Annotated in this window: 50 protein-coding genes and 1 rRNA gene; 16 read left to right on the top strand and 35 right to left on the bottom strand. The window is 71.8% G+C overall.

The features are described 5' to 3' along the window. The first annotated feature begins 210 nt into the window (after positions 1-210). Positions 211-1740 (top strand): DEAD/DEAH box helicase, encoded by a 1530-nt coding sequence (locus B5M43_RS05880; RefSeq protein WP_134745593.1) that lies wholly within the window; start codon positions 211-213, stop codon positions 1738-1740. Positions 1741-1886: 146 nt separating this feature from the next. On the opposite strand, the gene B5M43_RS05875 is transcribed toward B5M43_RS05880, so the two are convergent. From B5M43_RS05875 to B5M43_RS05860, 4 genes are all read right to left on the bottom strand, one after another. Continuing rightward, positions 1887-3260, bottom strand: a complete 1374-nt coding sequence (locus tag B5M43_RS05875; RefSeq protein WP_134745594.1) for an FAD-dependent oxidoreductase — start codon at positions 3258-3260, stop codon at positions 1887-1889. Between the two features lie 76 nt (positions 3261-3336). Continuing rightward, entirely contained in the window at positions 3337-4395 is a 1059-nt protein-coding gene (locus B5M43_RS05870; protein ID WP_134745595.1) for a polyprenyl synthetase family protein, read from the bottom strand. A 29-nt stretch (positions 4396-4424) separates the two neighbouring features. After that, the gene (locus tag B5M43_RS05865) at positions 4425-5219 is read right to left on the bottom strand and encodes a demethylmenaquinone methyltransferase (protein WP_134745596.1); all 795 of its coding nucleotides are present in this window, start codon (positions 5217-5219) and stop codon (positions 4425-4427) included. Positions 5220-5291: 72 nt separating this feature from the next. Then, a complete protein-coding gene (locus tag B5M43_RS05860) occupies positions 5292-5828 on the bottom strand; it encodes a DUF402 domain-containing protein (RefSeq protein ID WP_134745597.1) in 537 nt (178 codons plus the stop codon). A gap of 108 nt (positions 5829-5936) precedes the next feature. Between B5M43_RS05860 and B5M43_RS05855 the strand changes: the two genes are divergently transcribed. Next, positions 5937-7181 carry an isochorismate synthase MenF gene (locus B5M43_RS05855; RefSeq protein WP_134745608.1) on the top strand — a complete coding sequence of 415 codons (1245 nt, stop codon included), beginning with the start codon at positions 5937-5939 and terminating at the stop codon, positions 7179-7181. A 62-nt stretch (positions 7182-7243) separates the two neighbouring features. On the opposite strand, the gene B5M43_RS05850 is transcribed toward B5M43_RS05855, so the two are convergent. Continuing rightward, positions 7244-8485 (bottom strand): FAD-binding protein, encoded by a 1242-nt coding sequence (locus B5M43_RS05850; protein WP_055992613.1) that lies wholly within the window; start codon positions 8483-8485, stop codon positions 7244-7246. Next, the gene (locus tag B5M43_RS05845; RefSeq protein ID WP_134745598.1) at positions 8485-9606 is read right to left on the bottom strand and encodes a glycerate kinase; all 1122 of its coding nucleotides are present in this window, start codon (positions 9604-9606) and stop codon (positions 8485-8487) included. Before B5M43_RS05845 ends, B5M43_RS05850 begins: the two co-directional genes overlap by 1 nt. 78 nt (positions 9607-9684) lie before the next feature. Between B5M43_RS05845 and B5M43_RS05840 the strand changes: the two genes are divergently transcribed. Next, positions 9685-10896, top strand: coding sequence for a homoserine O-acetyltransferase (locus B5M43_RS05840; protein ID WP_134745599.1), 1212 nt, complete (start codon positions 9685-9687; stop codon positions 10894-10896). Beyond that, complete coding sequence (locus tag B5M43_RS05835) at positions 10896-11525, top strand: DUF4126 domain-containing protein (RefSeq protein WP_055992604.1); 630 nt, start codon at positions 10896-10898, stop codon at positions 11523-11525. Before B5M43_RS05840 ends, B5M43_RS05835 begins: the two co-directional genes overlap by 1 nt. Positions 11526-11531: 6 nt before the next feature. Here the strand turns inward: B5M43_RS05835 and B5M43_RS05830 are convergent, their stop codons facing one another. Next, on the bottom strand, positions 11532-12143 hold the full coding sequence (locus tag B5M43_RS05830; protein WP_134745600.1) for a TetR family transcriptional regulator C-terminal domain-containing protein: 612 nt from the start codon (positions 12141-12143) through the stop codon (positions 11532-11534). A gap of 64 nt (positions 12144-12207) precedes the next feature. Here B5M43_RS05830 and B5M43_RS05825 point away from each other — a divergent pair, with 64 nt between their 5' ends. Together B5M43_RS05825 and B5M43_RS05820 are read left to right on the top strand one after the other, a co-directional pair. After that, positions 12208-13257, top strand: coding sequence for an agmatine/peptidylarginine deiminase (locus B5M43_RS05825; RefSeq protein ID WP_134745601.1), 1050 nt, complete (start codon positions 12208-12210; stop codon positions 13255-13257). Then, positions 13254-14936, top strand: coding sequence for an amidase (locus B5M43_RS05820; protein WP_134745602.1), 1683 nt, complete (start codon positions 13254-13256; stop codon positions 14934-14936). Before B5M43_RS05825 ends, B5M43_RS05820 begins: the two co-directional genes overlap by 4 nt. A gap of 105 nt (positions 14937-15041) precedes the next feature. Here the strand turns inward: B5M43_RS05820 and B5M43_RS05815 are convergent, their stop codons facing one another. The 3 genes from B5M43_RS05815 to B5M43_RS05805 are packed head-to-tail and all read right to left on the bottom strand — an operon-like array spanning position 15042 to position 19445. Then, complete coding sequence (locus B5M43_RS05815) at positions 15042-16424, bottom strand: NAD-dependent succinate-semialdehyde dehydrogenase (RefSeq protein ID WP_205829479.1); 1383 nt, start codon at positions 16422-16424, stop codon at positions 15042-15044. Then, positions 16421-18001 carry an APC family permease gene (locus tag B5M43_RS05810; RefSeq protein ID WP_134745603.1) on the bottom strand — a complete coding sequence of 527 codons (1581 nt, stop codon included), beginning with the start codon at positions 17999-18001 and terminating at the stop codon, positions 16421-16423. The genes B5M43_RS05815 and B5M43_RS05810 overlap by 4 nt, the downstream gene beginning before the upstream one ends. 28 nt (positions 18002-18029) lie before the next feature. Then, complete coding sequence (locus B5M43_RS05805; RefSeq protein WP_134745604.1) at positions 18030-19445, bottom strand: NAD(P)/FAD-dependent oxidoreductase; 1416 nt, start codon at positions 19443-19445, stop codon at positions 18030-18032. 112 nt (positions 19446-19557) lie between these two features. On the opposite strand from B5M43_RS05805, the gene B5M43_RS05800 reads away from it, so the two are divergent. Next, positions 19558-20025 (top strand): Lrp/AsnC family transcriptional regulator, encoded by a 468-nt coding sequence (locus tag B5M43_RS05800; RefSeq protein ID WP_230667712.1) that lies wholly within the window; start codon positions 19558-19560, stop codon positions 20023-20025. A gap of 22 nt (positions 20026-20047) precedes the next feature. Here the strand turns inward: B5M43_RS05800 and B5M43_RS05795 are convergent, their stop codons facing one another. The 10 genes from B5M43_RS05795 to B5M43_RS05750 form a co-directional block, all read right to left on the bottom strand. After that, positions 20048-21265: an MFS transporter gene (locus B5M43_RS05795; RefSeq protein WP_055992598.1), complete on the bottom strand. Its 1218-nt coding sequence runs from the start codon at positions 21263-21265 to the stop codon at positions 20048-20050. A gap of 66 nt (positions 21266-21331) precedes the next feature. Beyond that, a complete protein-coding gene (locus B5M43_RS05790) occupies positions 21332-22399 on the bottom strand; it encodes a Wadjet anti-phage system protein JetD domain-containing protein (protein WP_055992596.1) in 1068 nt (355 codons plus the stop codon). Positions 22400-22488: 89 nt separating this feature from the next. Next, the gene (locus B5M43_RS05785) at positions 22489-25818 is read right to left on the bottom strand and encodes an ATP-binding protein (RefSeq protein WP_055992593.1); all 3330 of its coding nucleotides are present in this window, start codon (positions 25816-25818) and stop codon (positions 22489-22491) included. Continuing rightward, complete coding sequence (locus tag B5M43_RS05780; protein WP_055992590.1) at positions 25815-26471, bottom strand: DUF4194 domain-containing protein; 657 nt, start codon at positions 26469-26471, stop codon at positions 25815-25817. Before B5M43_RS05780 ends, B5M43_RS05785 begins: the two co-directional genes overlap by 4 nt. Next, a complete protein-coding gene (locus tag B5M43_RS05775; RefSeq protein WP_134746176.1) occupies positions 26468-27934 on the bottom strand; it encodes a DUF3375 domain-containing protein in 1467 nt (488 codons plus the stop codon). Before B5M43_RS05775 ends, B5M43_RS05780 begins: the two co-directional genes overlap by 4 nt. Before the next feature lie 42 nt (positions 27935-27976). Then, complete coding sequence (locus tag B5M43_RS05770; RefSeq protein WP_230667710.1) at positions 27977-28348, bottom strand: type II toxin-antitoxin system PemK/MazF family toxin; 372 nt, start codon at positions 28346-28348, stop codon at positions 27977-27979. After that, positions 28345-28581 (bottom strand): antitoxin, encoded by a 237-nt coding sequence (locus tag B5M43_RS05765; protein ID WP_200941110.1) that lies wholly within the window; start codon positions 28579-28581, stop codon positions 28345-28347. Before B5M43_RS05765 ends, B5M43_RS05770 begins: the two co-directional genes overlap by 4 nt. A gap of 46 nt (positions 28582-28627) precedes the next feature. Continuing rightward, a complete protein-coding gene (locus B5M43_RS05760) occupies positions 28628-28951 on the bottom strand; it encodes a thiamine-binding protein (protein ID WP_134746177.1) in 324 nt (107 codons plus the stop codon). Between the two features lie 23 nt (positions 28952-28974). After that, a complete protein-coding gene (locus B5M43_RS05755; protein ID WP_134746178.1) occupies positions 28975-30192 on the bottom strand; it encodes a glycosyltransferase 87 family protein in 1218 nt (405 codons plus the stop codon). A 23-nt stretch (positions 30193-30215) separates the two neighbouring features. Continuing rightward, positions 30216-31055: an ADP/ATP-dependent (S)-NAD(P)H-hydrate dehydratase gene (locus B5M43_RS05750; RefSeq protein WP_134746179.1), complete on the bottom strand. Its 840-nt coding sequence runs from the start codon at positions 31053-31055 to the stop codon at positions 30216-30218. A 53-nt stretch (positions 31056-31108) separates the two neighbouring features. Between B5M43_RS05750 and B5M43_RS05745 the strand changes: the two genes are divergently transcribed. Further along, positions 31109-32188, top strand: a complete 1080-nt coding sequence (locus B5M43_RS05745; protein ID WP_055992574.1) for an NADH:flavin oxidoreductase/NADH oxidase — start codon at positions 31109-31111, stop codon at positions 32186-32188. Positions 32189-32258: 70 nt separating this feature from the next. On the opposite strand, the gene B5M43_RS05740 is transcribed toward B5M43_RS05745, so the two are convergent. The 3 genes from B5M43_RS05740 to B5M43_RS05730 form a co-directional block, all read right to left on the bottom strand. Continuing rightward, complete coding sequence (locus B5M43_RS05740; RefSeq protein WP_055992571.1) at positions 32259-33314, bottom strand: hemolysin family protein; 1056 nt, start codon at positions 33312-33314, stop codon at positions 32259-32261. Beyond that, complete coding sequence (locus tag B5M43_RS05735; RefSeq protein ID WP_134746180.1) at positions 33311-34690, bottom strand: hemolysin family protein; 1380 nt, start codon at positions 34688-34690, stop codon at positions 33311-33313. The genes B5M43_RS05740 and B5M43_RS05735 overlap by 4 nt, the downstream gene beginning before the upstream one ends. Before the next feature lie 132 nt (positions 34691-34822). After that, entirely contained in the window at positions 34823-35857 is a 1035-nt protein-coding gene (locus B5M43_RS05730) for a flotillin family protein (protein ID WP_134746181.1), read from the bottom strand. A gap of 168 nt (positions 35858-36025) precedes the next feature. Between B5M43_RS05730 and B5M43_RS05725 the strand changes: the two genes are divergently transcribed. Then, on the top strand, positions 36026-39730 hold the full coding sequence (locus B5M43_RS05725) for a multifunctional oxoglutarate decarboxylase/oxoglutarate dehydrogenase thiamine pyrophosphate-binding subunit/dihydrolipoyllysine-residue succinyltransferase subunit (protein ID WP_205829509.1): 3705 nt from the start codon (positions 36026-36028) through the stop codon (positions 39728-39730). Between the two features lie 162 nt (positions 39731-39892). On the opposite strand, the gene B5M43_RS05720 is transcribed toward B5M43_RS05725, so the two are convergent. The 3 genes from B5M43_RS05720 to B5M43_RS05710 all read right to left on the bottom strand — a co-directional run bounded on the left by B5M43_RS05720 (position 39893) and on the right by B5M43_RS05710 (position 42300). Then, positions 39893-41188 carry a GNAT family N-acetyltransferase gene (locus B5M43_RS05720; RefSeq protein WP_134746183.1) on the bottom strand — a complete coding sequence of 432 codons (1296 nt, stop codon included), beginning with the start codon at positions 41186-41188 and terminating at the stop codon, positions 39893-39895. Positions 41189-41251: 63 nt separating this feature from the next. Continuing rightward, on the bottom strand, positions 41252-41497 hold the full coding sequence (locus tag B5M43_RS05715; RefSeq protein WP_055992559.1) for a zf-HC2 domain-containing protein: 246 nt from the start codon (positions 41495-41497) through the stop codon (positions 41252-41254). Then, positions 41494-42300 carry a sigma-70 family RNA polymerase sigma factor gene (locus tag B5M43_RS05710; protein WP_134746184.1) on the bottom strand — a complete coding sequence of 269 codons (807 nt, stop codon included), beginning with the start codon at positions 42298-42300 and terminating at the stop codon, positions 41494-41496. Before B5M43_RS05710 ends, B5M43_RS05715 begins: the two co-directional genes overlap by 4 nt. A gap of 97 nt (positions 42301-42397) precedes the next feature. Between B5M43_RS05710 and aroA the strand changes: the two genes are divergently transcribed. Genes aroA through bcp form a run of 3 tightly spaced genes read left to right on the top strand, consistent with a single transcriptional unit; the run spans position 42398 to position 45286 of the window. Then, the gene (gene aroA / locus B5M43_RS05705) at positions 42398-43723 is read left to right on the top strand and encodes a 3-phosphoshikimate 1-carboxyvinyltransferase (protein WP_134746185.1); all 1326 of its coding nucleotides are present in this window, start codon (positions 42398-42400) and stop codon (positions 43721-43723) included. A gap of 10 nt (positions 43724-43733) precedes the next feature. Continuing rightward, the gene (gene rsgA, locus B5M43_RS05700) at positions 43734-44783 is read left to right on the top strand and encodes a ribosome small subunit-dependent GTPase A (RefSeq protein ID WP_055992553.1); all 1050 of its coding nucleotides are present in this window, start codon (positions 43734-43736) and stop codon (positions 44781-44783) included. A 26-nt stretch (positions 44784-44809) separates the two neighbouring features. Next, on the top strand, positions 44810-45286 hold the full coding sequence (gene bcp / locus B5M43_RS05695; RefSeq protein WP_134746186.1) for a thioredoxin-dependent thiol peroxidase: 477 nt from the start codon (positions 44810-44812) through the stop codon (positions 45284-45286). A 5-nt stretch (positions 45287-45291) separates the two neighbouring features. Here the strand turns inward: bcp and B5M43_RS05690 are convergent, their stop codons facing one another. From B5M43_RS05690 to nrdH, 6 genes are all read right to left on the bottom strand, one after another. Next, the gene (locus B5M43_RS05690) at positions 45292-46086 is read right to left on the bottom strand and encodes an alpha/beta fold hydrolase (RefSeq protein WP_134746187.1); all 795 of its coding nucleotides are present in this window, start codon (positions 46084-46086) and stop codon (positions 45292-45294) included. A gap of 83 nt (positions 46087-46169) precedes the next feature. Next, complete coding sequence (gene nrdF / locus B5M43_RS05685; RefSeq protein WP_055990831.1) at positions 46170-47144, bottom strand: class 1b ribonucleoside-diphosphate reductase subunit beta; 975 nt, start codon at positions 47142-47144, stop codon at positions 46170-46172. Beyond that, the gene (locus tag B5M43_RS05680) at positions 47137-47955 is read right to left on the bottom strand and encodes an NUMOD3 domain-containing DNA-binding protein (RefSeq protein ID WP_230667708.1); all 819 of its coding nucleotides are present in this window, start codon (positions 47953-47955) and stop codon (positions 47137-47139) included. The genes nrdF and B5M43_RS05680 overlap by 8 nt, the downstream gene beginning before the upstream one ends. Before the next feature lie 18 nt (positions 47956-47973). Continuing rightward, positions 47974-50136: a class 1b ribonucleoside-diphosphate reductase subunit alpha gene (gene nrdE / locus B5M43_RS05675; protein ID WP_055990835.1), complete on the bottom strand. Its 2163-nt coding sequence runs from the start codon at positions 50134-50136 to the stop codon at positions 47974-47976. Beyond that, positions 50115-50549: a class Ib ribonucleoside-diphosphate reductase assembly flavoprotein NrdI gene (gene nrdI / locus B5M43_RS05670; RefSeq protein ID WP_055990839.1), complete on the bottom strand. Its 435-nt coding sequence runs from the start codon at positions 50547-50549 to the stop codon at positions 50115-50117. Before nrdI ends, nrdE begins: the two co-directional genes overlap by 22 nt. A 50-nt stretch (positions 50550-50599) precedes the next feature. After that, positions 50600-50833 carry a glutaredoxin-like protein NrdH gene (gene nrdH, locus B5M43_RS05665; protein ID WP_055990842.1) on the bottom strand — a complete coding sequence of 78 codons (234 nt, stop codon included), beginning with the start codon at positions 50831-50833 and terminating at the stop codon, positions 50600-50602. Between the two features lie 412 nt (positions 50834-51245). Between nrdH and B5M43_RS05660 the strand changes: the two genes are divergently transcribed. The 3 genes from B5M43_RS05660 to B5M43_RS05650 are packed head-to-tail and all read left to right on the top strand — an operon-like array spanning position 51246 to position 54429. Next, positions 51246-52466, top strand: coding sequence for an MFS transporter (locus tag B5M43_RS05660; RefSeq protein WP_327040473.1), 1221 nt, complete (start codon positions 51246-51248; stop codon positions 52464-52466). Positions 52467-52492: 26 nt separating this feature from the next. Beyond that, a complete protein-coding gene (locus tag B5M43_RS05655) occupies positions 52493-53263 on the top strand; it encodes an alpha/beta fold hydrolase (RefSeq protein ID WP_134746188.1) in 771 nt (256 codons plus the stop codon). Beyond that, positions 53260-54429, top strand: a complete 1170-nt coding sequence (locus B5M43_RS05650) for an acyl-CoA dehydrogenase family protein (protein WP_134746189.1) — start codon at positions 53260-53262, stop codon at positions 54427-54429. The genes B5M43_RS05655 and B5M43_RS05650 overlap by 4 nt, the downstream gene beginning before the upstream one ends. Before the next feature lie 2 nt (positions 54430-54431). Here B5M43_RS05650 and B5M43_RS05645 read toward each other — a convergent pair whose 3' ends face one another. Further along, the gene (locus tag B5M43_RS05645) at positions 54432-54704 is read right to left on the bottom strand and encodes a metal-sensitive transcriptional regulator (protein WP_055990851.1); all 273 of its coding nucleotides are present in this window, start codon (positions 54702-54704) and stop codon (positions 54432-54434) included. 52 nt (positions 54705-54756) lie between these two features. Here B5M43_RS05645 and B5M43_RS05640 point away from each other — a divergent pair, with 52 nt between their 5' ends. Further along, positions 54757-56028 (top strand): DUF445 domain-containing protein, encoded by a 1272-nt coding sequence (locus B5M43_RS05640; RefSeq protein ID WP_134746190.1) that lies wholly within the window; start codon positions 54757-54759, stop codon positions 56026-56028. A gap of 4 nt (positions 56029-56032) precedes the next feature. Here the strand turns inward: B5M43_RS05640 and B5M43_RS05635 are convergent, their stop codons facing one another. Both B5M43_RS05635 and rrf read right to left on the bottom strand, forming a co-directional pair. Further along, positions 56033-56509 carry a YbaK/EbsC family protein gene (locus B5M43_RS05635; protein ID WP_134746191.1) on the bottom strand — a complete coding sequence of 159 codons (477 nt, stop codon included), beginning with the start codon at positions 56507-56509 and terminating at the stop codon, positions 56033-56035. A gap of 99 nt (positions 56510-56608) precedes the next feature. Beyond that, positions 56609-56725 (bottom strand): 5S ribosomal RNA (rrf, locus tag B5M43_RS05630). Positions 56726-56817 lie beyond the last annotated feature (92 nt).

Raw genomic sequence — 56817 nt, 5'->3', positions numbered from 1 at the left:
CCTGGCCACTGCGCGCGGATCTCGCGCGCATCGTCGTGTCTCGACAGGTCTCCCCGAGACCAGGGCGCGCCGGCCACGGCCCGCGCTCCACACTCCTGCCGCGGCGAACGGATCCGGCATCCGCCGAGTTCGCCTCCCACCGGCCCTGCAGCGCCTGACGGCGCCGCGCCCCTGCGCGCGATCCCGGCCGGCCCATCGGAAAGACAACACATGACCTCTGCGCCCACGCAGAACCCCACCTTCGCCGACCTCGGCGTCCCCTCGGTGCTCGTCGACGCGCTCGTCGCGATGGAGCGCCCGACCCCCTTCCCCATCCAGCGCGAGACGCTGCCGTCGACCCTCGCCGGGCGCGACGTGCTCGGCCGCGGCAAGACCGGATCGGGCAAGACGCTCGCCTTCGCGATCCCGCTGGTCGCGCGCCTCGCCGCCGCCCGCGTGACCCGTCGCGCCGGCACGCCCTCCGCGCTCGTCCTCGCCCCCACGCGCGAGCTCGCCACGCAGATCACCCGCACGGTCGAGCCCCTCGCGAAGGCGGCCGGCCTCACCGTGACCACGGTGTTCGGCGGCGTGTCGCAGAAGCCGCAGGAGGCGGCGTTCGCGCGCGGCGTCGACATCGTCGTGGCCTGCCCCGGTCGCCTCGAGGACCTGATCGGCCAGGGCGTCGTGAAGCTCGACCGCATCGCCGTGACCGTGCTCGACGAGGCCGACCACATGGCCGACCTCGGCTTCCTCCCCGGCGTCACGCGCCTGCTGTCGAAGACGCCGGCCGGCGGCCAGCGGATGTTCTTCTCCGCCACGCTCGACAACGGCGTGGACAAGCTGGTCAAGAAGTTCCTGTCGGACCCGGTCAGCCACGCGATCGACCCTGCGGAGTCGCCCGTCCCGGCGATGACCCACCACGTGTTCGAGTCGTCCTCGCCCGAGGCCAAGACCGAGCTGGTCAAGGCGCTCGCGTCGGGCACCGCCCGCCGCATCCTGTTCACCCGCACGAAGCACCAGGCGAAGAAGCTGGCCCGCCAGCTCACGTCGGGCGGCATCCCCGCGGTCGACCTGCACGGCAACCTGTCGCAGAACGCCCGCGACCGCAACCTCGCCGACTTCTCGTCGGGCGCCGTCAAGGTGCTCGTCGCGACCGACGTCGCCGCGCGCGGCGTGCACGTCGACGGCGTCGACCTGGTCGTGCACGTCGACCCGCCGGCCGAGCACAAGGCCTACCTGCACCGCTCGGGCCGCACGGCGCGCGCGGGCGCGGCGGGTGATGTCGTGACGCTGATGCTGCCGTCGCAGCGCAAGGACACCGAGGTGCTGCTGCGCCGCGCCGGCATCGGCGCCAAGCCGCAGGCGGTCACCACCACCAGCCCGCAGGTCGTCGAGCTGATCGGCGAGGTCGCCGAGCGCGTCGCTCCCCGCCCGGGCGGTCCGGGCGTGGGCAACGCGCCGGAGGCCACGGCTCCCGGCACGTCGCAGGGCGCCAACGCGCGCCGCAAGCGCGCAGCGCGCAGCGAGCGCCCCGGCGAGACCGCGGTCCGCCAGGGCGGCCGTCGCGGCGGTCAGGGCCAGCGCTCGGGCGAGCAGCGTCGCCAGGGCCAGGGCTCTTCCCAGGGCCAGGCGCGCGGCGGCCAGCCGGCGCCGATGTACAGCACGTCGACCGGCCAGGGCGCCCAGCGACCCGCGTCGTCGGCGACGAGCCCGACCCGTCGCGGCCCGCGCCGCGCGTCGTCCGCCGGCACCGCGCGCTGACGTCACATCCACCCGCGCGAGATCCCATGTGGCCGGCGACGTCACATCCGGATGCGGGTGACGTCGCCGGTTCCGTGTGATCTCACCGGATGGAGGAAGCGCCCGGTTCCTGTGGAAGGGACCGGGCGCTTCGTCGACTCAGCGGATCACTCGCCGCGCGAGATCCGGATCATCTCGTCGCGCGGGACGACCTTGATGCGCGCGCGCCCCTCCGGCGCGCCCAGCGCGATCTCGTGCTCGTCGAGGCGGCGCCAGCCCTCGAGGTCGGTCCAGGCGATGCCGCGCTCGGCGAGGAGCCGCGGGATCGCCTCCTCCGACGGGTCGGCCGGCTGCCACCACGAGCCCTGGCCGTTGACCAGGTGCTGGATGGTCTCCATCGCGTCGGACTTCGTGTGGCCGATCAGACCCACCGGGCCGCGCTTGATCCATCCGGTCGCGTACATGCCGGGGATGCGCTCGTTCGAGTCCGGCGAGAGCACCTGGCCCTCGTGGTTCGGGATCACGCCGTGGCGCTCGTCGAACGGGACGCCGGGCAGCGGCGAACCGAAGTAGCCGACGGCGCGGTACAGCTGACCCATCGGGATCTCGCGGATCTCGCCCGTGCCGACCACGCCGCCCTGGCCGTCGGGCCGGGTGCGCTCGTACACGAGCGCGGCCACGCGACCCTGCTCGTCCTTCTTCACCTCGAGCGGCTTGGCCCAGAAGTGCAGGTGCAGTCGGCGCGACGCCGTGCCGCCCGCGTTGTTGACGGAGTCGCGCTGGCGCCACGACTGCAGGATGCGGTCGATGACCTTGACCTGCTTGTTCGTCTCGACGGCGGCCTTCGACGCCTCGTCGTAGTCGAAGTCCTCGTCGTACACGACCATGTCGACGTCGCGCAGCTCGCCGAGCTCGCGCAGCTCGAGCGGCGTGAACTTCACCTGCGCGGGGCCGCGGCGTCCGAACACGTGCACGTCGGTCACGGGCGAGGCCTCGAGGATCTCGTAGACGTTCTGCGGCACCTCGGTCGGCAGCAGGTCGATCGCGTGCTTGGCCAGGATGCGCGAGATGTCGAGCGCCACGTTGCCGTTGCCGATCACGCCGACAGACGAGGCGGTGAGCGGCCACGTGCGCGGCACGTCGGGGTGGCCGTCGAACCAGCTCACGAAGTCGGCCGCGCCGAACGAGCCCTCGGCGTCGATCCCCGGGATGTTCAGGTCGGCGTCGCGCACGGCGCCGGTCGCGAAGATCACTGCGTTGTAGTGGTGCTTGAGGTCGTCGAGCGTGATGTCCTCGCCGAAGCGGACGTTGCCGAAGATCCGGATGTCGCCTCGGTCGAGCACCTCGCGCAGCGCGTTGATGACGCCCTTGATCCGGGGGTGGTCCGGCGCGACGCCGTAGCGGACGAGACCGTAGGGCGCGGGCAGGTGCTCGAACAGGTCGATCGAGACGTCGAACTTCCGCTCGGTCTTGAGCAGGATGTCCGCGGCGTAGATGCCGGCGGGTCCCGCGCCGACGATGGCCAGCCTCAGCTTGGTCATGGAGAGGTCCCTTTCGTGGATCTGCGTTCACCAGTCTCGCGCGGCCGGCTGAGCGGATGCCGCGCCGCGGGACCGGTCAGCTGCTGCGGTCGACGAGCGACTCGGCGAACCGCGTGAGCGCCTCGCGCACTCCCCCGCGGGGCAGCGGGGCGAGCGCCTCGATGGCCTCGCGGGTCCAGGTGAGCGCGAGCTCGCGCGTGCGGGCGGTGGCCTCGTGATCGCGCAGCGCGGCGAGCGGCTCGTCCAGGATCGCCGGGTCCTCGCCCGCGGCGATCCGGTCCACGCCCTCGTCGATGCGCTCGGTGAGCGAGCGGGCGTCGGCGCCCCCGTCCTCGGCGAGCAGGAGATACGGCATGGTCGGGACGCCCGCGCGCAGGTCCGTGCCGGGCACCTTGCCGGTCTCGGCCGGATCGGCGGAGAGGTCGATCACGTCGTCCAGCAGCTGGAACGCGACGCCGACCTTCTCGCCGTACACGCGCAGCGGCTCGCGGTAGGACTCGTCGGCGTTCGCGAAGATGGCGCCGGCCTGCGCCGAGGCGGCGATGAGCGATCCCGTCTTGTCCGCCAGCACCTGGATGTAGAACTCGATGGGGTCGTCGCCAGGCTGCGCCCCCACGGTCTCGTGCATCTGGCCGAGGACCAGGCGCTCGAACGTGTCGGCCTGCAGCGCCATGGCCCGCTCGCCGAGCCGCGCCATGATCTGGCTGGCGCGCGAGAAGAGCAGGTCGCCGGTGAGGATCGCGATGCTGTTGCCCCACACCTGATGGGCGCTCGCGACGCCGCGGCGCCGGTCAGCGCCGTCCATGACGTCGTCGTGGTACAGCGACCCGAGGTGCGTGAGCTCGAGTGCCGTGGCCGCGTCGATCACGGCCGGGATGGCGCCGTCGCCGAGCTGCGCGGACAGCATCGTGAGCATGGGTCGCACGCGCTTGCCGCCGGCCTCGTAGAGGTAGCGGCTCGTCGCGTCGACCAGTCGATCCGTGGATCGCAGCTCCTCGGCCAGCTGACGCTCGACGGCCTCGAGCCCGTCCTCGATCGTCGCGATGAGCTTCTTCGCTCCCGGGCCGGCGAACACGCGCTCGCTGAGGCCGAAGCGGCTCGCGATGCGCGAGCCCGGGATCGAGGGCTTCGCCATCGGCGAGCCCGGCGCGGATGGGCTCGGAGTCACGCGTCCAGCCTACCGGCGGGGTCCGCCCCCTGGTCGCCGTCGCCCGCGGACGCGGCGACCTCGGCGGGCTTGACCGCGCGGTGCAGCGCGACGATGCCGAAGCTCAGGTCGCGCCATGCGACGTCCGTCCATCCGGCGTCCCGGATCCACGACGCGAGCGTGCGCTGATCCGGCCAGGCCCTGATCGACTCGTTGAGGTAGTCGTACGCCTCGGTGTTCGAGCTGATGGCGCGCGCGATCCGCGGCAGCACGCGGTCGTTGTAGAAGCGGTAGAGACCGCGGAACGCGGGCCGCGGCGGGTGCGAGAACTCGCAGATCACGAGGCGACCGCCGGGCTTGGTGACGCGCAGCAGCTCGGAGATGGCCTGCTTCGGCCGGTCGACGTTGCGCAGCCCGAACGACATGGTGACCGCGTCGAACTCCGCGTCCGCGAACGGCAGGGCCGTCGCGTCGGCCTCGACGAAGGTCAGGTTGCGCACCGCGCCGTGACGACGGCGGCCCTCCGCGATCATCCCGGGCGAGAAGTCGGCGGCGACGACCTGCGCGCCGCTGCGCGCCAGCGAGACGGACGACGCGCCGGTCCCGGCCGCGAGATCCAGGATGCGCTCGCCGGGCCGGGGCGCGACGGCCCGCGTCGTGGCGGCGCGCCACAGCTGGTCGTTGCCGACGCTGAGCACGGTGTTGGTGACGTCGTAGCGGGCGGCGACCTGATCGAACATGCCGCTCACGCGCGCCGGGTCCTTGCCGAGGTCGGCGCGGTTGGCTGCGGAGCGGGCGTCGCGGTGCTTCACGCCCTCGAGTCTAGGCGCGGGCGGTCAGGCGGTTCATCCGTGGAGACGGCGGCCGCGGCATCCGGACGGCGCTCAGCGCGCGAGCCCTGCCAGCACCGCGAACCACCGTTCGGCGGTGGCGTCGTCGAACGGCTCCTCGTGCGCGCGCACGCGCGCCGCGAGGTCGTGCGCCGTGGCCTCGAGCAGCTCGATCACGCGCGCCGGGTAGCCGTAGCGGACGCGGTGCTCCTCCCACTCGTCCTCGTCGTCGATGTACACGCCGCGGTAGTCGAGGCGGCGCACCACGTCGAGGTCCATGTCGATCGCGACCGGCTGGCCGCCGTCGTCCCAGCCCACGGCCCACGCGATGTCGATGTACACGCGCGTCAGCTCCGGCTCGCCGTTGAAGGTCAGCACGTAGTCCTCGCGCCCGGCGGGGAGCAGGACGACGCTGGGCGCCCGCAGCGTGATCTCGCGCCCCGGGCGGAAGCTGTGCGACCCCGGAACCTGCCCCAGCCAGTCGCCGTACTCGTCGGCGCCGAGGTACACGCACTCGTGCTGCCAGTGGGGCGACCCGTCCCACTTGCGCCAGCGGAAGGTGAGCGGCGTGCCGGCGGCCGTACGGTCCATCCCTCGAGCCTAGGCCCGCGGGTGCCGAACTAAGCTGGGCAGGTGACCGACTCGCGCCCCGCTCCGCCGTCGGGCAGCGCGACAGCATCGAGCACTCCCCCGCGCCTCGTGGTCGAGACGCGCGAGATCGATGCGGTCGAGGACCTGCTGCCGTGGACCGACGCGCGGAACCCGCTGATCTGGCAGCGGCGCGGCGACGGCATGGCCGGCTGGGGCGAGGCGCTCGCGATCCGCGTCGACGGCCGGAGCCGGATCGCGACGCTGGCCGACGCCTGGCGCGAGATCGCCGCCGCCGCCGAGGTGCACGACGAGGTCCGGCTCCACGGCACGGGGCTGATCGCGTTCGGTGCGTTCGCCTTCGACGACTCGTCCGCGCTGCCCAGCACCCTGATCGTGCCCAGCGTGATCGTCGGGCGGCGCCGCGGCCGATCGTGGATCACGCGGATCCGGCGCGCGGAGGCCCCGGGGGATGTCGCGTTCGGGCCGACCGAGTACGGCGCGCACTGGTCCGCGACGCTCGGGCCGGGCCGGATGGATCCCGCCGCGCACGGCGACGCGGTGCGCGCCGCGCTCGCGGCGATCGAGCGCGGCGAGGCGCAGAAGATCGTGATCGCCCGCGACATCGCCGGCACGGTGCCGGCGCATGCCGACCTCCGCCGGCTCGTCCGCGCGCTGGCGACCGGCTACCCCGACACGTGGGCGTTCGCGGTCGACGGCATCGTCGGGGCGAGCCCCGAGACGCTCGTCACGGTGCACGGCGGCGAGGTCACGGCGCGCGTGCTCGCGGGCACCCGACCGCGGGGCGCCGACGCGGACGAGGACACCGCGATCACGTCCGAGCTCGCCACGAACCAGAAGGACATCGACGAGCACGAGTACGCGGTGCGGTCCGTCGTCGACGCGCTCCGCCCGCACACCTCCGCGCTCGCGGCCGCCGAGCAGCCGTTCACGCTCAAGCTGCCGAACCTGTGGCACCTCGCGACCGACGTCGAGGGCACGCTGTCGAACGGCTCCAGCGCGCTCGACATGGTGCGCGCCCTGCATCCCACCGCCGCGGTCGCCGGCACGCCGCGCGACGCCGCCATGGCCGCGATCCGCCGCATCGAGCCGTTCGATCGGGGCCGCTACGCCGGACCCGTGGGCTGGATCGACGCCGAGGGCGACGGCGAATGGGCGATCGCGCTGCGGTGCGCGCAGTTCGGCCCGGCGGACGCCGGCGCGCCGACGGACCCGTCTGCGACGCGATCCGTCACCGCCCACGCCGGCGGCGGCATCGTGGCGGGCAGCCTCCCCGAGGCGGAGCTGCTCGAGACCCGAGTCAAGTTCCGCCCCATCGTCGACAGCTTGAATTAGAAGACGGTCGCTTCGCTCGCACATCCGTAGATGCCTGGGGGCGGTGCGCGCGGCTCCTCGGGTCAGAGCTCGTCGAGGAAGGACAGGTAGGGGTTGCGCAGGCGCCCCTCCGGGTCGAACTCGCGCGTGAGCGCGGCGAACTCGCGCAGGCGGGGCCACACGGCGGCACGACCGGCGGCGTCCATCGCGGACAGCTTGCCCCAGTGCGGACGCGCCTGGAACGGCGCCAGCGCCGCCTCGATCTCGGCGACCACGGCCTCGACCGCAGGCTGGTCCGGCAGCCAGGTGAAGTGCAGCCCGACGGCGTCCGTCTCGTAGGCCGGGCTGAGCCAGAGGGAATCCGCCCGCATCGAGCGGATCTCGGTGACCTGGATCAGCGGGGCGATCCGGTCGGCCAGCTCGCGCACGGCGCGGATCGCCGCGACCGCGTGCCGGCGCGGCACGAGGTGCTCGGACTGCAGCTCGGCGCCGGCGGAGGGCGTGTGGCTCAGCCGGAAATGCGCGAGCCGATCGAGCCAGCGGCCCGGCTCGCCGAGCTGCGGCGTGCACGCGGCAGGTGAGACGCCCGCCAGCATGTGAACCGGCCCGGCCGCCGGCGCCGGATCGCCCGGCAGCACGGGCGGCTCCGCGGAGCGCGATTTGGTCCATACCTGATCGACGACATCCCGGTCCCCCCACCGGAGGAAGAGGCTGACGCTGTAGGCGGCGCCCATCAGGGCGTCGAAGTCGGCCAGGGCGGTCTCGAGCGGGAGGTTCTCGTACACGCGCTGGCGCACCTCGAACGAGGGCTCGATGTCGAGCGTGATGGAGGTCACGACGCCGAGCGCGCCGAGGGAGACCACCGCGGCGTCGAACGCCGGATCGCCGCGGCGCAGCCGGACGACGTCGCCGCCGGGCACGACGAGCTCGAGCGCGGCCACCGCGGACGACAAGGTGCCCACCGCGTCGCCCGACCCGTGCGTCCCGGTGGCCACCGCGCCGGCGACGGAGATGTGCGGCAGCGACGCGAGGTTGGCGAGCGCCCAGCCCTCGGCCTCCAGGGCGCGGGCCAGCTCGCCGTAGCGGATGCCGGCCCCGACCGTGACGGTGCGGGACTGCGCGTCGACGACGGGCGCCGCGGCGAGGCCCGCGGTGGAGATCAGGGTGCCGTCGGTGTCGGCGATGAGGCTGAAGGAGTGCCCGCTGCCGAGTGCGCGGAACGGTCCCGGGCCCGACAGGATGGCGCACACGTCGTCGACGCTCGCCGGCGTGGCGATGCGCTCGGCGCGGAAGCGGACGTTGCCCGCCCAGTTGACCAGGTCCATCAGGACTTCCCTCGGATCGTGTGCGCGAGCCGCTCGCCCGCGTCCCTCAGCCAGCGCGCGGGCTCGGCCATCGCGGACTCCGCGGATCCGGCGAGCGCCGTCAGCGACAGAGCCTCGATCCCCGACGTGTCGGCGTCGTCGGCGATCCGGCCCGCGACGACCGCCACCCGGGCCCCGGCCTCGCGGCCCAGGCCGAGCACGAAGGCCGGCGTCTTGCCCGCGGCGGACTGGCCGTCGTATGACCCCTCGCCCGTGATCACCACGTCGGCGCCCGCGATGGCGTCGGCCAGTCCGGTGAGCTCCGCGACCTCGGCCGCACCGGGAACGAGCTCGGCTCCCCACGCCAGGAGGCCGTAGCCCGCGCCGCCCGCGGCTCCCGCGCCCGCCGCGCCGGAGTCGGCGCCGAGCAGCCCGGCGAGGCGCGCCAGCCCGGCGTCCGCGCGCGCGATGCCGTCGGCGTCCAGGCCCTTCTGCGGCCCGAACACCGCGGCCGCTCCGCGGCGGCCCGTGAGGGGGTTCGTGACGTCGGTGAGGACCAGCGCGCCGCCCTCGGGAACCGGGCGCAGGAGCGTCAGGTCCGTCTTCGCCAGCTCGTCGAGCCCGGCCGCGCCGGGCGCGACCGATACGTCGTACGCGTCGGTGAACCGCGCGCCGAGCGCCGTCAGCAGCCCGATCCCGCCGTCGGTCGAGGCGCTCGAGCCGATGCCGAGGATGAGCCGCGAGACGCCGTGGTCGATCGCCGCGCGCACGGCCTGGCCGAAGCCGAGCGTCGAGGCGTCCCGGCCGCGGAGCGCGTCGCCGAGCAGCTCGATCCCCGAGGTCGAGGCCAGCTCGACCACGCCGGTTCCTCCGGGGAGACCCTCGGTCGGCGGCAGGAGCAGCCAGGCGGCGTCGATCGGCACGCCGGCGGGCCCCGTGACCCGCAGCGGCATCCGCTGCGCCCCCTCGACGGCCCGGGCGAACGCCTCGAGGGTGCCCTCGCCGCCGTCGGCCATCGGACGCACCACGACGTCCGCGTCGGGCTCGGCCCGCCGCCAGCCGTCGGCCACGGCCCCGCCGGCCGTCGCCGCATCCAGCGTCCCCTTGAAGCCGTCCATCGCCACCACCACGCGCGTCGCCATCCCCCCATCCTGGCCCAGTCGCGGGCTCGGCCCGTAACAGTGGCCCGGGCCGGCTGCCCGGCACGGGAGAATGAGGCCATGGACTGGCAGATCTCCGAGGACACGGTGCCGTCAAGCCTCGTCACGGAGGCCGACGCCCGGTCCATGGTCGGCCGGCCGCCCGCGTCCGGCGCGTGGCGCGACGGCGACCCCGCGGGCGACCGCCGGTTCGCGGGCTTCGGCGAGCTGCGCCTCGAGGGCGGCGGGGTGCTGCCGTCGTTCCGCCTCGCCTACGAGACCTGGGGCGAGCTGAACGCCGCGCGCGACAACGCCGTGCTGATCCTGCACGCGCTCACGGGCGACAGCCACGTGCGCGGTCCCGCCGGCCCGGGTCATCCGACCTCCGGCTGGTGGGAGGACATCGTCGGCCCCGGCGCTCCGATCGACACCGACCGCTGGTTCGTGGTCGCCCCGAACATGCTCGGCGGCTGCCAGGGCTCCACGGGCCCGGCCAGCATCCATCCCGACGGCGAGGAGTGGGCGTCCCGCTTCCCGTACCTGACCGTGCGCGATCAGGTGGCCGCGCAGGTACGCCTTGCCGACGCGCTCGGCATCGACGTGTGGGCGGCCGTGATCGGCGGCTCGATGGGCGGGATGCACGCGCTCGAGTGGGGCGTCGGGCACCCGGATCGTCTCGCGCGGCTCGCCGTGCTGTCGGCTCCCCCGGTCAACACGGCCGACCAGATCGCGCTCAACTCCGTGCAGCTCGAGGCGATCCTGATCGACCCCCGCTTCCGCGGCGGCGACTACTACGAGGCCGCAGACGGCGAGGGACCGCACCGCGGACTCGCGCTCGCGCGCCGCATGGCGCTGCTGAACTACCGCAGCCCCACCGAGCTGAACCAGCGCTTCCAGCGGTCGTGGCAGTCCGGCGTGAGCCCGCTCGGTCACGGCGGCCGCTTCGCGGTGGAGTCGTACCTCGACTTCCACGGCAACAAGTTCACGCGCCGGTTCGACGCGAACACCTACATCCGGCTCGTCGAGGCCATGGACTCGCACGATGTGGGCCGCGACCGCGGCGGCGTCGAGCAGGCGCTGGCCGCCGTCACCGCGAAGACCCTGGTGCTCGGGATCGACACCGACCGTCTCTTCCCGGTCGACGGCCAGCACCGCATCGCACGCGGCATCCCGGACACGCTCGACGGGGACGAGGCCGTGGTGCTCGCGAGCGACTTCGGTCACGACGGCTTCCTGATCGAGACCGCCGCAGTCGGCCGCCATCTGCGGCGCCTCCTTGACGCGGACGTCTGATGGACGCCGTCTGGACCGCGGCACTGCTGGCGATCGCGTCCGGCACCGCATCGGGCCTGCGCCCGTACTTCGTCGTCTTCACGCTCGGCCTGGTCAAGGCGCTCGTGCCCCTCGGCGCGGCCGGCCCGGCGGCCGGGGTCATCGAGGCGATCCCGCCGATGCTGGCCGAGCCGTGGCTGCTGATCGTGGTCGCCGTCCTCGCGATCGGCGACACCCTCGTCGACAAGGTGGCCTACCTCGATTCGGCGTGGGACGGGATCCACGCCGTGCTGCGCCCGCTGTTCGCCGCGGCGCTCGGCCTGGGTATCGGCGCTGAGCACGGCACGGCGGTGGCGGTCGGCACCGCGGTCGCCGGCGGCGTCACGGCGGCGGGCGTGAGCCTCGGCAAGATGACGACCCGCGCGGCCGTGAACCTGCTGCCCGAGCCCGTCTCGAACGTGCTCGTCAGCCTCGGCGAGGACGCGACCGCGATCGTTCTGCTGGTGCTGGCATTCCTGCTGCTGCCTCTGGCGGCGATCCTGGCCGCCCTGCTGCTCGTCGGCGCGATCGTGCTGGTCGTCAAGCTCGGCGGGCGGATGCGCGAGTGGCGCCGCCGTCGGCGCCTCGCCGGCCGCGGCACGCCGGCGTAGAGCGGGTCACTGCGCCCCGAGCATGCCCTCGACGGCGCGAAGCAGCAGGTCGGAGCGCCGGGCCGTGTCGCCCCAGCGCACGAGAGCCTGGGCGTTGACGCCATCGATCATCCCGAGCACCTGCCAAGCCGCTTCGGGGGCGTCCGCGACGCGGAACGCGCCGGTGGCGACGCCGGCCTCGACCACCTCCTGCACGAGGGCCTGCCAGTCGTCCATCTGACGGCGCACCGCGGCGGCGAGCGTCTCGCTGCGCCGGCCCAGGGCCCACGCCTCGACCCACGTCCCCGTGACCTCGTCGCGCTCGCCGCCCGCGAGCGTGCGCACCATCGCGGCGAGCGCGGCGCGCGGGTCGGGCTCCGCGCGGGCGATGGCCGCGACCTCGGCGAGCTCGCGCGCCACGATCCCCTCGAACGCCGCCGCCACGAGCGCGTCCATGCCGCCGTCGGCATAGTGCGCCACGAGGGCCGGTGCGACCCCGGCTCGCGCGGCGACCGCGCGCATCGTGACGGCGCCGAGCCCCTCGGCCGCCGCGACCGCGCATGCCGCCGCGAGGATGTCCGCACGGCGCTCCTCGGGGGCGCGGCGCGGGGCGCGGGGACGGCGCTCGTCGCTTGACACCCCCTCAGCGTAGCGGCTAGCGTCCACTTATTGATCGCATGATCAATAGCGGAACGGAGAGATCATGGCCTGGCGGATGCCCGCGGAGACCGCACCCCACGAACGCACCTGGATGGCCTTCCCGCGCGAGGGCGTCACCCTCGGCGCGACCGCCGCCGAGCGCGAGGCGGGCTACGCCGCGTGGGCGGACGTCGCCCACGCGGTGGCGCGCTTCGAGCCCGTGACGATGGTGGTCGACCCGAGTGAGACCGCCCGTGCGCGCCGCATGCTGCCGTCCGACATCGCGATCGTCGAGGCGCCGCTCGACGAGTTCTGGATGCGCGACTGCGGCCCGACGTTCGTGCTGGACGAGGACCGGCCGGGAGTGCTGGGCGCCGTCGACTGGGTCTTCAACGGCTGGGGCTCGCCCGCCTGGGCCGAGTGGACGCTGTCCGCCGGCATCGCGCGCATCGTCGCCGAGCACGCGGACGCCGAGGTCGTGAGCTCGCTGCTCGTGAACGAGGGCGGCGGCCTCCACGTCGACGGCGAGGGCACCGTGCTGCTCACCGAGACCGTGCAGCTCGACCCGCGCCGCAACCCGCACGCGGACCGCGCTCGCGTCGAGGCCGAGCTGGCGCGCACGATCGGCGCCACGCACGCCATCTGGCTGCCGCGCGGGCTGACGCGCGACTACGACGACCTCGGCACGAACGGCCACGTCGACATCGTCGCGACCCTGCCCTCTCCCGGGCGCGTGCTGCTGCACCGCCAGGACGACCCCGCGCATCCGGATCACGCCGTCACCCGCGAGCTGCGCGCGATGCTCGCCGAGCAGACGGATGCCGCAGGCCGGCGCCTCGACGTCGTCGACCTCCCCGCGCCCGCCACGCTGACCGACGCGCACGGCCCGGTGGACTGGAGCTACGTGAACCACCTCGTCGTGAACGGCGGCGTGATCGCGTGCGGTTTCGGGGAGCCGGACGCGGATGCGCGGGCGGCGGCGATCCTCGCCGACGCGTACCCCGGCCGCGAGGTCGCGACGGTCGACGCGCGCGAGATCTTCGCGCGCGGCGGCGGCATCCACTGCATCACCCAGCAGCAGCCGGCCGTCGCCGCCGACGGGGGTGCCCGATGATCGAGGTCCACGAGGCGTCCATCGCCGACCTGCGCGCGGCGCTCGAGCAGGGTCGTGCCACGGCGGTCGAGCTGGTCGATGCCTACCTCGCGCGCATCGAAGCGTACGACCGGGAGCTGAACTCGATCGTCGTGCGCAACCCCGAGGCTCTCGCCGAGGCCGCCGCGTCCGACGCCCGGCGCGCGGCCGGCGCGACGCTCGGTCCGCTCGACGGCGTCCCCTACACCGCCAAGGACAGCTACCTGGTCCGCGGCCTCACGGCCGCGGCGGGCAGCCCGGCGTTCGCCCATCTGATCGCGCAGCGCGACGCGTTCGCGATCGAGCGGCTGCGCGCGGGCGGCGCGATCTGCCTGGGGCTGACGAACATGCCGCCCATGGCCAACGGCGGCATGCAGCGCGGCCTGTACGGTCGCGCGGAGAGCCCCTACAGCCGCGACTTCCTGACGAGCGCGTTCGGATCCGGATCCTCCAACGGGTCGGGGACCGCGACGGCGGCGAGCTTCGCCGCCTTCGGGCTGGGCGAGGAGACGTGGTCCAGCGGCCGCGCCCCGGCGTCGTGCAACGCGCTGTGCGCGTACACGCCCTCGCGCGGCGTCATCTCCGTCCGCGGCAACTGGCCGCTCGTGCCGACCATGGACGTCGTCGTGCCGCACACCCGCACGATGGCGGACCTGCTCGAGCTGCTCGACGTGATCGTGGCCGACGACGATCGCACGCGCGGGGACTTCTGGCGCGCCCAGCCGTGGGTGCCGATCCCCCGGGCCTCCGACATCCGGCCCGCGTCGTACGTCGCTCTCGCGGCCGAGGGGTCGCTCGCGGGGCGCCGGCTCGGGGTGCCGCGCATGTACCTCGGAATGGACCCGGATGCCGGCACCGGCACCGGCATCGGCGGCCCGACCGGGCAGCGCATCGAGCCGCGCCCGTCCGTGCTCGCCCTGTGGCGCGAGGCGCGCGCCGCGCTCGAGGCCGCCGGCGCCGAGGTCGTCGAGGTCGACTTCCCGCTCGTGTCGAATTACGAGGGGGATCGCGCGGGCGCGTCCACCATCCGCACGCGCGGCCTCGTGTCGCCGGAGTTCCTGGACCGCGAGATCCTCGACCTGTCGGCGTGGGCGTGGAACGACTTCCTCGCCGCGAACGGCGACCCGGCCTTCCCGGGGCTCGCGGGCGTGGACGGCTCCCGGATCTTCCCGCATCCCGCGGGCGCGCTGCCCGACCGCTACACGGGCTTCGACGACGACATCGCCGCCTACCCGGCGTGGGCGGCGGCGCACCCCGGCACGACGCTGGAGGACTTCGCCGACCTGGCCGAGGGGCTCGAGGGGCTCGAGCGCACGCGGCGCGTGGACCTCGAGGAGTGGATGGACGGGCTGGGGCTCGACGCCGTCGTCTTCCCCGCCATGGCCGACGTCGGCCCGGCCGACATGGACGTGAACCCCGCGTCGGCCGACCTCGGCTGGCGCAACGGCGTGTGGGTCGCGAACGGCAACCTGGCGATCCGCCACCTGGGCGTCCCCACCGTCACGGTGCCCATGGGGACGATGCCCGACATCGGGATGCCGGTGGGCCTGACCTTCGCGGGCCGCGCCTACGACGACACCGCGCTGCTGACCCTCGCGTGCGCCCTCGAGGCCACGGGCTCCCGCCGCACGCCTCCCCCGCTCACCCCGCCCGTCTCCTGAGCGGCGGACGTCGACGGGCCACGCAACCGAGGCGCGAAAAGGTGCCGACCGGCCCTTCTCCACGAGGAGAAGGGCCGGTCGGCACCGAATCGGCTTCAGCCCGCGTCACGCCACGCGGATGAGCTTCTTGTTGACGAACTCGTCGGCCGCCAGGAGGCCGAGCTCGCGCGAGGTTCCGCTGCGCTTGACGCCGCCGAACGGCAGCTCGGGGCTGTCGGCGAGGACGCAGTTGACGTAGACCATGCCGGCGTCGATGGCATCGGCGACGCGGGAGGCCTGCTCGGGGTCGGTCGTGTAGACGTACGACCCGAGCCCGAACGGGGTGTCGTTCGCGAGCCCCACGGCCTCGGCCTCGTCCGCGACGCGGTACACCACCGCGACGGGGCCGAACAGCTCCTCGCGGTAGACGTCCATGTCGGGCGTCACGCCGGTCAGCACGGTCGCGGGGAAGAACGCGCCGTCGCGGGCGCCGCCGGTCTCCACCCGCGCGCCCTGCGCGACCGCGCGGTCGACCTGAGCCTGCAGACGCTCGGCGGCCGCGAGCGACGACAGCGGACCGAGCACGGTGTCCTCGGCCATCGGATCGCCCACCTTCGCGGCGGCCATCGCGGCCGTGAACCTCTCGAGGAACGCGTCGTACAGCCCGTCGACCACGATGAAGCGCTTGGCCGCGTTGCAGGCCTGCCCGGTGTTGTCGAGCCGCGCGTCGACGGCATGCTGCACGACCGTGTCGAGGTCGTCGGTCGAGAGCAGCAGGAACGGGTCGGATCCGCCCAGCTCCAGCGCCACCTTCTTGAGGTGCTGCCCGGCGAGCGCCGCCACGGCCGATCCGGCGCGCTCCGATCCGGTGACCGACACGCCCTGCACGCGCGGGTCCGCGATGATCGTCGCGGCCTGCTCGTTCGTCGCGTACACGTTCACGTACGCACCGGCGGGCAGACCCGCATCGCGGTGGATCGCCTCGAGGATCGCGGCCGACTCGGGGCACTGCGGCGCGTGCTTCAAGATGATCGTGTTGCCGACCGCGAGGTTGGGCGCCGCGAACCGCGCCACCTGGTACGCCGGGAAGTTCCACGGCATGATCCCGAACAGCGGCCCGAGCGGCGCGCGGCGCACCACGGCGGAGCCCTCCCCCAGGATGTCCAGCGGCTGATCCGCCGTCACCCGCTCTGCGTTGTCGGCGTAGAACTCGACGATGTCCGCGGCGAAGTCGACCTCGCCCTCCGCGGCCGCGAGCGGCTTGCCCATCTCGCGCACGATCGCGGCGGCGAACTCGTCGCGGCGCTCGCGGTGCAGCTCGGCGACCCGGCGCAGCGCGGCGGCCCGCTCGGCGACCGGGACTCCGCGCCAGGCGGTGAACCCGTCGTGGGCGGCGGCGATCGCGTTCTGGATCTCCGCGTCGGTCGCGGTGGGGTACTCGGCCACGATCTCCCCCGTCGCGGGGTTCACGACGGCGTACATCGCGGGCGCGGTGGTCACGGTGGTCATCGGATGGTCTCCTTCTCGCTCGCAGGGGCCTCGACGGGCAGGATCTCGCCGCGGAAGAACGCGGGCTGGCGCACGGCCATGACGATCATGGTCACGACGCCGATGCCGATGATGAGCAGCCCGAGCACGCCCACCAGGCCGACGCCCGCGATGTTCTCGCCGGAGCCGTACGACGGGTCGAGCGAGTCGCGCAGCGTCATCACGAACAGCGCGAGCAGGATGATCCCGCCCACCAGCGGCGAGAGGAAGCGCGTCAGGAACGCCGACACCGAGTCGAACCACTGCTTCCGGAAGAACCAGACGCACGCGAACGCCGTGAGCCCGTAGTAGAAGCAGATCATCATGCCGAGCGTGAGGATGGTGTCCCACAGGACGTTCTCGCTGATGAAGCGCATCACGGCGTAGAACGCCCCGGCCACGGCGACCGACACGATGATCGCGAAGACGGGCGTGCGGTGCACGGGGTTCACCGAGTCGAACTTCGCCGGCAGCGCCTTGTAGTGCCCCATCGCGAGCAGCGTGCGCGCGGGCCCGATGATGGTGGACTGCAGCGACGCGGCCGAGCTGACGAGCACGGCCAGCGAGATCAGGAACGCGAACGGCCCCATGATCGAGTCCGCCAGGCCGAAGAACACGTTCTCGACGACGCCCTCGTTCAGCAGGCCGCCCTCGCCGTCGCCGACGCCCGCGAACATGATGAGCGCGACGGCGAGAAGCAGGTACAGGCCGCCGACCACGAAGACCGTGAGGGTCGCGGCGCGGCCGGGGGTGCGCTCCGGATCGATCGTCTCCTCGTTCATCGTGAGCGTGACGTCCCAGCCCCAGAAGATGAAGATCGAGACCGACAGGCCCGCGACGATCGCGGACACGCTGGCGACCGTGAGCGGGTTGAACCAGCTCAGCTCGAACGGGATGGCGTTGGGCGCCCCGCCCGAGACCGCGGCGCCGATCGCGAGGACCGCGAACAGGACGAGCACGGCCACCTGGAAGCCGACGAGCACGACCTGGAAGACCTTCGACTCCTTCATGTCGCGGACGGACAGGTAGGCGGCGCCCACCATGAACGCCATGCACACCGCGACGTTGATGAACGGGTTGTAGGTGAGGTCGGCGATGCCGGGCACGCCGGTCAGCTGCGACAGCAGCAGGAACAGGAAGTCCACCGCGACGGCCGCGAGGTTCGACAGCACCAGCACGGTCGCGATCACGAGACCCCACGACGCCATCCAGCCCACCCACGGGCCGAACGCCCGCGTGGCCCACGTGAAGGTCGTGCCGGAGTCGGGCATGGACCTGTTGAGCTCCCGGTAGCCCAGGGCCACGAGCAGCATCGGGATGAACCCGAGCAGGATGACGGCGGGCGCCTGCGGACCGACCTCGGCGACCGCCGGGCCGAGCGAGATCGTGAAGGTGTAGGCCGGGGCGACGGTCGAGACGCCGATGACGGTGGCGCCGAACAGGCCGACCGCGCCGACGGCGAGGCCCTTGGCCGAGATCACCTGGGTGATGAGACCGGGCGCGGCTTTGCCGGCGACGGCGCCCGGGACGCCGTCTTCTGCCTGGACTGTGTCTGTCATGGGGTTTCCTCTGGGGTTCGGGTGGAGCTCAGCGGACGAGCATCGACGCGGTGGGGATGGCGTCGAGCTCCGGGAGAGTCTCGCCGCGCAGGTCCGCGGCGATCGTGTCGGCGACGAGGCGGCCCATCCGGACCGCTCCGTCGACGTGCTGGTAGCCGGCGCCCGCCATGTCGCTGCAGGCGAAATGGATGGGCCCGACGGGCGTGCGCAGGTCGGCGCCGTAGCGGTGCAGGCCGCCGAGGTCGAAGCTCGCGGCGTACGCGCCGCGGGTCCACTCCTCGCTGCCCCAGTCGCTCTCGTAGTACACGACGGGGTTCTCGGCCTCGGCGCCGAAGTACGCCGCGAGGGACGCGAGGATGCGCGCCCGGCGCTCCTCGTCCGGGAGCGTGAAGACGTCGTCCGCGTGCGTGTCGGAGACGAAGGCGACCAGGGTGCCGCGCTCGTCGCCGTGGTTGGTGTTGTCGTACGCCTCGTGCACGAGCTGGTAGGGGCTGAACACGGTGCCCGACAGGCCCTGCTCGCGCCAGAACGGCCGGTCGTAGACCGCGTGCACCTTGATCACGAGGCCCATCGAGAGGTGCTGGTGCAGCTGGTGCTGGCGGCGCGGCAGCGGCGGATCGAACTGGATCCGGCTGTACAGCACCGGCGCGTGCGCCAGGACGACGCGCTGCGCGCGCACCGTGATGCCGTCCGCGGCGACCGTCACGCCGTCCGGGCCGTGCGCGATCCGGCGCACCGGCTGTCCGAGGTGGAGGTCCCCGCCGAGCCGCTCGGCGAGCCGGATGCTCACCTGCTGCATGCCGCCGACGATGCGCTTGTCGAGGATGAAGTCCGCGTCGACCAGGTGCGAGAAGCCGCCGGCGCTGGACGCCATGAGCAGGGCTTGCAGCACCGAGAAGGCGTGCGCGGGCTTGGTCAGCATGGCGGGGCCGATGAACAGGGCGATGTTGTCGCGGGCCTCCTGGTCGTCGGTCTCGGCCGCGAGCCACGCCTCGAACGAGATCGCGTCGAGCTCGGCCGCGCGCGGGTGCTCCCAGGGCCGGTCGGGGTCGACCTCGGCGGCGAGCGCGTCGATCTTCTCGATCAGGCGCACCAGTTCGGCCTCGGTCTCGGGCGCCACGGGGAAGATGTCGCCCGTGAAACGGCGCAGCTCGCCGTCCTTCGTGAGGTAGACGCTGTCGCCCTCGCGGTAGCGCTCGAAGGTCTCGAGGCCGAGCTCGTCGAGGAGCTCCAGCAGCGCGGTCTGGTCGGGCGAGACCCACTGGCCGCCGATCTCGAGCGTCGCGCCGTCGATGTCGTCGGTCCACGTGCGGCCGCCCACGCGGTCGCGGGCCTCGAGTACGGCGACGGTGAGGCCGGCCTCCTTCAGTCGCGTCGCCGCGGTGAGGCCGGCCGGGCCGGCTCCCACGACGACGACGTCACGGGTGATCTCGGTCGAAGTCATGCGGCGAGCATAGGCCATCCGGCCAGGCTTTGGAATACGGATTCCGAAGTTTTATGAGTGCCACACTACGGATTTCGTGGTGTTATGCCCGACTATGCGCGATAATCGAGGTGTGAGCACAAAGCGCAGCACCCCGGTCCTGGACGACGTGGCGAAGACGATCATCGAGCAGCTGCAGCAGGACGGGCGGCGCTCCTACGCCGAGATCGCGAAGGTCGTGGGTCTCAGCGAGGCGGCCGTCCGGCAGCGCGTGCAGAAGCTGACCGAAGCCGGCGTCATGCAGATCGTCGCCGTCACGGATCCGCTCCAGGTCGGGTTCGCACGCCAGGCGATGATCGGCATCAAGGTCACCGGCGACACCCGGAAGGTGGTCGAGGCGCTCAACGCGCTGCCCTCGGTGATCTACGTGGTGCTCACGGCCGGATCCTTCGACGTGCTCGCCGAGGTCCTGTGCGGCGACGACGACGAGCTGATCGACATCCTCAACTCCGAGATCCGCGCGCTCGAGGGCGTCGCATCGACCGAGACGTTCGTGTACCTGAAGCTCGGAAAGCAGCAGTACACGTGGGGCACGCGCTGACGCGTCTCCCCCGCCGCGCGGCTCAGGCGGCCAGCTCGACCGAGCGTCGCTCGAGCGCGAAGCTGCCGAGCACGATGCCGACGCCCAGCAGCGCCAGGACGACGCCGAGCCAGGCCGGCGCCGCGTAGCCCCAGCCGAGCGCGATCACTCCGCCGCCGAGCGCCGCGCCGAGGCTGTTGCCCACGTTCATGCCCGAGTGGTTCAGCGCCGCGGCGATCGTGGGGCGATCGCCCGAGACGTCCATGAGGCGGGTCTGGACGGCGGGGCCCGCGAGCGCGCTGATCGCGCCGAACAGGAACATCGCGATCACGAGCGTGACCGGATGCGCCGTCGCCGCGCCCACCACGGCCGATCCGGCCGCGAGCAGCAGGAACGCCGCCAGCATCGCGCGGGCGAGGTTGCGGTCGGCGACGACGCCGCCCACGAGGTTGCCCACGGTCATGCCGAGGCCGGTCGCGACGAGCGCGATCGGCACGGCCCACTCCGGCGCGCCGGCGACCTCGGTCATGATCGGCGCGATGTAGCTGTAGACCGCGAAGAACGAGCCGAACCCGATCGCGCCCACGCCGAGCGTGAGCCACACCTGGCCGAGGCGGAAGACGCCGAGCTCGTGCCGCAGCGAGCGGGAGCCGTCACCCGGCATGGCCGGCACGATGAACGCGACCATGAGCGCGCCGAGCGCGAAGACGCCGACGACCACCGCGTACGAGACGCGCCATCCGGCCACCTGGCCCAGCCACGTGCCGAGCGGCACGCCGACGACGTTCGCGATCGTGAGACCGCTCATCACGATCGACACGCCCTGGGCGCGCCGGCCGGGGCCGAGCAGGTCGGCCGCGACGATCGCCGCGATGCCGAAGTACGCCCCGTGCGGCAGACCCGCGATGAGCCTCGCCAGCGCCACGGTCTCGAACGTCGGCGCCACGACGGTGAGGAGGTTGCCGAGCATGAGGGCGCTCGCGAGCGCGATCAGCACGCGATGCCGCGGGAAGCGCGCGGCGTACCCCGCGATGAGCGGCGCGCCGATCACGACGCCGAGCGCGTAGACGCTGATGAGCAGGCCGGCCTGCGCGATCGCGTCCTCCTGGCTGGACGCCCACGCGTCCGGCAGCAGGTCGCGGGCGATGCCCGGGAGCAGCCCCATGGAGACGAACTCGGTCATGCCGATGCCGAAGGAGCCGATGGCGAGGGAGAGGAGCGCCCACATCGCCGCCCCCCTCGACGCGGTCGAGGAGGTCATGGGTTCCAGCGTAGGGGCTCTCGGCTGAGTGGGCGCCGCGACGGCCCGGGCGCACGTGTCAGCGGCTCACGGCACCGACGGCAGTCCGGCCCAGGCCACCGACAGCGCCTCCACCGCCGTCTGCCAGGGCACGCGCTCCTGTTCGAGGCGCACATCCCCGGCAGCTCGAAGCGCCGCCAGAGTCCGCTCCTCGGACTCCGTGAGGTGAGCGAATCGCCCCCGGGCAGGCTGCGATTCGACCACCCACAGGTCGGAATGCGCGCGCAGCGTCTCCTCGTCCATCAGCACCGACCGGACGTCGTCATGGTGTGCCCTCAGCTGGTGGAGGATGGCGAAGCCGTTCGAATCCACGTCGCCCCAGTACACGACGGGCGTTCGCGCCAGCCACGGCACGTCCCGGAGCCGTCCGACGGCATATCCCGATCCGTGGATCGCGATCGCTCCGGGCCACGCCGGCATCGCCAGCACCGACTCGAGATTCTCGAAGACGAACGCGCCGCGCGGGGCCAGGGCGAGCAGTTGCAGCTGCGCCACCGGAGCAGCGAAATCGAGCGGACCACCGGGAAGCAGCGACGGATCGAGCACCCGCACGCGCACCAGGGGGTCTGCGTCCACGATGCCCAGATCGTCGACGCCGCTCGTCGCCGCGAGCGCGCTCACCACCGAGCGGTGCGCCCCGAACCACTTGCTGTCGACGCCGCGGATGGGAAGCTGCCGCGGGCGCAGTCCGCGCACGTGCTCGCCGATCACCCATGCCGCCGCCGCCAGGACCTGGTCGAACTCGCGGTCGCCGTAGCCGATGAGCGTCGCGGCATGCCGACGGATCGCGGTCGCGAGCGCCGCCGGATCCGCGCCGTGCAGGTGATCCCGGATCGTCGCCGCTCGATCCCTCAAGCGCGTCCACTCCGCGGCGGCCCGGCCGCCGACGAACGCCGCGACTGCGTCCGGATCGCGCAGGTGCAGACGCACCGGAAGGCGCTGCCGGCCCACCGTGCGCCACTCGCGCGACGCCCACTCGACGTCCGCCCCGTCCGAGACGGGCCACGTGAGCCACTCGCGTGCCCACGACTGCGCCGCCGCCTGGTCCGCCCGCGCCTCCCGTTCGCTCGGAGGCCTGAGGGGCACAGTGAGCACAGGGGCTTCCGAGGGCGGCTCGGTCGCCCATGTCGATCTGCGCGAGCCGAGTCGGGCCGACGCGATGGCCCGAGCTGCGGCGACGTCGATCACCGTCGACCTCGCCAGTCGACCTGCGAGAGCACGCTGCGCCGCCGGGTGGGGTTCTCGACGGAGGTCGCGGCCCCCACGTACGGCTCGATCGTTCGCAGCAGCTTCTGCGGCGTGGCGAGGATCATCTGGAAGCCGAACTCCACGAACACGTTCAACGCCATCTTCGTGTAGCCGCTGTCGGCCTTGTCGAACGCCTCGTCGAGCACGATCGTGCCGTAGCGGGAGAACGGCGCATCGGGATCCGCGAGCTGGTAGCGCAGCGCGGCCGCAAGGCAGAACACGACGAGCTTCTGCTGCTGCCCGCCCGACATCGCGGCACCCGAATCGTACGTGGCGTGCACGCGGTCGTGCTCGTCGACCTCGTGCGCCCGGAACGTGGCATGCAGGCGGGTGTCGAGACACTCCGCGTACCAGCGACGGTCGATGTGGTCGCTCGACCCGAACCGTCGCATCAGCTCGGCCAGGAGGGCGAAGCGGCGTTCAGCCGACGCGTCGTCCTCGTCGGTCCAGCTGTCGTCGGCGATGTCCTTCAGCTCGGCGAGGAAGCGCTTGACCGTCGCGCTGTGGACCTGCCGAACCTGGAGCCGGAGATAGCGTCCCTCGTCGAACGCGGAACGGCGCAGCGCGGCATTCACGCTGTCGATCCGATCCTGGATCGCGCGCGTGGCTCCCAGGATCTCGCCGCGCAGGTCCCCGATCAGGTCGCGCGAGCGATCCCTCAGCAGAGTCCGGAAGCGCGTCTCCTGCTCGGGCAGGCCGTTGGCGAGGATGCGGTCGAGCATGTCGATGAAGCCGCCGCGGTCGTCGATGGCGGCGATCCTCTCGGCCGATGCCTCCGGCCACCGATCGATGAACTGCGCCGCGAGTCGGGTCACGTCGTTGCCGGCGTGCGTGGCCCGACCGATCGCGGCATCCCGCTCGGCGATCAGCACACCGCCGACTCGCTGGCCGATCTCCGCCAGCTCGCGCCGCGTGAGCGTCCGCTTCACCGCGCGGAACCTCCGGGCGAGCTCCGCACGGGTCTGCTCGCCGACCTGCTCCACGAGCCCGGCATCGAACTCCGCCATGAGGCCGGCCTCGTCCTCAGCGGCGGCGGCCCGCGCCGCCCGGGACGCATCGAGCGCGACCTGCGCGGCGCGGTCGATGGCGGAGGCCTCATCTCGATCCCTCTCGGCGGCCTGGCACACGACGATCGCGTCGCGCAGCGCGCCATCGGCCTTCGTGAGCTCTGCGAGTCTCTGCTCGAGCGCGGCGACAGCCATGGCGGCGCCCGACCGATCGACGCTGTGCCAGGAGGCCTCCCGCAGCGTCGCGAGCGCCCCGCGCCGGCGCTCCTCGAACGCCCGGCGCTCCTCGGCGCGGTCGACATCCCGCTGTGCGGCGGTCACCTCGGCATCTGCCGTTGCGCGCAAGGCGATCAGCGCCTCCAGCTTCGCGGCGCGATCGCCCAGCACCCACGCGGCCCGATCACGGATCCTCACCCGGTCGTCCTTCTCGTAGCGGGTGCGGGACGACTTGATCTGGCCGTTGATCGTGACGGCCCGGACATGCTCGTCCATCCCGTCCGGGGTCTCGACGCACGCGTAGTCGAACTGCTCCGACAACCGCGCCGAGAGCCAGGTGCCGAACGGGCCCTGGGCCACGCGCACACGGTTGACGAGCGAGGTGCTGCTCGCGGCGGGCCGCGGCGGGCCCGCCGATCCGCCGGCTTCCTCGAACACCAGGCGCACCGCGATCTCGTTCGCGTCGACCCAGCGCCGCACGGCCGGGAGATGCTCCGGCCGCACCAGCATCGTGAGAGCAAGCGGACGGAGCACCCGCTCGATCGCGCCCGCCCAGGCGTCGAACTCAGGCCTGACCTCGAGCAGCTCGGCCGCGAACGGCAGAGCCGACGCCGGTACGCCCACGCCGGCCGCGATCTGACGCCGGGCCTCGAGCAGCCCCCGCGGCACGGTCGTGCCGCTCGTGCGCAGCGCGTCGATCTCCCCGTCGATCCGGCGCAGCTCGCGCTTCGCCACGGTGAGTCGTTCATGCTGCGGATGCGTGGCGCCTGTCGCGCTCGTCGCCTCGCCGAGTTCGCGATCGATGGCTGCGCGGAGCTCCGTGAACTCCTCGGCGGTCTCGGGCGCATGCTCGATGCCCACCGTCGCGAGCTGACGCGCGAGGGTCTCCCACCGTTCGCCCGCGTCACGAGCGGCACGCCGGGCGTCGTCGAGCCGCTGCTGCAGATGCTCGGCCTCAGCTCCCCCGCGTTCCATCGCCGCGTCGCGCGCGGCGAGGTAGGTGTCCTCGGCCCGCGCGGCGACAGCCCGCGCGCGTTCCGCGTCGATCTCGAGCTGCGCGATCCGCTCATCGAGGTCGCCGAGCTCCTCACGCACCAGTCGAAGCGCCTCGCCCTTCTGGTACGGCACGTTCGCGTCGATCAGGACCTGGGATCGACCGACATCGAGCTGCGCGGCGTCGAGCGCCGTGGAGGCATCTCGCAGCTGCAGAAGATGATCGCGCTGACGACGCAGGTCGACGACGCGATCATGGGCGTCCCGCAGCTCGCCGAACTGCTCGCGCGCGGTCTCCGCGATGTCGAACGTCGCGGGTCGGTCGAGCATGAAGTCGCGGAACAGCTGGTCCAGGCTGTCGAGGTTCTTGGCCGACTGAGTCTTGTGCAGGAGCTGCAGCGCGTTCTCCTGCGCGATTCCGAAGATGGACTGCAGCCGGGCGTAGAAGCGACCGTGGCTGCGGTTGGTGGTGATGAGGGCGTCGGGCCAGCGCGCCTGCGCCTTCCTCGCCTCGATGCCGCCGCGCGCGAAGTCCTCGAGGTCACGCAGGTCGACGGGTCCACGTTCGATCAGGCAGAGGTCCTGCAGGTCCGCGAGCGCAGAACCGCTCTTCTTGAGGAAGAACAGACGTGCAAGGCTCGCGGTACCGCCACCGCCGTCCTCGTACCGGAGGAGGATCCCGCTCCAGGTGGAACCGGGACGCAGGTAGGTGCTCACGACGCGCCCGTCGGTCGCATCCTCGGTGCGCGAGAACGCGCCGCGCACGTAGCTGACGAGCCCTCGCTGCTCGGTGCGCGCCCCGGCGCCCTGCGCGGCCTGGTTGAACCGCAGCCACTTGTCGGGGGTCAGCACGGCGGCGATGGCGTCGAGCAGGGAGGACTTGCCCGATCCGGAGGGCCCCGTGAGAAGGTGCCCCTGACGGGCGATCGGCACACGATGGATCACGCCGTCGAACGTGCCCCAGTTCGCGAGCTGCACCTCGGCGAGCCGCCACTGGCCGACGGCGAGCGCGCCGTCGGCCGCGGTGCGCAGCGCATCCGTGTCGGTCATGCCTTCTCCTCCACGTCATCGCGTCCACCCGCACCGGCGCCGGACGCGATGTCCCCATACACGACGGCCAGCGCGCGCACCCTCTCCTCGTCGATGAGGTACCGCACGACCGGCGAGATCTCGACTCGGTCGTCGCCGACGTCGTGGATGACCCGGAACCTGCTCTTCATCCGGGTCCACGCCGCGTTGAGGTTGCGTTCGAAGGTGCCCTCATCCGCGCCGGCACGATAGACCGCGAGTCGGTCGTACACCTCGTCGCGTCCCGCGATCACGCGCCGGTCGCCCATCGCCGAAAGCTGGATCTGCCGCAGGACGAGCAGCATGGCCGTATCGATGAAGGTCAGCGCCTCCGACCGCAGCGCGCTGGGCACGTCGATCTCGTCTGTCCGCACCTTTCGCACGAACGCGAACTCATCGACGGGATCGATGACGAGTTCGAGGAAGAGCTCGTGCAGCCGCGAGCGGATCGCGCGCTCGTCGGCGACCAGGGCCGCCCACAGCTGAGGCTGCTGTCGACCCGACAGGTACGGGCCTTTGAGCACCTCCAGCAGCGCCCGCCGGGACCGCTCGTGCAGCCGGCCGAGATCGCCGTGCCAGAGCCCATCCGACTCGAGGTGCTCCGCGGGATCCGCGTGTGCGTCCGTATCGGTCATGCCGGGATCTCCTTCGTGAAGACGTGACGTTCGACATCGGCGGAGCGCACCGCGCCGTCGGATCCGGTCCAGGTGAGCCGCTCGACGGCACCCCTGTCGATCGCTCCGTGGCGCGTGGCGAGCGACAGCAGGCCGATGACGCTCGCGAGGCCCTGGCTCGCCGGGTGGGCCTCGAGCACGTCCCCGACCGACGCCGGTTCGCCCCGCGCGACGACAGCGTTCACGGCCTCCGTCAGCTCGACGAAATCGATCTCGGTCTCCCGGGCGATCGCTGCGAGGCTTTCGAAGTCGATCAGACCCGGCTCGACGTCCTCGAGCGGTGCGCTCGGCTCGAACTCCGCGGGGTCGTGCGGCGTCAACTCACCCGCGCTCCGCAACGAGCTCGCCGTGAGCTCCAGCTCGATCCCCGCCGCGGTGTACGGCTTCACCCGTCGGCTCGCCGGGACGGCGGCGGCGAGCGCTTCCTGGATCGCGTCGCGCAGCGCGCGGTCGCGCTGGAACTCGTGGGACTGGACGTAGCGCCTCAGCCCCCGCGCGAACTCGGTCAGCACCACCTGCACCTCCCTGCTGCCGGACTTGAGCTGCCTCACGAGGGCGCGCAGTATCCGTCGCGCCTCGGGCGCGAGCGCGAGCGCGAAGTCCCGTGACAGCACCGCCGACAGGTCCGACTCGAGCTCGTCCGAGCGCTCGGCGTCGCGCACGAGAGCCGCGAACGCGGTGAACGTGCGCCCCTCGTCGGAGGACTCGATGAGGTCGACGCCGCGGAATACGTCGTCCAGCACGCTCCCGGGGGTCTTGCTCGAGTCGAGGATCCGTGCGCGCAGGTCGTGGTTGAGCGCTTCGAACTGCGCTCGCACACGTGCGAAGTCCGTGGGGAGATCCTGCGCCATCACGAGCACCTCGGTGGCGCGTTCTCTGGCACGGCGCTCGTCCACGGGCTCGATGTCCCCCGATTCGAGGCGCGCGATCTCGGCGTCCAGGCGGGCTCTCTCAGCCCGGAGCCCGTCGATTCGGCGCGTGACGTCGGGGTCGGTGTCGATCGCCAGCTGCCGCACCGCGGCCGCCAGGCTCACGAGCCGGGACTCGGTGAGGGCCGTCCGAGGCGCCTCGAGCTGCTCGAGCACCCGAAGCGCGTCGATGGCGTCGGGCGACAGTTCGTAGGTCTCGCCCCGGGCGTCGCTCGCCGCACGTCGCACGAGCAGACCCGCGGCACGCCAGTCGTCGCAGTACGCCTTGCCCGTGCGCTCCGGGAGCTCGAGATGAGGGCGCAGCTCCTCCAGATCGATGTCGAGCCGCTCGTGCAGTTCGGCTGTCGGGATCCTCGCACCCGGCGCCCCGAGGTGCGTGGGCAGCAGGGCACCCGCCAAGGGCAGGTTGGACGATCGCAGCAGACGCAGCGCGGCGTTACCGCCTGCGGGCTCGATGAGCCGCCGGATCGCCAGCGCACGCGCGAGAACGGACATGCTCCTATCCTGCCGGTGGTGCCGGACATCGCCGTCCCGCTGTCAGAGCGCGAGATGATCCAGGAGCGCCGCATCCAGCGCCGCCTGCTGCTCGGCGTCGAGCGATCCGCGCCGCCGGACGAGTCGGCGGCGGTGGACGGCGCGCAGCTGCTCGGGTTGGGTCTTCGAATCCTTGGACAACCCGGTGGCGTCGTCGGCCGGGAGACGCGTCTGGAAGCTCAGGACATTGGCGGTGTTCGACGTGATGGGCACCACGACAATCACACCGCCCGCGCTGGCGCGGACTGCGGCCCGGTTCGCGCCGTCGTTGGACACGATCACCGCGGGTCGGGTCTTCGCGACCTCGCCGGGCTGGGCTGGATCGAACTCGACGTCCCAGATATCGCCACGCAAGCGAGGCACGTCGGCAATCACGCGCGCAGTCCGTCGCCGCTGACACCATCCCAGAGCTCGGCATCGCCGGATTCGCCGAACTCTTCGAACGCCGTCACGTACTCGCGCTCGGCCTCCGCCTCACGCAGGGCGCGCACGGCAGCGCGCAGCGCGGCCGACCTGCTCGCGAGGTGATGACGGCGTCCGTATGCCTCGAGGAAGGCGAGATCGACCTCGGGGAGGCTGCCGCTGAACGCCTTCATAGCGCTGCTCATAGTTCTGATATTAGTCCCGGCGCAGTGGGTTGACGCCCGGCGCAGCTCAGCCGGCGTCGCGCTCCGCGATCGCGGCCTCGAGCCGCTCGATCTTGCCGTCGAGCTCGCCCGTGTACCCCGGGCGGATGTCGGCCTTCAGCACCAGCGAGACGCGCGATCCGAAGGGCATCACGGCCTCGGTCGCGCGCTTGACGACGTCCATGACCTCATCCCAGGTCTCGCCCTCGATCTCGGTGAACATCGACGTCGTGCGGTGCGCGAGGCCGGATTCGCGGACGACCTTGACGGCGGCGGCGACCGCGTCGTGCACGGAGCCGTCGGGGTTTGCGGCGTTCGACCCGGAGGGGGCGACGGAGAAGGCGACGAGCATGAGGGGTCCTTTCGACGGGGCGATCAGGGGACGGAGACGACGGGGGCGTCCCGGCGCAGGCGGACCGGCACGCGGGCGACCCGCACCACCGCCCAGAACAGCAGGACGACGAGCACGAGATTGCGGGCGGTGAGCGCGGCGGCCGCGACGGGCTGCGCGGCGAGCAGCTCGCCGTACAGCAGCGGGTAGACTACCTGCGTCAGCGCGGCCGACAGCAGCGCGAGCGCCGCGAGCGGCCTCGCCCGGCGGCGGTCCAGCACGATCCACAGGACGAGCGGCGCGATGAGCCAGTCGTGGAACTGCGGCGAGCCGACCTTGTTCAGCGCGATGAGCGCGACCACGAGAGCGAGCGCGAGCGGCGGCAGGAGCCGCACGACCGGCGCCCCGCGTCGCGCCTTCACGGCCCCGAGCAGCAGGATGGCCCCCGCGGCGAGCGCGAGCGCGGGCGTCATCGCCGCGATCACGATGTCGACGTGCGGGCCGGTGACCTGGAAGGTCAGGATGTCCTCGTCGTAGAACAGCCACCAGCCGTCCACGTCGAGCACCGCACCCCACAGGTAGACGCTGCTCACAGGCGCCTCGAGCTGCAGGCCGCGGTCGGTCTGCGCCGTGACGAATCCGAGCAGGTGCGCGGCGCCGCCTGCGAGGACCACGGCCCCCGCGACGACCGCCGAGGTCACGAGCGCGCCCGCGACGATGTCGAGCCGGCGACGCACCGCGACGAACGCTGCCGCAAGCAGGGCGGCCGGCCACACCTTGATCCACGCGCCGGCGGCCAGGAGCGCGGACGCCGCCATCGGGCGCCGCGCCAGCCACAGCAGGCCCGCGATCGCAAGCGGCACCGTCACGGCGTCGATCCGGTACATCCCCACCGGACCGAGCAGCAGGACGAACGCCAGCCAGAAGCGGGCCGCCGCGCGCCGCCCCCGGGAGCGCCCGTCGCCCAGGAGCAGCCGGAACGCCGCCGCGTCGCACAGCGTGACAAGCACGGCCCACGCCTGCGTGTAGCCACCCAGCCACGCGAGCGCGTGGGTGAGCATCATGGGCGCGAGCGCCAGGTGCGGGTACACCCACGGCTCGGTGATCCCGACGATGTCCCTGCCGCGCAGCGCGGCGGTCGACCAGGGCTCGTACACCAGGTAGACGTCGCCCATGGGCTGGTTCGGCAGGACCCAGCCGAGCCATCCGACGATCACGTGGACGGCCGCGAACGCGACCCACATCATGATCCGTCCGCGCACGCGTCCCATCCTAGGAACGCCGCTCAGGCGCTCAGCGCGAGGGCGAACGCGGCGGGCAGGTGCTCGGCGACGTCGAGCGCGGTGATCGGATGACCGGGTGCCTCCCCGTCCACGCCCGCCGCGAGCCGGCCCGCGGCGCCGTGCAGCCACGCGGCCGCCGCGGCGAGCGCGCCGAGCTCCTCGGCGCCGACGGGGCCCTCCGCCGCCGCGGCCGCGACGAGCGCGCCCAGCGCCCCCGCGAGCACATCCCCCGTGCCCGCGGTCGCGAGCCACGGCGTCCCCGCGCGCACGGCGCGCACGACGCCCGAGGGCGTCGCCACCACGGTCTCGGATCCCTTGCGCAGCACGACCCCGCCGAGCGCGGCCGCGGTCTCGGCGACGGCGCCGACGTCCTCCGCGGGGCCGTCGAGTCCCAGGCTCGCGCGCAGCTTCGCGAACTCTCCCGCATGCGGCGTCACGATGAGCGGCGCGGTCGCGTCCGCCACCAGGTCCAGCGCGCCGGCGTCCACGACCACCGGAGCGTCGCCCACGAGGATCTCGCGCAGCAGCGCGGCCTCCCCCGGCTCGCGCGCGTCCGGGTCCGTGCCCGATCCGACGGCCCACGCGTCGACGCGCCCGGGCGTCGTCACGACCTCGGGGCGGCGCTGCATCACGAGCCGGGCCACCTCGGCGTCGCCGAGCCAGCGCACCATCCCCGCACCGGCGCGCGCGGCTCCCTCGGCGGTCAGCACCGCGGCGCCGGGGTACGTCGGCGCCCCGGTGCGCAGCCCCACCACTCCGCGGGAATACTTGTGGGCGTCCCCGGTTGGCACCCGGAGGACGGCCGCGGTGTCCGCCGCCGTCCACTCCCGGGCAACCGTCATGCCCGCCACGATAACGCCATCGCCCGTCCGCGGACCGGCGAGAACGGAGATCCATGAGCCTGCTGTTCAGCCCGCTGACCCTGCGCGACGTGACGTTCCGGAACCGGCTGTGGGTGGCGCCGATGTGCCAGTACAGCGCGCTGGACGGCGTGCCCAACGACTGGCACCACGTGCACCTCGCGCAGTTCGCCTCGGGCGGCGCCGGCCTGGTGGTCGCGGAGGCGACGGCGGTCGTGCCCGAGGGCAGGATCTCGCCCCAGGACGTGGGCCTCTGGAACGACGCGCAGCGCGACGCGTGGGCGCGCGTGGTCGCCGCGGTGCACGCGCGCGGCGCGCGTGCGGGCCTGCAGCTCGCCCACGCGGGCCGCAAGGCGTCGACCTGGTCGCCGTTCTCCGGCGAGCACGGCACCGTCCCGGCCGAGGCGGGCGGCTGGACCACGGTCGCGCCCTCCGCCATCGCGTACGAGGGCTACGCCGAGCCCGTCGCGCTCGACGAGGCGGGCATCCAGCGCGTCGTCGACGCCTTCCGGGCGGCGGCGCGCCGCGCGATCGACGCGCGCTTCGACGTGCTCGAGGTGCATGCCGCACACGGCTACCTGCTCCACGAGTTCCTGTCGCCGCTGTCGAACCAGCGGGACGACGCGTGGGGCGGCTCGCTCGAGAACCGCGCGCGGATCACGCTCGAGGTCGTGCGCGCCGTGCGCGCGGAGGTCGGCGAGGACGTGCCCCTGCTCGTGCGCTTCTCGGCCTCGGACGCCGCGCCGGGCGGCCTCGAGCCGGACGACATCGCCCAGGTGTCGCGCTGGGCGGTCGAGGCCGGCGCCGACCTGATCGACGTCTCGAGCGCGGGCCTGGTCGCCCACCAGGAGCTGAAGGTCGGGCCGGGCTACCAGGTGCCGTTCGCGGCGCGCGTGCGGGAGCTGTCGGACGCCCCCGTGGGCGCGGTCGGCATCATCACGACCGGCACGCAGGCCGAGGCCATCCTGCAGGCCGGCCACGCCGACGTGATCTTCGCGGCCCGCGAGTGGCTGCGCGACCCGCACTTCGGCCTGCGCGCCGCAACCGAGCTCGGCGAGGACCCCGAGGGCCTCTGGCCGCCGCAGTACCTCCGCGCCTTCCGCCGCCCGTCCTGACGCCCGATCCGGTGCGGATCGGCCCTTCCGAGAGCTCGAAGGGGCCGATCCGCACCCGGTCGCAGCGACGTCAGGGCCGGCGTCGCGTCGCGTCATCGATCTCGCCGATGAGCTCCTCGAGGATGTCCTCGAGGAACAGCACGGCGGTCGTGTCGCCCTGCGCGTTCCGCACGCGTGCCAGGTGACGTCCCGCGCGGCGCATCACCGCGAGGGCGTCCTCCAGGTCGGTGGTCTCCTGCACCGGCACCATGTGGTGGATCCGCTTGGCCGGGATCGGCCGTGTGAGCTTCTCGGGCAGGTCCTCGTCGCTCGCGGCGCGGAGCACGTCCTTGAGGTGCACGTATCCGACCGGCTCTCCCTCGGGATCCACGATCACGTAGCGCGAGTAGCCGTGCTTCGCGACCGCCCGCTCGATCTCCTCGGGCGTCGTGTTCTCGGGCAGCGACACGATCTCGGCGAGCGGCACCGCGACGTCGCCCGCCTTCTTGTCCGTGAACTCGACGGCCGCCGCGACCGCGCCCGACACGTCGTCGAGCACGCCCTCCCGGCGCGACTGCGCGACGATCGTCGCGACCTCGTCGAGCGTGAAGGTCGACGCCGCCTCGTTCTTGGGCTCGACCCCGAACAGCCGCAGCACGCCGTTCGCGATCCAGTTCAGGACCCAGATGACGGGGTGGAACACCTTCGACACCCACACGAGCGGCGGCGCGAGCAGCAGCACGGCGCGGTCGGGCACCGAGAACGCGATGTTCTTGGCGACCATCTCGCCGAACACGACGTGCAGGTACGACACCAGGATCAGCGCGATCGCGAACGCGACCGTGTCGACGAGTCCCTCCGGGAGGCCCGTCAGCCCCAGCGGCACCTCGAGCAGATGGTGGATCGCCGGCTCCGAGACGTTCAGGATCAGCAGCGAGCAGATCGTGATGCCCAGCTGCGAGGTCGCCAGCATGAGCGTGGCGTGCTCCATCGCGTACAGCGCGGTCTTCGCAGCCCGCGACCCGCGCTCCGCGAGTGGCTCGATCTGCGAGCGGCGCGCGGAGATGACCGCGAACTCGCCGCCGACGAAGAACGCGTTCGCGAGCAGCAGCACCACGAGCCACGCGATCCCGGCCCAGTCGCTCATCGCGCACCCCCCTTGCCGTTCGCGTCATGGCCGGCGCGGGACGTCCGCGGCTCGTTCTCGTTGCGGACGACGGGATCGGGCTCCGGCAGCGGGTCGGGTGTGAACCGCACGCGGTCGACGCGACGGCCGTCCATCCGCTCGACGGTCAGCACGCCGTCGTCGATGCGCACGGAATCACCCACGTTCGGGATGCGCTCCAGGACGCTCATGATGAAGCCGCCGACCGTGTCGTACGCGTCGTCCTCGGGCACCTCGACCTCGGCGCGGTCGCGCAGCTCGTCGGGGCGCAGCTGGCCGGGGAACGTCAGCGAGTCGCGGTGGCGGACGACGCCCGCGAGGCGGCGATCGTGCTCATCCGACACCTCGCCGACGATCTCCTCCACGAGGTCCTCCAGCGTGACCACGCCCGCGGTGCCGCCGTACTCGTCGACCACCACGGCCATCTGGTATCCGCGCGAGCGCAGCTCGGACACCAGCTGGTCGAGGTGCACGGTCTCGGGCACGCGCAGCGGCTCGGTCGCGAGCGCGGCGGCCGGGACGTCGGGGCGCCGGTCGCGCGGAACCGCGACGGCGGCCTTGAGGTGCACGATGCCGACGATGTCGTCCATCGAGTCGTCGAACACCGGGAAGCGGCTGTGGCCGGTCTGGCGCGCGAGCTCGATCACGTCATCGGCCGAGTCGCCCGCCGCGACGGCGTGCACGCGCGGTCGCGGCGTCATGACGTCGCCCGCCGTGAGCCGCGCGAACGTCAGGCTGCGATCCAGAAGCGTCGCGGTGTCTTCCTCGAGCACGCCGGCCATCGCCGAGCGGCGCACGAGCGACGACAGCTCCTCGGCCGTCCGCGCGCCCGACAGCTCCTCCTTGGGCTCGATGCCGAAGCCGCGCAGCACCGCGTTGGCGCTGCCGTTGAGCAGGGCGATCGCGGGGCGGAAGACGGTCGTGAAGGCGATCTGGAACGGCGCGACGACCTTGGCGGTCGCGAGCGGCACGGCCAGCGCGAAGTTCTTGGGCACGAGCTCGCCGAGGATCATCGACAGGATGGTCGCGATCGCGACCGCGACGACCGTCGCGATGGGAGCGACCGCGCCCTCCGCGACCCCCCACGTGGTGAGCACGGGCTCGAGGAGGTGCGAGAACGCCGGCTCGAGCGTGTAACCGGTCAGCAGCGTCGTCAGGGTGATGCCGAGCTGCGCGCTCGACAGATGCGTTGACGTCTGGCGCAGGGCCGAGATCGTCATGGCGAGGCGGGACTCGCCCCGCTCCCGGCGGGCCTCGAGATCCGCGCGGTCCAGGTTGACCAGCGCGAACTCGCTCGCGACGAACAGGCCCGTGCCGACCGTCAGAAGCAGCCCCACGCCCAGCAGGATCAGGTCCATCTCGATCCACCTCCCCGGATCGGAGAGGTCAGGCTGTGGGGCGAACTACTGCAACTGGGAGGGTCGTCCATAGTGCTCCGAGTCTACGGGGGCCGGTTATGGATCCGCCGAACGGTTTCGCTCCGCGACGCGTCAGGCCCCCGGCTCGTCCCCCGCCGCCGTGACCGGCTCCGCCACGAGCGTCGCGGCCGGGGCCGGCGCCGCGACGGTGGCCGGGCGCATTCCCTCGCCGACCGCGCGGCCGGCGATGATCGCGGCCAGGTCGACGCCGGTCGCGGCCTTGACCGCGTCGAACGTCGCGCGCATGCCCACCGCCTGCTCGCTCGCGAGGTGCGCGGACGCGCCTCCCTCGCCGCCGAGCACCGTGATGGAGCCGACACGCTGGTAGCCCTTGGCGAACTCCGCCATCATCGGCACGACGGCCTCGATCGCGCGCTGTGCCATGAGCGCCGCCTCGTGCTCGGCGATCGCCGCGGCCTCGGCCTTGATCGCCGCGGCCTTGGCCTCGCCGGCGAGGCGGATAGCCCCTCGGCCTCGCTTCTGCTGCTCGTAGGCTTCGGCGTCCGCGCGCTGCTGGCGCTCGTAGGTCGCGGCCTCGGCCACGCGCCGCACCTCGGCGTCGAGCTTGGCGGACTGGTTCATGGCGGCCTGCTCGAGCACGCCCTGCTCGAGCGTCTCGCGCGCCAGCTTCTCGGCGGCCTCGGCCTCGGCGTTCGCGCGGCCGTTCTCGGCCTTCGCGTTGGCCGTGTTCTTCTGGTACGCCGTGTACTCGACGAGGTTCTGCTCGTCGGTCGCGATCTTGTTGCGCTGCACCTCGCGCTGCGCCGTGATGCCCTGGATCTGGAACGAGTCGAGGATCAGGCCCTGCGCCTCGAGGTCGCCCTTGATGTTCTCCGCGATCTGGTCGCTGAGCTGCTGGCGGTCGCGCATGAGCTGCTCCACCGTGAGCATGGCCGCCACCCCGCGCAGCGAGCCCTCGAGCTGCTCGCGCGTGAACTGCTCGATCGCGCCGTCCTGCGAGGCGAAGCGCTCGGCGGCCCGGCGCACCTGCTCGGGCTCGGAGCCGATCTTGAACAGCGCCACGCCCGTGACGTCGACCGTGACGCCGTTGGACGACTGCGCGGTCGGCTCGACGTTGATCTGCCGGGCGCGCAGCGCGCCCAACATATCGACATCCGTCGGGGGCGCGCATCCGTCCTGGGGAGGACCTGCGTACGCGGCCCCTCCGAGGAGAGGAGGAACCGATCTGGGCTAGGCTTTCAGGGCGTGCGCGCGTGACCGCTCGAGCGGTGCGCGGGTCAAGGATTTTCACCGATGAAAGAAGGCGAATCGGCCGTGTCGAGCCAGGGAACGGGCACCGGGACCACGAGCGACGGGGAGTTCGGAGCCAATCAGTGGCTCGTCGAAGAGCTCTACCAGCAGTTCAAGGCGGACAGGAACTCGGTGGACAAGGAGTGGTGGCCCATTCTGGAGGCCTACCAGCCCGAGACACCCGCGGCTCCCGCCGCCGCGGCTCCCGCGCAGGCTCCGGCCGGCCCGGCCGCCGCGCCCTCGGCCGCCCAGAACGGCCACCCGCCGACCGCGCCGGTCCCCGTGATCGGCCAGCAGCCCGTCGCGCGCACCACGGCCAAGCCGGCCGCGCCCGCGCCCATCCCGGCCGACGCGCCGCAGCAGGAGGCCGCGCCGGCCTCCTCGGCCGAGAAGCCGCAGGAGGACGTCGTCACGGTCCTCAAGGGCATGCCCAAGACCCTCGCCAAGAACATGGACGAGTCGCTCACCGTTCCCACGGCCACGAGCGTCCGGACCATCCCGGCGAAGCTGATGATCGACAACCGCATCGTCATCAACAACCACATGTCGCGCACGCGCGGCGGCAAGGTGAGCTTCACCCACCTGATCGGCTGGGCGCTCATCCAGGCGCTCAAGGAGTTCCCGAGCCAGAACGTGTTCTACGCCGAGATCGACGGCAAGCCGTCGGTCGTGGCCCCCGCGCACGTGAACCTCGGCATCGCGATCGACCTGCCCAAGCCCGACGGCACGCGCGCGCTGCTCGTGCCGAGCATCAAGAACGCCGACACGCTGTCGTTCACCGAGTACCTCGCGGCGTACGAGGACCTCGTCAAGCGCGCCCGCGGCAACAAGCTCACGGCGGGCGACTTCGCGGGCACCACGATCTCGCTGACCAACCCCGGCGGCATCGGCACCGTGCACTCCGTGCCGCGCCTCATGAAGGGCCAGGGCTGCATCATCGGCGCCGGCGCCCTCGAGTACCCGGCCGAGTTCCAGGGCGCGAGCGAGAAGACGCTCAACGAGCTCGCGATCGGCAAGACGATCACCCTGACCAGCACCTACGACCACCGCGTCATCCAGGGCGCGGGCTCGGGCGAGTTCCTCAAGAAGGTGCACGAGCTCCTGCTCGGCCAGCGCGGCTTCTACGAGGGCATCTTCGCGGCGCTGCGCATCCCGTACGCGCCCATCGCGTGGAACAGCGACGTCGCCGTCGACCTGGCGGAGCGCGTCGACAAGACCGCTCGCGTGCAGGAGCTCATCAACGCCTACCGCGTGCGCGGCCACCTGATGGCCGACATCGACCCGCTCGAGTACGTGCAGCGCCTGCACCACGACCTCGAGATCGAGTCGCACGGCCTCACCTTCTGGGACCTCGAGCGCGAGTTCGTGACCGGCGGCTTCGGCGGCCGGCGCACCATGAAGCTGCGCGAGATCCTCGGCGTACTCCGCGACTCTTACTGCCGCACGACCGGCATCGAGTACATGCACATCCACGACCACGAGCAGCGCGAGTGGTTCCAGCAGAAGCTGGAGATGAAGTACACCAAGCCCGACCACGACGACCAGCTGCGGATCCTCGGCAAGCTGAACGAGGCCGAGGCGTTCGAGACCTTCCTGCAGACCAAGTACGTCGGCCAGAAGCGCTTCTCGCTCGAGGGCGGCGAGTCGCTCATCCCTCTGCTCGACCGCATCCTGCAGGGCGCGGCCGTGGCGGGCCTCGAGGGCGCCGCGATCGGCATGGCCCACCGCGGCCGCCTGAACGTCCTCACCAACATCGCCGGCAAGACCTACGGCCAGGTGTTCCAGGAGTTCGAGGGCGCCCTGCCCGGCAACAAGCGCGGTTCGGGCGACGTGAAGTACCACCTCGGCACGCAGGGCACCTACGTCGCCGACGGCGGCGAGGAGCTCGCGGTCTACCTGGCCGCCAACCCGTCGCACCTCGAGACCGTGGACGGCGTGCTCGAGGGCATCGTCCGCGCGAAGCAGGACCGCCGTCCCGTCGGCTCGTTCACGTGGCTGCCGATCCTCGTCCACGGCGACGCGGCCTTCGCGGGCCAGGGCGTGGTCGTTGAGACGCTGCAGATGTCGCAGCTGCGCGGCTACCGCACGGGCGGCACGGTGCACGTCATCGTCAACAACCAGGTCGGCTTCACGACTCTGCCGCAGGATGCCCGCACCTCGGTCTACGCGACCGACGTGGCCAAGACCATCCAGGCCCCGATCTTCCACGTGAACGGCGACGACCCCGAGGCCGTCGTCCGCGTGGCCGAGCTCGCGTTCGAGTACCGGCAGCGCTTCCACCGCGACGTCGTGATCGACCTCGTCTGCTACCGCCGCCGCGGTCACAACGAGGGCGACGACCCGTCGATGACGCAGCCGCTCATGACCAACCTCATCGAGGCGAAGCGCTCGACCCGCCGCCTCTACACCGAGGCGCTCGTGGGCCGCGGCGACATCACCGAGGAGGAGTACGAGCAGGCCAAGCGCGACTTCCAGGAGCGCCTGGAGATCGCGTTCGCGGAGACGCACGCCGCCGAGACCGGCTCGCACCCCGTGGTCGACGCGGAGGCGCCCGAGGTCGAGGTCGCGGGCGAGCCCGAGACGACGGGTGTCGCGGTCGAGGTCATCCACCAGATCGGCGACGCGCACGCCAACAAGCCCGACGGCTTCACCGTGCACCCGAAGCTGCAGCAGCTGCTCGACAAGCGCGTGCAGATGAGCCGCGGCGGCCAGATCGACTGGGGCTTCGGCGAGCTGCTCGCGTTCGGCTCGCTGCTTCTCGAGGGCACCTCGGTGCGCCTGGCCGGTCAGGACGCGCGCCGCGGCACGTTCGTGCAGCGTCACGCCACGTTCCACGACCGCGTGAACGGCCAGGAGTGGCTGCCGCTCGTCAACCTGTCCGAGAACCAGGGCCGGTTCTGGGTGTACGACTCGCTGCTCAGCGAATACGCCGCCCTCGCGTACGAGTACGGCTACTCGGTCGAGAACCCCGACGCGCTCGTGCTCTGGGAGGCGCAGTTCGGCGACTTCGTCAACGGCGCCCAGTCGGTCATCGACGAGTACATCTCGGCGGCCGAGCAGAAGTGGGGCCAGCAGTCGAGCGTGGTCATGCTGCTCCCCCACGGCTACGAGGGCCAGGGCCCCGACCACTCGTCGGCCCGCATCGAGCGCTTCCTGCAGCTGTGCGCGCAGGACAACATGACGGTCGCGCGCCCCTCCACGCCCGCGTCGTACTTCCACCTGCTGCGCCGCCAGGCCTACGCCCGCCCGCGCCGCCCGCTGATCGTCTTCACCCCGAAGGCGATGCTGCGCCTGCGCGGCGCGACCAGCGAGGTCGAGGAGTTCACGTCGGGCCGCTTCGAGCCGGTGCTCGACGACAACCGCGGCGTCGACAAGGGCGCGGTCAAGAAGGTCCTGCTGCACTCGGGCAAGATCCACTGGGATCTGCGTGGCGAGCTCGACAAGCGCCCGAACCCCGAGATCGCCCTCGTGCGCCTCGAGCAGTTCTACCCGGCCCCGGTCGGGCAGCTGAACGCGGTGCTGGCCGAGTACCCGAACGCCGAGCTGGTGTGGGTGCAGGACGAGCCCGAGAACCAGGGCGCCTGGCCGTTCATCTCGTTCGAGGTGGCGTCGCAGCTCGGCCGCGAGATCCGCGTGGTCTCCCGCCCGGCCTCGGCCTCGCCCGCCACGGGCTCGTCGAAGGTGCACGCGGTCGAGCACGCCGAGCTCATGAAGCGCGCGCTGTCCTGAGCCCGACTCACGCGAAGCGGCCGGCCCTCCTCGGAGGACCGGCCGCTTCGCATTGCGCGCCTTCACAGGAGATCGCGGGTTCTCAGGACCGGAACCGCCCTTCCCGCCCTGAGAAGCCGGGATCCCCTGAGCTGACGCGCGCGCGGGCGCGAGCCTCCGGGATCAGTACACGATGCTGAGGAACGGCGCACGGGGCACGCGCAGCGCCGCGTCCAGCGCCGTGATCGCGGCATCGGAGCCCTCGACGCGGCCCGCGGCGCGCAGGACCGGCAGCGCGAAGCCGCCCAGGTAGGCCGAGCCGAGCTCGATCACCGAGAGGGACACGTCGGGGTCGCCCTCGTCGGGCGTGACGGACGCGCGGCCGTCCGCGATCGAGACGCGCCAGGTGCCCTCGGCATAGCCGAGCGGATCCGACACCCGCAGCGTGAGGTCCGCGTCGGCGGCATAGGAGCGGGCCTCGAGCACGGCGGGCACGTCGAGGATGCGCAGCCAGCCGTGGTCCTTGATCGACGACACCGCGACCCGCGGGTCCGAGATCAGCCACGGGAGCGGCTCGTCCACGGGGCGCATGTGGGCGACGACGCGCCCCACCAGGTCGTGCTCGAGCGCGAAGCGCCAGAGCGCGCCGAGCGCGGCGTCGTCCTCGGCGATCAGGTACTGGATCGTCAGCTCGCCGCGGCCGTCGTTCTCGGGATCCCCCTCGATCGCGTACGCCATCGCGCCGCGCGGCTCGCCCGCCGCGTCGACGTAGCGCACCGTGCGCACCCCGTCGTCCTTGTGCTCGGCCAGCCCGACGCGCCCGCGCCAGCGCCGCGGCCAGCCCGGGATCTCGCCGATGCGGTGCGACAGCGTGCGCTCGTGCAGCTCGCCGATCAGGCGCGCGGCGTCCTCGCGGTCGAGGTACTGCACGCGGCCGGGGGCCTCGGGCCCGATCCACTCGGCGCGGCGCGCGTCGACCTTCCACGTCGCGACCAGCGTGGCCGGAGCGAAGCCGTAGCGGCCGTAGATCGTCGCCTCGCTCGCCGTCAGCCCCGCCACGGGGACGCCCGCCGCGTGCGCGTCGCGCAGCTCCGCCTCCAGCATCCCGCGCGCGATGCCCCGCCGGCGATGCGTGCCGGCGACCGTCACGGTGCTGATCGCCCACAGCGGCACGGTCCCGCCCGGGATGGTCGTGGGCGTCACCCACGAGCTGGCGGTCGCCACGGGCCGATCGGCCTGCGGGCTGGCCGGATCGTACACGCCGGTCACGCGCCGCCAGGACATCGGCTCGCGCCACTCGGTGATCTCCTCGGCCGAGAGCTCGGGCCCCGCGAAGCCGCGGCGGACGGCGTGGCTCCACGCGTCCATCACGGCGGCGCGGTCGTTCTCGATCAGCCGGTACTCGAGGCCGCGCTCCGCGAGCGCGGCGCGCGTGGTCTCGTCGAGCGGGAGGGTGCGGACGTCGGGGAACTCGGCCATGCGTCCGACCCTAGCGAGGACGCCGGACGGGCAGATGCCCCTTGACTCGGCGGGGGCGGGGCCTCAGTGGGCCGCGGCCTGCGCGTCGCGCAGCCGCGCGAGCACCATGTTCTTCAGCTCCTCCGGAGCCGTCTCCTTGCACGCGCGGGCCACGACCTCGGTGAGGGTGCGCGCCACGAGCGCCTCGTCACGGCACGACTCGCACGTGTCGAGGTGCTCCTTGATGTCGGTGTGCTCGGTCTTGCAGACCTCGTTGCGGAGGTACTCTTCGAGATCCTGCCGCGCCTTCTCGCAACCGCAATCGGTCATTTCCTGCTCCTCGGGGCTTTCTCAGCGGTGGCGGCCTGGATTCCTCGCTCGGCCGCGTAATCCTTCAGCAGGTCACGCAGAAGACGCCTGCCGCGGTGCAGGCGGCTCATGACCGTGCCGATGGGGGTCTTCATGATGTCGGCGATCTCCTGGTAGGCGAAGCCCTCGACGTCGGCGAGGTACACCGCCATCCGGAAGTCGTCGGGGATGGCCTGCAGGGCGTCCTTGACCGCGGATGCGGGCATGCGGTCGATCGCCTCGGCCTCGGCCGACCGGCTGCTCGTCGCCGTGGTCGACTCGGCGCCGCCGAGCTGCCAGTCCTCGAGGTCGTCGATCGTGCCCTGATACGGCTCGCGCTGCCGCTTGCGGTACGTGTTGATGTACGTGTTCGTCAGGATGCGGTACAGCCACGCCTTGAGGTTCGTCCCCTGCGTGAACGACGCCCACGAGGCGAACGCCTTGACGAAGGTCTCCTGCACCAGGTCGGCCGCATCGCTGGGGTTGCGCGTCATGCGCATGGCCGCGCCGTACAGCTGATCCATGTAGGGCAGCGCCTGCTCCTGGAACTGGTCGCGCGTCTCGGCCGCGGTGAGCGGCGAGCCCGTCGGCGCGCCCTCCTCCGCCGGCTCCTCGCCCTCCAGGTGCCGTACGTCGTCGGTGTCGGCCAGATCGCGCTCGTCGTCCATCACGCGCCAGTCTAGGGCGGCGGCCTGTGCCCCGACCGCGTGCGCCCCACCCCCGCGCGAAGGGACGCCGAGGGCATGCACGGCGACCGGCGCGGGACGCGACAGCGTGGCGATCATCCGGTTCCTCTCCTGGTTCCCGGGGCCCGTCCGGATCCGCATCTCCGGGCCGGATCGGCCGGGGCGGTGACGGGGACGTTCAGTAGGGTAGGAACCGATGAAACCGCGCGTGTATTCCCCCGACGCCCCGCAGGGCGAGTATGCCGCGCCGACCGCGGCCGGTCCGCTCGAGGCGGTCCTGACCATCCCCGGGTCCAAGTCGCTCACGAACCGCGAGCTGATCCTCGCCGCGCTCGCCGAGGGCCCCAGCCGCCTGCTGTCGCCGCTGCAGTCCGACGACTCGCGCCGCATGGTCGAGGGCCTGCGCGCCCTGGGCGTGGAGGTCGAGGAGGTGCCCGGCGACGGCCCGTTCGGCCCCGACCTGCTGGTGCATCCGGCGGCGCCGTTCACGGCGCCCGCGACCGTCGACTGCGGGCAGGCCGGCACCGTGATGCGCTTCCTCGCGCCGCTGGCCGGCTTCGCGTCGGGCGAGGTGACGGTCACGGCGCACGAGAGCGCGCTGCACCGCCCCATGGCCGAGATGATCCGCGCGCTGCGCGACCTCGGCGTCGACGTCGACGACGGCGGCCACTGGGCGCTGCCGTTCACGGTGCGCGGCCACGGGCACATCCGCGGCGGCGAGATCGCGATCGACGCGTCCGCGTCGAGCCAGTTCGTGTCCGGCCTGCTGCTGGCCGCGCCGCGCTTCGATGTGGGCCTGCACCTGCGGCACACGGGCGCGCGGCTGCCCAGCATCCCGCACATCGACATGACCGTCGAGGCGCTCGCGCGCCGCGGCGTGCACGTCGAGCGCCCGCGTCCGGGCGAGTGGATCGTGCCGGCCGGGCCTCTCCGCGCCAAGGACATCGCGATCGAGCCCGACCTCTCCAACGCCGCGCCCTTCCTGGCGGCCGCGATGGTGACGGGCGGTTCGGTGACCGTATCGGGATGGCCTCCGCACTCCACGCAGCCCGGTGCGCAGCTGGTCGAGATCCTGCAGCTCATGGGCGCCCGGGTGAGCCGCCGCGGCGGCGCGCTGACGGTCGCCGCCGGGCGCGGCATCCACGGCCTGGAGCTCGACCTGTCGGCGGTGAGCGAGCTCACCCCGACGCTGGTGGGCCTGGCGGTGTTCGCGGACTCCCCCACGACCTTCCACGGGATCGGGCATATCCGCGGCCACGAGACCGACCGCATCGCGGCGCTCGCGCAGAACGTCACGGCGCTCGGCGGCGTCGCCGAGGAGATGCCCGACGGCATCCGGATCACCCCGGCCGAGCTGACCGGCGGCACCTGGAAGGCCCACCACGACCACCGGATGGCCACGACCGGAGCCCTCATCGGGCTGCGCGTGCCGGGCATCGTGGTCGACGACATCGGGACGACGGCCAAGACCCTGCCCCAGTTCACCCAGCTGTGGGACGAGATGCGGGGCGTCCGCCCGTGAGGGCTCGGGGATGAGCTGGCTCGACGATCCGCTCGGGGAGGACGACGACCTCGAGTACGACGAGAGCGACGTGCGGGTCCGGCCGAACCCCAAGGCCAACCGACCGCGCACCAAGCGCCGCCCCGCGCACGAGGACGCGACGATCGCGCGCGTTCTCGGCGTGGACCGCGGCCGCTACTCCGTGCTCGTCGGCGAGGACACGCCGGACGAGCGCCAGGTGACCGCGGCGCGCGCCCGCGAGCTGCGCAAGACGCCGATCGTGACGGGCGACCGCGCCCGCGTGGTCGGCGACACGAGCGGCGCCGAGGGCACGCTCGCCCGCATCGTCGGGATCGAGGAGCGCACGTCGCTGCTGCGCCGCAGCGCGGACGACACCGATCAGGTCGAGCGGGTCATCGTCGCGAACGCGGACCAGATGCTCATCGTGGTGGCCGCGGCCGACCCCGAGCCGCGCCCCCGGCTGGTGGACCGCTACCTGATCGCGGCGCTGGATGCGGGCATCCGGCCGCTGATGGTCGTCACCAAGACCGACCTCGCGGATCCCGCGCCGTTCCTCGCGCACTTCGCGGGCCTCGACGACCTGCGGGTCTTCACGAGCGCGCGCGACGAGGCGCCGGTCGACGCCATCGGCGAGGCGCTGGTGGGCCACAGCACGGTGTTCGTCGGGCATTCGGGCGTGGGCAAGTCCACGCTCGTGAATGCGCTCGTGCCGGGCGCGCGGCGCGCGACCGGGCACGTGAACGAGGTGACCGGCCGCGGCCGCCACACGTCGTCCTCCACCGTGTCGCTGCGGTACCACGGGCCCGCGGGGTCGGGCTGGGTCATCGACACCCCCGGAGTGCGCTCGTTCGGCCTCGGGCACGTCGACCCGGCCAACATCATCCGGGCCTACAAGGACCTCGAGGCGGTCGCCGAGCAGTGCCCGCGCGGCTGCACGCACCTGCCGGATGCGCCGGACTGCGCGCTCAACGAGGCGGTCGCGGACGGCCGCCTGCCCGCCGAGCGCGTCGACTCGCTGCAGCGCCTCCTGGCGACGTTCAAGGACCGCACGGACTACTGACGCTCCCGCGAACGTAGGCTGGTGGGGTGACCACGACGCGCCTCGAACCCGGTACCCCCGCCCCCGACTTCACCCTGCTCGACCAGGACGGCCGCGAGGTCTCGCTCGCTGACTTCCGCGGCGGCAAGGTCGTGCTGTACTTCTACCCCGCCGCGATGACGCCCGGCTGCACGACGCAGGCGTGCGACTTCCGCGACAGCATCGGCTCGCTGGCCGCCGCCGGATACACGGTGCTGGGTGTCTCGCGCGACGAGCCGGCCAAGCTGGCCGAGTTCCGCGAGCGCGACGCGATCCCCTTCGAGCTGCTGAGCGACCCCGACGCCGCCGTGCACCGCGCGTACGGCACGTGGGGCGAGAAGATGAACTACGGCAAGGTCGTCGAGGGCGTCATCCGCTCGACGTTCGTGCTGGACGAGCAGGGCGTCGTCACCCACGCGCTCTACAACGTCAAGGCCACCGGCCACGTCGCGCGGCTGCGCAAGGACCTCGGCATCGACGCCTGACGCGCTCAGGCGTCCTGACGCAGGAACTCCACGCCCGCCTGGCGGAAGTCGCGTGATCCCGGCGCGTTGAAGTGGTGCCGGCCCGGCACCTCCACGAACGTGCCGTTCGGCACGGCCGCGGCCAGGCGGCGGGAGTCCTCGAGGATCGCGTCCTCGGTGCCCGTCGCGAACAGGATGCGCTGCTGCGGCGGGTGGCCGAGGTCGGGGTCCGCGTCGCCGAAGCGCATGCCCTCCGCGAGCGCGATGATCGCCCGGAGGTCGTTGCCCGGCACCCGCTCGGCGAGCGTGATGTAGTTGCGCGTGACCTTGTCGGTCACCTCCTCGCCGCGCTCGGCGAACGCGCGGGCCTGCGCGAGATCCAGGCGCCCCAGCGGGCGCCCGTCCGGGATGCCCCCGAGCACGGCCCGCTCGATGCGGTCGCCGAGCTCCACCGCGACGTGCCACCCGACGCGGGCGCCGAGCGAGTAGCCCAGGTACCGGACCGTGTCGATCAGGTAGGTGTCGAGCACGACCTCGATGTCGCGCACGAGCGCGTCCATCGTGTACTGCGCGGCGTCGTGCGGCCGGTCGCTGGCGCCGTGGCCGCGCTGGTCCACACCCAGGACGCGGAACCCGGCGCCCAGCAGCTCGCGCACCCAGCCGGTGTTGACCCAGTTGTCGCGGCAGCTCGACGCGAAGCCGTGCACGGCCAGCACGACGGGCGCGTCATCCTCTCCCCACGAGTAGGTCGCGATCCGGTGGCCCTCCTCGGACATCACGAACTGCGGATCCGGCATCTCGGTGATCAGCGGCACGCCCATGCCCGCCATTCTGCCGGTCGCCACGCCGGAACGACGAAGGGCGCCCCCGGAGGGGCGCCCTTCGCGCAGGTCTCAGACCGGGATCAGAAGTCCCAGTCCTCGTCCTCTGTGACCTCGGCCTTGCCGATGACGTACGACGATCCCGAGCCCGAGAAGAAGTCGTGGTTCTCGTCAGCGTTCGGCGACAGGGCCGACAGAATCGCCGGATTCACGTCGGTCACGCTCGAGGGGAACATCGACTCGTAGCCGAGGTTCATCAGCGCCTTGTTGGCGTTGTAGTGAAGGAACTTCTTGACGTCCTCGGTCAGGCCGACCTGGTCGTAGAGGTCCTGCGTGTACTGCACCTCGTTGTCGTAGAGCTCGTAGAGCAGCGAGAACGTGTAGTCCTTGATCTCGTCGCGCTTGGCCTGATCGACCTTCTCGAGCCCCTTCTGGAACTTGTAGCCGATGTAGTATCCGTGCACGGCCTCGTCGCGGATGATGAGGCGGATGAGGTCGGCCGTGTTGGTGAGCTTCGCGCGGCTCGACCAGTGCATGGGCAGGTAGAAGCCCGAGTAGAACAAGAAGCTCTCGAGCAGGGTCGAGGCGACCTTGCGCTTGAGCGGCTCGTCGCCGCGGTAGTACTCCATGACGATCTGCGCCTTGCGCTGCAGGTTCGGGTTCTCGATCGACCAGCGGAACGCCTCGTCGATCTCCTGCGTCGAGCACAGCGTCGAGAAGATCGACGAGTAGCTCTTCGCGTGCACCGACTCCATGAACGCGATGTTGGTGTACACCGCCTCCTCGTGCGGGGTCAGTGCGTCCGGGATGAGCGAGACGGCGCCCACCGTGCCCTGGATGGTGTCCAGCAGCGTGAGGCCCGTGAAAACACGCATCGTGAGCTGCTGCTCACCTGGCGTCAACGTGTTCCACGACTGGATGTCGTTCGACAGCGGCACCTTCTCGGGCAGCCAGAAGTTGCCCGTGAGCCGGTTCCAGACCTCGACGTCCTTGTCGTCCTCGATCCGGTTCCAGTTGATTGCCTGGACGTGGTCGAGAAGCTGCAGCTTCTCACTCATCGGTGCTCCCTTTCAGATTCTTCATGTCGTCGAGGCAATGATCGCAGGTGTCCTTGAACACGCCTTTGTTGGTGTGGTGACGGGTGTGCGCGCTTCGTCGACTGCTGGGCATCGGCCTGCCTTTGAGCTTCTCGGATCGTCGTCGCCGACCCTCTTCACTCATGGTCTTGCCGAAGTTCGGGTTTCGCTCACCCCGCTTCTGCTCGGATAGGCGGGCTCGGGTTTCATCCGAGCGCTTGCGACCGTAGCTGGGGTGAGCTGGGCCGAACTTGCCGTAGTTGGGATTGAGTTCGCCGGTGATGGATCCCTTCCTCATCTCCGACCAACGCGCACGTTGCTCATCGCTGTGCAGTCGTCGCCCCCAGTTCGGCGAATCGGGGCCCCGTCGGTGGACTCCCGTGGGTCGCCCGTGAGCCCGCTCGCCCGCGGCCCGTCGCTGTTCTTCCGTCCAGACGTAGCCTCGAACGCCGTCTCCCCCGTCGGTGAGGTTGAGGAGCCGGTCACCGCGGTCTCGGAGAGCAGCGCTCCAGCGCCGCTCCGCCTGGAATAGATCTGTCAACGAATCGCTCATCACCAGCTCCAGCGACTCGAAGTACACCGATTCCGGGTTCTCGTACTTGCGGAGCCAGTCGTACACAGGACGTTTGCGTCCTTCTCTCGCCGCCTTGAAATGCTGCTTCCGCCGGGAAGAGACCGTTCGTGTCGTCATGCCGACGTAGCGATACTCTGTCGACCCGATCTCCCGCACGCCGTACACGACGCCGGCGAATGGCCAGTCCGCGTTTCGCGACGTACGGGAGATCTCGGTCAACAGAACCGCATCCTCAGGTCAGAGCGTGCAGCTGACGCACTGATCCATCGACGTGCCCTCGAGGGCCATCTGACGCAGGCGGATGTAGTAGATCGTCTTGATCCCCTTCTTCCACGCGTAGATCTGAGCCTTGTTGATGTCGCGGGTCGTCGCCGTGTCCTTGAAGAACAGCGTGAGCGACAGGCCCTGGTCGACGTGCTGCGTGGCCGCCGCGTACGTGTCGATGACCTTCTCGTAGCCGATCTCGTACGCGTCCTGGTAGTAGTCCAGGTTCTCGTTCGTCATGAACGGCGCCGGGTAGTAGACGCGGCCGAGCTTGCCTTCCTTGCGGATCTCGATCTTCGACGCGATCGGGTGGATCGACGACGTCGAGTTGTTGATGTACGAGATCGAGCCGGTCGGCGGCACCGCCTGCAGGTTCTGGTTGTAGATGCCGTGCTCCTGGATGGAGGCCTTCAGCTCGCGCCAGTCGTCCTGCGTGGGGATGTGGTGGCCGGCGAAGAGCTCCTTGACCTTCTCGGTCTGCGGCACCCACGCCTGCTCGGTGTACTTGTCGAAGAACTCGCCCGAGGCGTACTTCGACTCCCAGAACCCGTCGAACACCTGCTTGCGCTCGATCGCGAGCCTGTTCGACGCGCGCAGCGCGTGGAACAGCACCGTGTAGAAGTAGATGTTCGTGAAGTCGATGCCCTCTTCCGAGCCGTAGTAGACGCGCTCGCGGGCCAGGTAGCCGTGCAGGTTCATCTGGCCGAGGCCGATGGCGTGCGACTTGTCGTTGCCGTCCTCGATCGAGCGGACCGAGCGGATGTGGCTCTGGTCGCTCACCGCGGTGAGCGCGCGGATCGACGTCTCGATGGTCTTGCCCAGGTCGGGCGAGTCCATCGCGAGCGCGATGTTCAGCGAGCCCAGGTTGCAGGAGATGTCCTTGCCGATCTGGTCGTACGAGAGGTCCTCGTTGAGCGTCGTCGGCGTGTTCACCTGCAGGATCTCGCTGCAGAGGTTCGACATGTTGATCCGGCCCTTGATCGGGTTGGCCCGGTTCACCGTGTCCTCGAACATGATGTACGGGTAGCCCGACTCGAACTGGATCTCGGCGAGCGTCTGGAAGAACTTCCGCGCGTTGATCTTGGTCTTCTTGATGCGCGGGTCGTCGACCATCTCGCGGTACTTCTCGGTGACCGAGATGTCGCCGAAGGGCACGCCGTAGACGCGCTCGACGTCGTACGGCGAGAAGAGGTACATGTCCTCGTCGTTCTTGGCGAGCTCGAACGTGATGTCCGGCACGACGACGCCGAGCGACAGCGTCTTGATGCGGATCTTCTCGTCGGCGTTCTCGCGCTTGGTGTCGAGGAACTTCATGATGTCGGGGTGGTGCGCCGAGAGGTACACCGCGCCCGCGCCCTGACGTGCGCCGAGCTGGTTGGCGTAGCTGAACGAGTCCTCGAGCAGCTTCATGACGGGGATGATGCCGCTGGACTGGTTCTCGATCTGCTTGATCGGCGCGCCGGCCTCGCGGATGTTCGACAGCAGCAGGGCCACGCCGCCGCCGCGCTTGGAGAGCTGCAGCGCGGAGTTGATGCCGCGCGCGATGGACTCCATGTTGTCCTCGATGCGCAGCAGGAAGCAGCTGACGAGCTCGCCGCGCTGCGCCTTGCCGGCGTTGAGGAACGTGGGAGTCGCGGGCTGGAAGCGGCCCGAGATGATCTCCTCGACGAGGTTCCACGCGAGGTCCTGGTCGCCGTCGGCGAGCGCGAGGGCCGTCATGACGACGCGGTCCTCGAAGCGCTCGAGGTAGCGCTTGCCGTCGAAGGTCTTCAGCGTGTAGCTCGTGTAGTACTTGAAGGCGCCGAGGAACGTCTCGAAGCGGAACTTCTTGCCGTAGGCGAAGTCGTTGAGCTTCTCGATGAACTCGAACGGGTACTTCTCGATGACCGCGGCCTCGTAGTACTCCTTCTCGACCAGGTAGTCGAGCCGCTCGCGGAGCGAGTGGAAGAACACCGTGTTCTGGTTGACGTGCTGCAGGAAGTACTCCCGTGCGGCGCGCTTGTCGGCGTCGAACTGGATCTTCCCGTTCTCGTCGTACAGGTTCAGCATCGCGTTCAGGGCGTGGTAGTCCAGGCCCTCGAACTTCGCGTTGTGCTTGAAGTCGGCTTCCGTGGTCACCGCTGCTGCTTCCACCATCGTTCCAATCCGTCGCTGACGCGATCGACGTCGTCGGGTGTGCCGAAGAGTTCGAGCCGATACAAGTGGGGCACGTGGCACTTGCGGCTGATGATGTCGCCGGCGATGCAGAAGCCTTCGCCGAAGTTGGTGTTGCCGGCCGAGATGACCCCTCGGATCCCCCGGCGGTTGCGTTCGTCGTTCAGGAAGCGGATGACCTGCTTCGGCACCGCTCCCCGCCCGTCTCCCCCGCCGTAGGTGGGGGTGACGAGCACGTAGGGCTCGTCGACGACGAGGGGCTCGTCGCCGCGGTGGAGAGGGATGCGCCGGGCCGGCTTCCCGAGCTTCTCGATGAAACGCGCCGTGTTGCCGGACACGCTCGAGAAGTAGACCAGGAGCGGAGTCTCCGTGTCGGCGACTGTCGCGGCGGTCATCTCATCTCCCTCTCGGTCGCCGTTCTCGTCGAAGGGCGCGCGAGCGCCGTTCAGGCGAGACGGGCGGCGAGCTCGTCGATCTTGTCCGGGCGGAAGCCCGACCAGTGGTCCTCGTCCGTGATCACGACGGGAGCCTGCATGTAGCCGAGGGCCTTGACCTGCTCGAGAGCGGCCGGGTCCTGGGAGAGGTCGAGGACCTCGTAGTCGATGCCCTTCGAGTCGAGCGCGCGGTACGTGGCCGTGCACTGGACGCAGGAAGGCTTCGTGTAGACCGTGATCGCCATGGCGCTTTCTTCCCCCTTGTTACGTGTGCTGCCCGGCGCACCTCCGCCGGGACCTCAATACTACATATGGGTGCGGACATTGAGGGTCACCACTAGGACTAGTAGTTACACGGTTGTCATTTTCCACCGTTCTCCACCGCTCCACCACAGGTCCATCCACCGATCCGTCCACAGGCGGGACCCCGTGCGAGCGCCCCGCGATGGCCGGGAAATCGCGGTTCGCGCGCTGCACGAGACCGCCTCTCCACAGATGGAACGCTAGGGCGGGCCTCCGACATCCCACAGGGTGTGGAATCGGCCCCTCGGCGTGTCGCGGCGTGTCGCGATCGGGCGCTCCGCAGCGGCCCGGGAGCACCCTCGGATGGCCCGCTCATCGGGCGTTCCCACGGGTCCGGGGAGATAGCGTGAGGACGTGTCGTCCTCCGCCTCCGCCTATCGCGAGCTCGCCCGCACGCCGGGCGTCATCCGCATCATCGCCGCCCAGCTCACGGCGCGGTTCCCGTCGGGCATGGTGAGCCTCGGCATCCTCATCCACATCGAGCACATGACCCACTCGTACGGGGCGGCCGGGACGGTGCTCGCCGCCATGTCGATCGGCCAGGCCGTCGCCGGCCCGATCACGAGCCGCTGGATGGGCCGCTGGGGCATGCGCCCCGTGCTCTCGCTGCTCACGCTCGTGTACGCCGCGACCCTGACGGCCCTGGCCCTGGCGCCGCTGCCCGTGCCGGTGCTCGTCGCGCTCGGCCTGATCGCGGGCCTCGCGACGCCGCCGGTCCAGTCCGCGGTGCGCACGATCTACCCCAAGCTGGTCAACTCGCGGCAGCTGACCGCCCTGTACTCGCTGGACGCCTCGCTGCAGGAGCTGATCTGGGTCGTCGCTCCCGTGCTCGTCACGTTCCTGGCGCTGCAGATCTCGTCCGTGGTGGCGCTGCTGGCCGTCGTGCTCATCGCGCTCCTGGGCGGCGCCTGGTTCATCTTCTCCCCCGAGGTGGGGCGCGTCCGCATCCCGCGGAGCCGGGCGGCGTTCGGACGCGTCCTGCGCAAGCCGACCGTGATCCTCACCACCTCGATCGGCCTGCTGTTCATCGGCGCGACGGCCGCGATCGAGACCGGCATCGTCGCGACCTTCGGCGAGGGCGGTCTCGAGTCCGGGCTGGTGCTCGCGGCGTACGCCCTCGGCAGCCTGGCGGGCGGCCTGGGCTCCGGCGGCATCCCGATGAGCCCGTGGTCCACGGCGCGCCGGCTCTGCATCGTCGCGCTCGGCAGCGCCCTGACGCTCGTGTGGCTGGGCAACCCGTGGTGGCTCGGCTTCGCCCTGTTCGTCGCGGGTGTCGGCTTCGCGCCGGCCCTCGCCTCGATGCTGGCCGCCACGTCCGCGAGCGTCAAGTTCAGCGAGACCGCCGAGGCGTACGGCTGGATCAACACGGGCCAGCTGATCGGGGCCGCGCTCGGCTCGATGATCGGCGGGTTCGCGATCGACGGCACGGGTCCGGTCGGCGCCTACTACGTCAGCATCGGAATGGTCGTGCTGGCCGCCGTCGTGGCCGCCGTGTTCCATCGCGGCTTCCCCGACCTGCGGCACCGCGACGCCTCCCCCATCCCCGACACCGAGCAGGTGCCGGTGATCACGTGACGGTCGTGCCTGCATAGGCTGGGCGCATGACCGCACGTCCCGCTCCCGTGACCCTGCCCCGGCTGCACTGGGGCGATCCGTCGTCGCCGCGCCGCGTGCTGCTGGTGCACGGCCTGGGCTCGTCGGGCGCGCTGATGTGGCGCTATGGCGTCGCGCTGGCGGAGGACGGCTGGTCGGCCACCGCGGTCGACCTGCGCGGGCACGGCGACGCGCCGCGCGCCCTCGACTACACGATCGCCGCGTACGCCGCCGACCTCCGCGGCGCGCGGCCCGAGGGCGGGGACGCCTGGGACCTCGTCGTCGGCCACTCGCTGGGCGGGGCGTCGAGCACGCTGGCCGCCGCGGACGCCCCGGCCTGGACCCGCCGGCTGGTGCTCGTGGACCCGGCGATCTTCCTGCGCGACCGCGACGCCGGCATCGTCCGCCGCAGCCAGGAGCGCGCGTTCGCCGACAACCGTGCCGAGGCCGTGCGCGAGGAGCACCCGCACTGGCACCCGCACGACATCGAGCTGAAGGTCGACGCTGTGGCGCGCGGCAGCCGCTGGGCCGTCGAGCAGACCAGCGCGCAGAACAGCCCGTGGGACGTGCGCGAGGCAGCCGCCCGCCTCACCGTGCCCACGCACGTGATCGGCTCGGATCCCGACGTCTACAGCATCTTCGACGGCGAGCTGGCCGACGAGGTGCTGCGTGCGAACCCCGCCCTCACCATGTCGGTGGTGCGCGGGGCCGGGCACTCCCCGCACCGCGACAAGCCCGAGGCGACCATGCGCGCGCTGCGCGAGGTGATCGCGCGGTGACCGGGGCCGGTGCCTTCGATCCGCGGGACGTTCTGACCGACGCGCTCGTCGAGCGGATCCGCTCGCGCGCCGCCCGCGTGGACGCCGACAACGTCTTCCCGGACGAGGACCTGGCCGAGCTCCGCGACGCGGGATACCTGCGCGCGCTCGTCCCGTCCGAGCGGGGCGGCCTCGGGCTCGGGCTCGCCGAGGTCTCCGCGCTGCAGCAGCGCCTCGCGGAGGCGGCGCCCGCGACGGCGCTCGCGATCAACATGCACCTCGTCTGGACGGGCGTCGCGAAGGTCCTGCAGGACCGCGGCATCGACGACCTGAGCTTCGTGCAGGAGGACGCCGCCGCGGGCGAGGTCTTCGCATTCGGCATCAGCGAGGCCGGCAACGACCTGGTGCTGTTCGGCAGCGACACCGAGGCCGCCCCGCTCGACGACGGCTCCTACGCGTTCACGGGCACCAAGATCTTCACGTCGCTCGCGCCGGTCTGGACGCGCCTGGGCGTCCACGGCCTGGACACGTCCTCGCCGGACGCGCCGCAGGTCGTGTACGCGTTCCTCGAGCGGGACGAGCGCGTCGTCACGCGCGACGACTGGGACACGCTCGGCATGCGCGGCACGCAGAGCCGGACCACCGAGCTGCACGGGGCGGTGGCTCCCGCCGACCGCGTGGTGCGACGCGTCGCCGCCGGCCCGAACCCCGACCCGATCGTGTTCGGCATCTTCAGCGTGTTCGAGGTGCTGCTCGCGTCGGTCTACACGGGCATCGCGCATCGCGCGCTGGACCTCGCGGTCGCCGCCGCGCAGGCGCGCCGATCGAAGAAGACCGGTCGCCCGTACAGCCAGGATCCGGACATCCGCTGGCGCATCGCGGGCATGGCGCTGGCGTACGACGCGCTGCCGCCCCAGCTCGCGTCGATCGCCCGCGACGTCGACGAGCGCGTGGACCACGGAGCCCGCTGGTTCTCGCTGCTGTCCGGGCTCAAGCACCGCGCGACCGCGACCGCCAAGCAGGTCGTCGACGACGCGATGCTCGTGGCGGGCGGCTCGTCGTTCTTCGCGGCCAGCGAGCTGTCGCGTCTCTACCGCGACGTGCTCGCGGGCGCGTTCCATCCGTCCGACCCCGAGTCGGCGCACGCCACCGTCGCGACGGCCTGGCTGGGCCCGCTCGAGGGCTGAGGTCAGCGCCCGTCGAAGTCGAAGGCCCGCAGCAGCTCGGCCACGGCCTGCTCGCGCTCGGCGTCGCCGTGCTCGAACATGTGCGTCACGTGGGTGCGCAGGTGGTTCTCCAGCAGCAGGCGGTTGAGGGACTCGAGCGAACGCTGGATCGCACGGGACTGCGTGATGATGTCCATGCAGTAGTCCTCGTTCTCGATCATCCGGCCGAGACCGCGCATCTGCCCCTCGAGGATGCGGGTGCGATGCAGAGCGCGCTTCTGGATGTCTTCGATCACGCTCACGAGCGTACGCCGGGTTGACCGGGAGGGGCGTGCGAGGATGGCCGACATGGCACGCACCCCCGTGGAGCTCCTGTCGGCTGCGGACCAGGAGCGCCTGTTCGCGCTCCGGCGCATGAAGGCGGTCGCGCTGGGGGCGCTGATCTTCATGGCCGTGCTGTTCGTCGTCGGCTTCGCGCTCCAGGACCGGATGCCCGCGCTGGCGTACCTGCGCGCCGCGGCAGAGGGCGGGATGGTGGGCGCCCTGGCCGACTGGTTCGCGGTGACGGCGCTGTTCCGCCGGCCGCTGGGGCTGCCCATCCCCCACACGGCGATCATCCCGACCCGCAAGGACGAGATCGGGCGGAACCTGGGCGAGTTCGTCGAGACGAACTTCCTCGAGGCCGAGGTGGTGCGGCGCAAGCTCGCCTCCACGCCGATCGCCGCGCGCCTGGGAGCCTGGCTGCGCGCGCCCGAGCATGCGGAGCGGGTGGCGTCCGAGGGCGCGGCCATGGCGCAGGGCGTGCTGCGCGCGCTGAGCGACGACGACGTGCAGGATGTCATCGAGTCGCTGGCGCGGGAGCACCTGATCGAGCCCGGGTGGGGCGAGCCGCTCGGCGGATGGCTCGAACGCGTGATCGACACGGGGGCGCACCACGGCGCCGTGGATCTGGCCGCCGACACGGTCGCGGCCTGGCTGGACGCGAACCCGGAGGTGTTCCAGGGCCTGGTGTCGCGTCGCCTGCCCTCGTGGGTCCCGTCGATCGCCGCGCGGCTCGTTGACCACACGGTGTACAACGAGGCCGTCGCGTTCGTCGGCGCGCTGCGCGCCGACCCTCGTCACCCGGCCCGCGGCGCGATCGACGACTACCTCGCGCGACTCGCGTTCAACCTGCAGCACGATCCGGTCACCCGCGACCGCCTCGAGCAGGCCAAGGCGACGCTCTTCGACAGCCCACGCGTGCGCCGCCTCGCGGCCGAGGCGTGGGGCGCCGCGAAGCAGGGGCTGCTGCGTGAGCTCGACGAGCCCGGGAGCGCACTGCGGACGCGCGCGCGGGATGCGCTCGTCGAGATCGGCGAGCGCCTGCAGAACGAGCCGTCCCTGCGCTCGCGCGTGGACGACTGGGTGACCGACGCCGCCGTGTTCCTCGTGGAGCGCTACCGCAGCGACATCGCGTCGCTCATCACCGAGACGGTCGAGCGCTGGGACCCGCAGGAGACGACGGAGAAGATCGAGCTCATGGTGGGCCGCGACCTCCAGTACATCCGGCTCAACGGCACGGTCGTCGGCGCGCTCGCGGGGCTCGTGATATTCACGATCGCGCACGCCCTCCTCGGCTGAGCCGTCAGTCGACGCGCTCCACCCGCCCGCCGGTGAGCCTCACGAGCTCGTCGAAGGTCAGCGGGAAGACGGTGTGCGCCGTCCCGGCGGCGGCCCACAGCTGCGGGAACCGCGCGAGATCGGCGTCGACGATCGTCGCGATCGGCGCCGGATGGCCCGTCGGAGCGACGCCGCCGATCACCTGACCGGTCGCCTCGAGCACCTGATCGGCCGTCGCGCGCCGGATGCGCCCCGTGCCGAGCCGCTGTGCCAGTGCGGCCGTGTCGACCCGGTGCGCACCGCTCGTCATCACCAGCAGCGGGGCATCGTCGCACCAGAACACGAGGCTGTTCGCGATCGCCCCGACCTCCACGCCAAGAGCGGCCGCGGCCTGGGCTGCGGTGGCGGCCGCGTCGGGGAGCACGACGATCTCCGCATCGATCCCGGCCTCGGAGAGGCGCTGGGACACGAGCACGCTGCGCGGATGGAGTTCGGTGGGCATGCGCTCCAGTCTAGAAACGCAGAACGCCCCTCCGCGCAGGCGGAGGGGCGTGAAGCGCGAGAGGGCCACCCAGCGTTGGGTGGCCCTCTCGTAAAGGAAGTCCGGCGGTGTCCTACTCTCCCACAGGGTCCCCCCTGCAGTACCATCGGCGCTGAGAGGCTTAGCTTCCGGGTTCGGAATGTGACCGGGCGTTTCCCTCTCGCTATGACCGCCGAAACACTGTTGATGTTTCAGTCACAACAAAAGCTTTGTTGTTGTGTTCTCGACCGTACATCGAGAACCACTCAGTGGACGCGCGCACCGCTAGA

The sequence above is a fragment of the Microbacterium sp. MEC084 genome (genome assembly GCF_004514465.2).
Lineage (GTDB): Bacteria > Actinomycetota > Actinomycetes > Actinomycetales > Microbacteriaceae > Microbacterium.
This window is presented reverse-complemented; position numbering and strand designations above follow the sequence as displayed.

What these genes read in the sequence shown, in the direction of transcription:
- B5M43_RS05825 (WP_134745601.1), top strand. Translation starts at nt 12,208, where the DNA reads ATGGCCTGGCGGATGCCCGCGGAGACCGCACCCCACGAACGCACCTGG.
- B5M43_RS05835 (WP_055992604.1), top strand. Translation starts at nt 10,896, where the DNA reads ATGGACGCCGTCTGGACCGCGGCACTGCTGGCGATCGCGTCCGGCACC.
- B5M43_RS05875 (WP_134745594.1), bottom strand. Translation starts at nt 3,260, where the DNA reads ATGACCAAGCTGAGGCTGGCCATCGTCGGCGCGGGACCCGCCGGCATC.
- B5M43_RS05810 (WP_134745603.1), bottom strand. Translation starts at nt 18,001, where the DNA reads ATGACAGACACAGTCCAGGCAGAAGACGGCGTCCCGGGCGCCGTCGCC.
- B5M43_RS05640 (WP_134746190.1), top strand. Translation starts at nt 54,757, where the DNA reads ATGGCACGCACCCCCGTGGAGCTCCTGTCGGCTGCGGACCAGGAGCGC.
- B5M43_RS05850 (WP_055992613.1), bottom strand. Translation starts at nt 8,485, where the DNA reads ATGGACCTGGTCAACTGGGCGGGCAACGTCCGCTTCCGCGCCGAGCGC.
- B5M43_RS05795 (WP_055992598.1), bottom strand. Translation starts at nt 21,265, where the DNA reads ATGACCTCCTCGACCGCGTCGAGGGGGGCGGCGATGTGGGCGCTCCTC.
- B5M43_RS05785 (WP_055992593.1), bottom strand. Translation starts at nt 25,818, where the DNA reads ATGACCGACACGGATGCGCTGCGCACCGCGGCCGACGGCGCGCTCGCC.
- B5M43_RS05860 (WP_134745597.1), bottom strand. Translation starts at nt 5,828, where the DNA reads ATGGACCGTACGGCCGCCGGCACGCCGCTCACCTTCCGCTGGCGCAAG.
- nrdE (WP_055990835.1), bottom strand. Translation starts at nt 50,136, where the DNA reads ATGGTGGAAGCAGCAGCGGTGACCACGGAAGCCGACTTCAAGCACAAC.
- B5M43_RS05710 (WP_134746184.1), bottom strand. Translation starts at nt 42,300, where the DNA reads ATGATCGCCACGCTGTCGCGTCCCGCGCCGGTCGCCGTGCATGCCCTC.
- B5M43_RS05740 (WP_055992571.1), bottom strand. Translation starts at nt 33,314, where the DNA reads ATGAGCGACTGGGCCGGGATCGCGTGGCTCGTGGTGCTGCTGCTCGCG.
- B5M43_RS05730 (WP_134746181.1), bottom strand. Translation starts at nt 35,857, where the DNA reads ATGTTGGGCGCGCTGCGCGCCCGGCAGATCAACGTCGAGCCGACCGCG.
- B5M43_RS05820 (WP_134745602.1), top strand. Translation starts at nt 13,254, where the DNA reads ATGATCGAGGTCCACGAGGCGTCCATCGCCGACCTGCGCGCGGCGCTC.
- nrdF (WP_055990831.1), bottom strand. Translation starts at nt 47,144, where the DNA reads ATGAGTGAGAAGCTGCAGCTTCTCGACCACGTCCAGGCAATCAACTGG.
- nrdH (WP_055990842.1), bottom strand. Translation starts at nt 50,833, where the DNA reads ATGGCGATCACGGTCTACACGAAGCCTTCCTGCGTCCAGTGCACGGCC.
- B5M43_RS05880 (WP_134745593.1), top strand. Translation starts at nt 211, where the DNA reads ATGACCTCTGCGCCCACGCAGAACCCCACCTTCGCCGACCTCGGCGTC.
- B5M43_RS05780 (WP_055992590.1), bottom strand. Translation starts at nt 26,471, where the DNA reads ATGACCGATACGGACGCACACGCGGATCCCGCGGAGCACCTCGAGTCG.
- B5M43_RS05845 (WP_134745598.1), bottom strand. Translation starts at nt 9,606, where the DNA reads ATGGCGACGCGCGTGGTGGTGGCGATGGACGGCTTCAAGGGGACGCTG.
- B5M43_RS05760 (WP_134746177.1), bottom strand. Translation starts at nt 28,951, where the DNA reads ATGCTCGTCGCCTTCTCCGTCGCCCCCTCCGGGTCGAACGCCGCAAAC.
- B5M43_RS05715 (WP_055992559.1), bottom strand. Translation starts at nt 41,497, where the DNA reads ATGACCGATTGCGGTTGCGAGAAGGCGCGGCAGGATCTCGAAGAGTAC.
- B5M43_RS05840 (WP_134745599.1), top strand. Translation starts at nt 9,685, where the DNA reads ATGGACTGGCAGATCTCCGAGGACACGGTGCCGTCAAGCCTCGTCACG.
- B5M43_RS05745 (WP_055992574.1), top strand. Translation starts at nt 31,109, where the DNA reads ATGAGCCTGCTGTTCAGCCCGCTGACCCTGCGCGACGTGACGTTCCGG.
- B5M43_RS05635 (WP_134746191.1), bottom strand. Translation starts at nt 56,509, where the DNA reads ATGCCCACCGAACTCCATCCGCGCAGCGTGCTCGTGTCCCAGCGCCTC.
- B5M43_RS05735 (WP_134746180.1), bottom strand. Translation starts at nt 34,690, where the DNA reads ATGGACCTGATCCTGCTGGGCGTGGGGCTGCTTCTGACGGTCGGCACG.
- nrdI (WP_055990839.1), bottom strand. Translation starts at nt 50,549, where the DNA reads ATGACCGCCGCGACAGTCGCCGACACGGAGACTCCGCTCCTGGTCTAC.
- B5M43_RS05720 (WP_134746183.1), bottom strand. Translation starts at nt 41,188, where the DNA reads ATGGCCGAGTTCCCCGACGTCCGCACCCTCCCGCTCGACGAGACCACG.
- aroA (WP_134746185.1), top strand. Translation starts at nt 42,398, where the DNA reads ATGAAACCGCGCGTGTATTCCCCCGACGCCCCGCAGGGCGAGTATGCC.
- B5M43_RS05870 (WP_134745595.1), bottom strand. Translation starts at nt 4,395, where the DNA reads ATGGCGAAGCCCTCGATCCCGGGCTCGCGCATCGCGAGCCGCTTCGGC.
- B5M43_RS05690 (WP_134746187.1), bottom strand. Translation starts at nt 46,086, where the DNA reads ATGGGCGTGCCGCTGATCACCGAGATGCCGGATCCGCAGTTCGTGATG.
- B5M43_RS05805 (WP_134745604.1), bottom strand. Translation starts at nt 19,445, where the DNA reads ATGACTTCGACCGAGATCACCCGTGACGTCGTCGTCGTGGGAGCCGGC.
- rsgA (WP_055992553.1), top strand. Translation starts at nt 43,734, where the DNA reads ATGAGCTGGCTCGACGATCCGCTCGGGGAGGACGACGACCTCGAGTAC.
- B5M43_RS05765 (WP_200941110.1), bottom strand. Translation starts at nt 28,581, where the DNA reads ATGAGCAGCGCTATGAAGGCGTTCAGCGGCAGCCTCCCCGAGGTCGAT.
- B5M43_RS05750 (WP_134746179.1), bottom strand. Translation starts at nt 31,055, where the DNA reads ATGACGGTTGCCCGGGAGTGGACGGCGGCGGACACCGCGGCCGTCCTC.
- B5M43_RS05655 (WP_134746188.1), top strand. Translation starts at nt 52,493, where the DNA reads ATGACCGCACGTCCCGCTCCCGTGACCCTGCCCCGGCTGCACTGGGGC.
- B5M43_RS05775 (WP_134746176.1), bottom strand. Translation starts at nt 27,934, where the DNA reads ATGTCCGTTCTCGCGCGTGCGCTGGCGATCCGGCGGCTCATCGAGCCC.
- B5M43_RS05815 (WP_205829479.1), bottom strand. Translation starts at nt 16,424, where the DNA reads ATGACCACCGTGACCACCGCGCCCGCGATGTACGCCGTCGTGAACCCC.